This window comes from Streptomyces sp. DH12, from assembly GCF_020873895.1.
In the GTDB taxonomy this organism is placed as follows: domain Bacteria; phylum Actinomycetota; class Actinomycetes; order Streptomycetales; family Streptomycetaceae; genus Streptomyces.
Genome location: NZ_JAHWGT010000024.1, coordinates 1 through 57,671, shown reverse-complemented (window position 1 = coordinate 57,671; position 57,671 = coordinate 1). Strand labels below are relative to the sequence as shown.

General features: G+C 73.8%; 47 protein-coding genes and 3 pseudogenes (1 of these 50 running past the window's edge). 32 read left to right on the top strand and 18 right to left on the bottom strand.

Going from position 1 to position 57,671, the window contains the following annotated elements:
• From LPA54_RS22030 to LPA54_RS22015, 4 genes and pseudogenes are all read left to right on the top strand, one after another.
• Positions 1-978: pseudogene (locus LPA54_RS22030) on the top strand (RNA polymerase sigma factor RpoD/SigA); its annotated part reaches 234 nt to the left of the window's first position; the annotation flags it as partial.
• A gap of 309 nt (positions 979-1,287) precedes the next feature.
• Positions 1,288-3,189 (top strand): annotated as a pseudogene (locus LPA54_RS22025) (transcriptional regulator); the annotation flags it as partial.
• Positions 3,186-4,178 carry a hypothetical protein gene (locus tag LPA54_RS22020; RefSeq protein WP_228980455.1) on the top strand — a complete coding sequence of 331 codons (993 nt, stop codon included), beginning with the start codon at positions 3,186-3,188 and terminating at the stop codon, positions 4,176-4,178. The pseudogene LPA54_RS22025 and the gene LPA54_RS22020, both read left to right, overlap by 4 nt.
• Positions 4,175-5,062: a DUF6339 family protein gene (locus LPA54_RS22015; protein WP_228980453.1), complete on the top strand. Its 888-nt coding sequence runs from the start codon at positions 4,175-4,177 to the stop codon at positions 5,060-5,062. Before LPA54_RS22020 ends, LPA54_RS22015 begins: the two co-directional genes overlap by 4 nt.
• Here the strand turns inward: LPA54_RS22015 and LPA54_RS22010 are convergent.
• On the bottom strand, positions 5,031-6,341 hold the full coding sequence (locus LPA54_RS22010; RefSeq protein WP_228980450.1) for a DNA cytosine methyltransferase: 1,311 nt from the start codon (positions 6,339-6,341) through the stop codon (positions 5,031-5,033). The two genes, LPA54_RS22015 and LPA54_RS22010, sit on opposite strands and share 32 nt — an antisense overlap.
• Before the next feature lie 436 nt (positions 6,342-6,777).
• Between LPA54_RS22010 and LPA54_RS22005 the strand changes: the two are divergent.
• A pseudogene (locus LPA54_RS22005) lies at positions 6,778-8,766 on the top strand (thioredoxin domain-containing protein); the annotation flags it as partial.
• A gap of 42 nt (positions 8,767-8,808) precedes the next feature.
• On the opposite strand, the gene LPA54_RS22000 reads toward LPA54_RS22005, so the two are convergent.
• Complete coding sequence (locus tag LPA54_RS22000) at positions 8,809-9,501, bottom strand: hemolysin III family protein (RefSeq protein ID WP_228980447.1); 693 nt, start codon at positions 9,499-9,501, stop codon at positions 8,809-8,811.
• A 220-nt stretch (positions 9,502-9,721) separates the two neighbouring features.
• Here LPA54_RS22000 and LPA54_RS21995 point away from each other — a divergent pair, with 220 nt between their 5' ends.
• A complete protein-coding gene (locus tag LPA54_RS21995; RefSeq protein WP_228980445.1) occupies positions 9,722-11,548 on the top strand; it encodes a phosphoenolpyruvate carboxykinase (GTP) in 1,827 nt (608 codons plus the stop codon).
• A 325-nt stretch (positions 11,549-11,873) separates the two neighbouring features.
• On the opposite strand, the gene LPA54_RS21990 is transcribed toward LPA54_RS21995, so the two are convergent.
• Entirely contained in the window at positions 11,874-12,263 is a 390-nt protein-coding gene (locus tag LPA54_RS21990) for a hypothetical protein (RefSeq protein ID WP_228980444.1), read from the bottom strand.
• A 92-nt stretch (positions 12,264-12,355) separates the two neighbouring features.
• A complete protein-coding gene (locus tag LPA54_RS21985; protein ID WP_228980442.1) occupies positions 12,356-13,567 on the bottom strand; it encodes a pyridoxal phosphate-dependent aminotransferase in 1,212 nt (403 codons plus the stop codon).
• A gap of 257 nt (positions 13,568-13,824) precedes the next feature.
• Here LPA54_RS21985 and LPA54_RS21980 point away from each other — a divergent pair, with 257 nt between their 5' ends.
• Together LPA54_RS21980 and mptB are read left to right on the top strand one after the other, a co-directional pair.
• Positions 13,825-14,691 (top strand): serine protease, encoded by an 867-nt coding sequence (locus tag LPA54_RS21980; RefSeq protein WP_228980441.1) that lies wholly within the window; start codon positions 13,825-13,827, stop codon positions 14,689-14,691.
• 69 nt (positions 14,692-14,760) lie between these two features.
• On the top strand, positions 14,761-16,233 hold the full coding sequence (mptB, locus tag LPA54_RS21975) for a polyprenol phosphomannose-dependent alpha 1,6 mannosyltransferase MptB (RefSeq protein ID WP_228980440.1): 1,473 nt from the start codon (positions 14,761-14,763) through the stop codon (positions 16,231-16,233).
• A 129-nt stretch (positions 16,234-16,362) separates the two neighbouring features.
• Here mptB and LPA54_RS21970 read toward each other — a convergent pair whose 3' ends face one another.
• A complete protein-coding gene (locus tag LPA54_RS21970; RefSeq protein WP_228980439.1) occupies positions 16,363-17,943 on the bottom strand; it encodes an amidohydrolase family protein in 1,581 nt (526 codons plus the stop codon).
• Positions 17,944-18,109: 166 nt separating this feature from the next.
• Positions 18,110-19,402, bottom strand: coding sequence for an alanine racemase (locus LPA54_RS21965; RefSeq protein WP_228980438.1), 1,293 nt, complete (start codon positions 19,400-19,402; stop codon positions 18,110-18,112).
• Between the two features lie 117 nt (positions 19,403-19,519).
• Between LPA54_RS21965 and LPA54_RS21960 the strand changes: the two genes are divergently transcribed.
• The 3 genes from LPA54_RS21960 to LPA54_RS21950 are packed head-to-tail and all read left to right on the top strand — an operon-like array spanning position 19,520 to position 21,755.
• Positions 19,520-20,599: a sugar kinase gene (locus tag LPA54_RS21960; protein WP_308112882.1), complete on the top strand. Its 1,080-nt coding sequence runs from the start codon at positions 19,520-19,522 to the stop codon at positions 20,597-20,599.
• The gene (locus tag LPA54_RS21955; protein WP_228980436.1) at positions 20,596-21,357 is read left to right on the top strand and encodes an IclR family transcriptional regulator; all 762 of its coding nucleotides are present in this window, start codon (positions 20,596-20,598) and stop codon (positions 21,355-21,357) included. The genes LPA54_RS21960 and LPA54_RS21955 overlap by 4 nt, the downstream gene beginning before the upstream one ends.
• A complete protein-coding gene (locus LPA54_RS21950) occupies positions 21,354-21,755 on the top strand; it encodes a RidA family protein (protein ID WP_228980434.1) in 402 nt (133 codons plus the stop codon). The genes LPA54_RS21955 and LPA54_RS21950 overlap by 4 nt, the downstream gene beginning before the upstream one ends.
• A 10-nt stretch (positions 21,756-21,765) precedes the next feature.
• On the opposite strand, the gene LPA54_RS21945 is transcribed toward LPA54_RS21950, so the two are convergent.
• Complete coding sequence (locus LPA54_RS21945) at positions 21,766-23,745, bottom strand: serine/threonine-protein kinase (protein WP_228980433.1); 1,980 nt, start codon at positions 23,743-23,745, stop codon at positions 21,766-21,768.
• Between the two features lie 163 nt (positions 23,746-23,908).
• Positions 23,909-25,255 (bottom strand): M14 family metallopeptidase, encoded by a 1,347-nt coding sequence (locus LPA54_RS21940; RefSeq protein ID WP_228980431.1) that lies wholly within the window; start codon positions 25,253-25,255, stop codon positions 23,909-23,911.
• 199 nt (positions 25,256-25,454) lie between these two features.
• On the opposite strand from LPA54_RS21940, the gene LPA54_RS21935 reads away from it, so the two are divergent.
• A complete protein-coding gene (locus LPA54_RS21935; RefSeq protein WP_228980428.1) occupies positions 25,455-26,828 on the top strand; it encodes an Nramp family divalent metal transporter in 1,374 nt (457 codons plus the stop codon).
• 67 nt (positions 26,829-26,895) lie between these two features.
• Here LPA54_RS21935 and LPA54_RS21930 read toward each other — a convergent pair whose 3' ends face one another.
• Complete coding sequence (locus LPA54_RS21930) at positions 26,896-28,584, bottom strand: chitinase (protein ID WP_228980425.1); 1,689 nt, start codon at positions 28,582-28,584, stop codon at positions 26,896-26,898.
• Positions 28,585-29,133: 549 nt separating this feature from the next.
• On the opposite strand from LPA54_RS21930, the gene LPA54_RS21925 reads away from it, so the two are divergent.
• The 12 genes from LPA54_RS21925 to LPA54_RS21870 all read left to right on the top strand — a co-directional run bounded on the left by LPA54_RS21925 (position 29,134) and on the right by LPA54_RS21870 (position 39,091).
• Positions 29,134-30,036, top strand: a complete 903-nt coding sequence (locus LPA54_RS21925; RefSeq protein ID WP_228980424.1) for a hypothetical protein — start codon at positions 29,134-29,136, stop codon at positions 30,034-30,036.
• A gap of 73 nt (positions 30,037-30,109) precedes the next feature.
• Positions 30,110-30,832: a Flp pilus assembly protein CpaB gene (cpaB, locus tag LPA54_RS21920; RefSeq protein WP_228980423.1), complete on the top strand. Its 723-nt coding sequence runs from the start codon at positions 30,110-30,112 to the stop codon at positions 30,830-30,832.
• A gap of 52 nt (positions 30,833-30,884) precedes the next feature.
• Positions 30,885-32,141 carry an AAA family ATPase gene (locus LPA54_RS21915; RefSeq protein ID WP_228980422.1) on the top strand — a complete coding sequence of 419 codons (1,257 nt, stop codon included), beginning with the start codon at positions 30,885-30,887 and terminating at the stop codon, positions 32,139-32,141.
• A 207-nt stretch (positions 32,142-32,348) separates the two neighbouring features.
• Positions 32,349-32,666, top strand: a complete 318-nt coding sequence (locus LPA54_RS42905; protein ID WP_228980417.1) for a TadE/TadG family type IV pilus assembly protein — start codon at positions 32,349-32,351, stop codon at positions 32,664-32,666.
• Between the two features lie 92 nt (positions 32,667-32,758).
• Complete coding sequence (locus LPA54_RS21905) at positions 32,759-33,172, top strand: TadE family protein (protein WP_228980414.1); 414 nt, start codon at positions 32,759-32,761, stop codon at positions 33,170-33,172.
• Complete coding sequence (locus LPA54_RS21900) at positions 33,169-34,512, top strand: CpaF family protein (protein ID WP_228980413.1); 1,344 nt, start codon at positions 33,169-33,171, stop codon at positions 34,510-34,512. The genes LPA54_RS21905 and LPA54_RS21900 overlap by 4 nt, the downstream gene beginning before the upstream one ends.
• A gap of 63 nt (positions 34,513-34,575) precedes the next feature.
• Positions 34,576-35,514: a type II secretion system F family protein gene (locus LPA54_RS21895; RefSeq protein WP_228980411.1), complete on the top strand. Its 939-nt coding sequence runs from the start codon at positions 34,576-34,578 to the stop codon at positions 35,512-35,514.
• 27 nt (positions 35,515-35,541) lie between these two features.
• Entirely contained in the window at positions 35,542-36,432 is an 891-nt protein-coding gene (locus tag LPA54_RS21890) for a DUF5936 domain-containing protein (RefSeq protein WP_228980410.1), read from the top strand.
• A 452-nt stretch (positions 36,433-36,884) separates the two neighbouring features.
• Positions 36,885-37,124: a hypothetical protein gene (locus LPA54_RS21885; protein WP_228980409.1), complete on the top strand. Its 240-nt coding sequence runs from the start codon at positions 36,885-36,887 to the stop codon at positions 37,122-37,124.
• Entirely contained in the window at positions 37,121-37,807 is a 687-nt protein-coding gene (locus LPA54_RS21880) for a pilus assembly protein TadG-related protein (protein WP_267487466.1), read from the top strand. The genes LPA54_RS21885 and LPA54_RS21880 overlap by 4 nt, the downstream gene beginning before the upstream one ends.
• A gap of 28 nt (positions 37,808-37,835) precedes the next feature.
• The gene (locus LPA54_RS21875; protein ID WP_228980406.1) at positions 37,836-38,450 is read left to right on the top strand and encodes a hypothetical protein; all 615 of its coding nucleotides are present in this window, start codon (positions 37,836-37,838) and stop codon (positions 38,448-38,450) included.
• Complete coding sequence (locus LPA54_RS21870; protein ID WP_228980404.1) at positions 38,450-39,091, top strand: OmpA family protein; 642 nt, start codon at positions 38,450-38,452, stop codon at positions 39,089-39,091. The genes LPA54_RS21875 and LPA54_RS21870 overlap by 1 nt, the downstream gene beginning before the upstream one ends.
• Before the next feature lie 81 nt (positions 39,092-39,172).
• Here the strand turns inward: LPA54_RS21870 and LPA54_RS21865 are convergent, their stop codons facing one another.
• Positions 39,173-39,526: a hypothetical protein gene (locus tag LPA54_RS21865; protein WP_228980402.1), complete on the bottom strand. Its 354-nt coding sequence runs from the start codon at positions 39,524-39,526 to the stop codon at positions 39,173-39,175.
• A gap of 358 nt (positions 39,527-39,884) precedes the next feature.
• On the opposite strand from LPA54_RS21865, the gene LPA54_RS21860 reads away from it, so the two are divergent.
• On the top strand, positions 39,885-41,021 hold the full coding sequence (locus LPA54_RS21860; protein ID WP_228980401.1) for a mannosyltransferase family protein: 1,137 nt from the start codon (positions 39,885-39,887) through the stop codon (positions 41,019-41,021).
• Here LPA54_RS21860 and LPA54_RS21855 read toward each other — a convergent pair.
• The gene (locus tag LPA54_RS21855; RefSeq protein WP_228980399.1) at positions 40,982-41,461 is read right to left on the bottom strand and encodes a DUF192 domain-containing protein; all 480 of its coding nucleotides are present in this window, start codon (positions 41,459-41,461) and stop codon (positions 40,982-40,984) included. The genes LPA54_RS21860 and LPA54_RS21855 overlap by 40 nt on opposite strands.
• Before the next feature lie 284 nt (positions 41,462-41,745).
• Here LPA54_RS21855 and LPA54_RS21850 point away from each other — a divergent pair, with 284 nt between their 5' ends.
• Positions 41,746-42,708: an A24 family peptidase gene (locus LPA54_RS21850; RefSeq protein ID WP_228980395.1), complete on the top strand. Its 963-nt coding sequence runs from the start codon at positions 41,746-41,748 to the stop codon at positions 42,706-42,708.
• Positions 42,709-43,059: 351 nt separating this feature from the next.
• On the opposite strand, the gene mgrA is transcribed toward LPA54_RS21850, so the two are convergent.
• Positions 43,060-44,097, bottom strand: a complete 1,038-nt coding sequence (gene mgrA, locus LPA54_RS21845; RefSeq protein WP_228980393.1) for an L-glyceraldehyde 3-phosphate reductase — start codon at positions 44,095-44,097, stop codon at positions 43,060-43,062.
• Positions 44,098-44,211: 114 nt separating this feature from the next.
• Between mgrA and LPA54_RS21840 the strand changes: the two genes are divergently transcribed.
• The 5 genes from LPA54_RS21840 to LPA54_RS21820 all read left to right on the top strand — a co-directional run bounded on the left by LPA54_RS21840 (position 44,212) and on the right by LPA54_RS21820 (position 50,381).
• On the top strand, positions 44,212-44,973 hold the full coding sequence (locus LPA54_RS21840) for an isoprenyl transferase (RefSeq protein WP_228980391.1): 762 nt from the start codon (positions 44,212-44,214) through the stop codon (positions 44,971-44,973).
• Between the two features lie 502 nt (positions 44,974-45,475).
• Positions 45,476-46,798, top strand: a complete 1,323-nt coding sequence (locus tag LPA54_RS21835) for a PhoH family protein (protein WP_228980389.1) — start codon at positions 45,476-45,478, stop codon at positions 46,796-46,798.
• Positions 46,799-47,199: 401 nt separating this feature from the next.
• Positions 47,200-47,913: a transglycosylase SLT domain-containing protein gene (locus tag LPA54_RS21830; protein ID WP_228980387.1), complete on the top strand. Its 714-nt coding sequence runs from the start codon at positions 47,200-47,202 to the stop codon at positions 47,911-47,913.
• 111 nt (positions 47,914-48,024) lie between these two features.
• The gene (locus LPA54_RS21825; protein ID WP_228980385.1) at positions 48,025-49,488 is read left to right on the top strand and encodes an AI-2E family transporter; all 1,464 of its coding nucleotides are present in this window, start codon (positions 48,025-48,027) and stop codon (positions 49,486-49,488) included.
• Positions 49,485-50,381, top strand: coding sequence for a hypothetical protein (locus LPA54_RS21820; RefSeq protein ID WP_228980383.1), 897 nt, complete (start codon positions 49,485-49,487; stop codon positions 50,379-50,381). The genes LPA54_RS21825 and LPA54_RS21820 overlap by 4 nt, the downstream gene beginning before the upstream one ends.
• A 75-nt stretch (positions 50,382-50,456) precedes the next feature.
• Here the strand turns inward: LPA54_RS21820 and LPA54_RS21815 are convergent, their stop codons facing one another.
• Complete coding sequence (locus LPA54_RS21815) at positions 50,457-50,990, bottom strand: alkyl hydroperoxide reductase (protein ID WP_058944946.1); 534 nt, start codon at positions 50,988-50,990, stop codon at positions 50,457-50,459.
• Positions 50,991-51,013: 23 nt separating this feature from the next.
• A complete protein-coding gene (locus LPA54_RS21810) occupies positions 51,014-51,568 on the bottom strand; it encodes a peroxiredoxin (protein ID WP_228980381.1) in 555 nt (184 codons plus the stop codon).
• A 142-nt stretch (positions 51,569-51,710) separates the two neighbouring features.
• Here LPA54_RS21810 and LPA54_RS21805 point away from each other — a divergent pair, with 142 nt between their 5' ends.
• The gene (locus LPA54_RS21805) at positions 51,711-52,667 is read left to right on the top strand and encodes a hydrogen peroxide-inducible genes activator (protein WP_228980379.1); all 957 of its coding nucleotides are present in this window, start codon (positions 51,711-51,713) and stop codon (positions 52,665-52,667) included.
• Between the two features lie 75 nt (positions 52,668-52,742).
• Here LPA54_RS21805 and LPA54_RS21800 read toward each other — a convergent pair whose 3' ends face one another.
• From LPA54_RS21800 to LPA54_RS21785, 4 genes are all read right to left on the bottom strand, one after another.
• On the bottom strand, positions 52,743-55,076 hold the full coding sequence (locus LPA54_RS21800; RefSeq protein ID WP_228980377.1) for an FtsX-like permease family protein: 2,334 nt from the start codon (positions 55,074-55,076) through the stop codon (positions 52,743-52,745).
• Positions 55,073-55,804: an ABC transporter ATP-binding protein gene (locus tag LPA54_RS21795; protein WP_228980375.1), complete on the bottom strand. Its 732-nt coding sequence runs from the start codon at positions 55,802-55,804 to the stop codon at positions 55,073-55,075. Before LPA54_RS21795 ends, LPA54_RS21800 begins: the two co-directional genes overlap by 4 nt.
• Complete coding sequence (locus LPA54_RS21790) at positions 55,801-56,334, bottom strand: PadR family transcriptional regulator (RefSeq protein ID WP_228980374.1); 534 nt, start codon at positions 56,332-56,334, stop codon at positions 55,801-55,803. Before LPA54_RS21790 ends, LPA54_RS21795 begins: the two co-directional genes overlap by 4 nt.
• A 189-nt stretch (positions 56,335-56,523) precedes the next feature.
• Positions 56,524-57,489 carry an endonuclease/exonuclease/phosphatase family protein gene (locus LPA54_RS21785; RefSeq protein WP_228980533.1) on the bottom strand — a complete coding sequence of 322 codons (966 nt, stop codon included), beginning with the start codon at positions 57,487-57,489 and terminating at the stop codon, positions 56,524-56,526.
• Positions 57,490-57,671 lie beyond the last annotated feature (182 nt).

Here is a 57,671-nt window from a genome sequence, read left to right as displayed (position 1 = left end):
GAACGGTCCGAAGCGGTGTTCGTCGAGGTCGTGGAGGGCGCCGCCCCATCGGGCGTCGAGGAGGAGACTCCGGACCTCGACCAGTTCCGGGGTACGGTGCGTGTCCACGACCTGGGAGCGGCCCGCCGTCGGGCCCGGGCTGTGCTCCGCGCCGATCGAAGACGCCTGAATCCGGACGTGCATCTGTTGAACGCGGAGGAGGAGGTGGGTCTCTCCCTGCTATTCCGCGACGGCATCGCGGCGGAGGAGGACCTGCCGGAGGGCTACGTCGCTACTCTCGCACGCGACGGCGAGCCGTATCAGGCATTTTCCGCGCTGATCGCCCACAACCGCCGGTTGGTTGTGAAGACTGTACTGACGCTGGGCTACCGGGCGGATCACCCCGACCACGAGGATCTCGTGCAGCACGGCGTGATCGGCCTGATCCGGGCCGTGGAAAAGTTCGACATCTCCGTCGGGTGCAAGTTCTCGACCTACGCCACCTGGTGGATCCGTCAGCGCATCACTCGCGCAGTGGCCGACGAAGGGTCGGTTATTCGGCTTCCGGTTCACGTATGCACCGAGATCGACAAGCTCCGGCGGAGGGAGCGGGAATTCCTCGAGCGGGGACTCCAGCCCACCGCTCTCGATCTCTCGCTCGCATGTGACCTGCCGCTGGAAAAGGTAAACGAGTATATGCGGCTCGGTGGGCGGTCGGTCTTCTCGATGGACCAGCCCGCCGGTGAGGGTGTGACGCTCGGGGAGTTGCTGGTCGTCGATACGGCATCGGTCCCAGGGCCGGAGCACGCGCTTCGGCCGTTGTTCCAACGCCAGGAACTCCTGCAATGGTTCGAGGAGTGCGGACTGGCGAAACGGGACCGGGAGGTGCTGTTTCTGCGGTTCGGATTCATCGACGGTCGGCAATGGACCCTGGACGATATCGGCAAGCGGTTCAATGTTTCACGGGAGCGCATTCGGCAGATCGAGAGCAGGGTGCTGAAGGACCTCAGGATCCTGCTTGGCCTCTGCCCCGACAATGCCGCTTCCGAACGGCGGCGGTCGAAGGCGGCCGCGAAGCGGGCGGCCCTCGAACAGGCCGCCCAGGGCGGGACTCGAGGGCGTCGCGGCGCGGTAGGCGAAGTGGATGCGAAGCGCAGTTCCAAGGGGAAAGAGGAAAGGGTGACCTCGAAGGAGACCAAGGCCGGTCCGCAGACGGCCGGGCCGACAGGCGAGCACGGTGTCGATGTCGCGGACTTCAGGGTGCCTGTGTCACCGACTACACCGGACGATTCCTCGGGTAGCGTCGATGTGCCGCCTGTCTGGTACCACCGTCCCGGTCACAAGGACGGTGGGCGGGAGTTCGGCAATGCGGCCGCGTTCGCTTTCGAGGCGGATCTGGAGGTACTGGCACGCGAAGCCACACAGAACAGTTTGGACGAGCGTGATCGGCGAAACGACCGTCCGGTCAGGGTTCGGTACACACTTCACGAGTTGACCGGGGACCATCTGGCCCGATTCCGCGACGCGATCCGTTGGGACGACCTCAGGCCGCACTACGAGGCTGCCTCCGCACAGGACCAAAAGGTCGGACGCGTCATCAGTACAGGGCTGCGCGAGATGTCCGAGCGTGAGCGGCTGGTCCTGCTCCGCATCGACGACTACAACGCGAGCGGCCTGACCGGCGACGACTACGAGGACGGCCGGTTCGCCGCCGTGGTCCGACGTCAGCTCGACAGCCGGAAGGCGGACGCCTCGGCCGGCGGCTCGTACGGCCTCGGGAAGGCGACCCTGTGGGCCACCAGTCGGCTCGGCCTCGTGCTCATGAACTCGACGCTCTCCGAACCACACGAGGGACGCACCAGGCGCCGGTTGATCGGACGGCTCGACCTGCCGTGGCGGGAGGTGGCCGGTGAGAGATTCGCGGGTCCCGCCTGGCTCGGGCAGCCCGACCCCGCGGCGGAGAACACCGGCGTCGTCCGATCCTGGTGGGCGGACGAGGAGACGGCCGAACGCCTGCACCTCACGAGGGAGCACGACGACTCCGGGACATCCTTCCTGATCGTGGGGGCGCACGACGTGGCCAGCCTCGTTGGTGCCGGACCGGAAGGTGCCGGAGACCCGAGTGACGACGAAGACAGCCTGGAACGCATGCACCAGCGTCTGGTCGGTGCGCTGGGACGTAACTTCTGGGCCGCGATGACGGACGGAGGGGACCGTTCCCCGCTTCTGGAGGCGTCGGTCCGAACGCTGCGCAACGGTGTGGCGCACATCGCGGAGGAGCGGGTCGATCCCCAGCTGCACCAGCCCGCTCGTACCCGCGCACTCCAGGCATTCCTCGCCGGTACCACGGTGGACCGGCTCACCGGTGCGGGGCAGGTGGCTCTCACCACGGTGCGCTTGAACCTCCCCGAGCGGGAGGGCATCGCCGACACGGCGGGCGAGCACCGAGCGGTGCTGCTGGTCACCGATGCCACGGACGCAGATGGCAAGATCAATCAGGTGACCGCCATGCGCGGAAACCGCATGACGGTCAGGACCAGCCGGGTGCCGGGGCTCCCGCTTGGGACCAACCCGTTCCAGGCCGTGCTGCTCGCGGGCCGGGCGGCGGGAGAGGACGCACCGTTCGCCGTCGAGGCGGAGGAGTTCCTACGTGCCTCGGAGCCGCCGGAGCACAACAAGTGGGGTCAGACTGACGAACTGAGAACGCGCTACTCGCCCTCGGCGCACCGTCGGATCGCGGCGATGACATGGGAGATCAACAAGGCGGTGCAACAGCTTGTGGCGGTCGCCAAGAAGGACAAGCGCGATGGCACAAGCAGGGTGAGCAGACGACTGAGGATCTCGGGGAAGCCAGCCGTCAAGGCCCGGGGTACGGCGACGCCGCCCAGGCTCGATGATCTGGAAGCAGTTATCGACTCGTCCGGTGCCTGGCGGATTACGGCTGTGGTCAAAGTGTCGCCGGGGGAGGAGGAGTGGGCCATGAGCCCCGTGGCGAAGGTGGAAGTGCGTTCGGGTCCGAAGCCGCTGGTTCGATGGTCCGAGCTCGCCGCCGTCAGCAATTGTGAACTGGTCGACGGCGTGCTGCGCTTCGCGCCGGGGGTGCGCCGCGCGGTGTTCCGCGGCGTCACCGACGCGTCGACGCATCCGGTACGAGCGGGGCTGGCCGGACTCGTCGTCGAACTTCAGGAGAGCAAGGAGGCCGAGGCGTGAAAGCCTACGCCTATCCACGGTTGACCGGTCCGGTGACGACCAGGGTCACCGCGGTCCGACTGCGCGGTCCGGGCGACAGCCGCGAGCACTTGGAGTCCCGTGCATGGTCGGTGGTCGAGCAGGTCGTCGCGCTCGGCATGGCAGAGCGGGACGACTGGCACACGGCCAGGCTGTCACTTGCGGTGTCGGTGCCTGCGCGGGAGATCGAGACGAGGAAGCACTGGTCGGACATCGCCGTCGTCGCCGTACTGACGGAGGGCAGCACCAACGCCCGAACGGTCGCTCGCCTGACGCCCGGAGCCGAGGGCGGTCAGGAGTGGACCGGGGAAGTCGAACTCGACCGGGACAGCCACGTCGACCGGGCGTCCCTCACCGTGTATGTGATTGCCACGGTGGGTGGTGTGGTGGGCAGGATCATCGGGTCCACCGAGAAGGAGTGGCTCGTCGACGTGATCTCCGACGCGCCGCTGAGGGACCGCGAACTGGACGTCACCGCTGTCAGTTTTGCTCGCGGCAAGGAGTGGTTGAGGCCCTTCAGGGAAGTCCCCTGGATAGTGGACATCTCCGGACGAATTCCGGCTGTGCGTCTGAACTCCGACTTTGAGGGGTTCGCGGCACTCGTCCAGAGCCCGGGTTCGAAGATGGAGACCATGGTGGGCGAAATGCTGCTGGCGCAGATGTGTGCGGAGGTGTGGACGGCGGTGTTCCATACGGCCATGGGAGACTTGGAGGTCGAGGAGGACGGGACGCCGCTCTTCCCGCCGGACTGGCGAGGCGCGGTGCTCCGCGAGATGCTGCCGGACATCGTGCCCGGGCGATCGGCCGAGGCGGCCCTGCGCGAAGTTCACAACAGGCGTGTCGGCGAAGGGGGATGGGCCGATATGCAACCACGGATCCAGTACGCCGCGGCTCGTCGAGCCGATGTCCCCAAGGCCTTGACTTCTGTTGTCCGTGATATCGAACGGTTCGAGCAGGAGGCCCACGCGTGACTTCCCGACCGGAGCACCTGCCGGAGCTGCTTGCTCTGATCTCCGATGCGCAGGCTGCCGAGTACCTGACGGCTGGGGTTCTCGCGGGGCAAGACGACGTACGTTCCATCGCCCTGAACAAGGCGGCGGAGCCGCTGCCCGGTGATGACGTGCGAGCGGAGTTGTACCGTGTCCGGGACCTGATCGACGACGCAATGGACATGTTCCGCTCCGAACGCCCGACGGCTGCGGATGCCTGGTTGGCGCCGAGGCTCCACGAAACCCTTCGGCTGACGCGGAGGGAAGCCGCGGAGAAGGGTTTCTGGACCTACCTGGCTCTCGGAGTGGCGCCCGACTACGTCGTGTGGCGTCACCTGCCCGACCCGAGGGCTGACGGGTCACCCCGTGCCGTGGCCCGGGACAGGTTCGTCGGTCCGCACTACAAGCAGGCATTCGCCAGGCTCTGGTGGACAGCCGAGCTGTTCCGTGACGGCCCGGACTACCGGCCCGTCGTCGTCGCCTGCGGAAATCAGGACATGCTCAATTCCGCGGTGCGGCTCGATGTCATCGACCACCGCCCGACCGCTCAGGCCCTGGTTCGGCTCCTGGAGCGGGGCACGGTGCGGACCGGGCGAGAGGTTAATGCGTTGATGCCGGCGATCAACGCCGCAGCGGTCACCCTGATGTACGACGTCATCGCCCCCGACGTCGATCGCGACGGAGAAGCAGTGCGTGAGTGGATCGAGGGAGCGGCTTCCGCTCTGCCTGCTCCGCGGAACACCTTGCCGGACGGACCGGAGGAGGAAGGGGTGCCGGACGACGCGGTGCGGTACCTGGTCGCCCACTTCGAGGAACTGTTCGCCGACGTGTCGGTCAGAGGGCGGGCTTCCGGCGAGCCCGGCTGACCTTATGGCTGCCCTCGGGGCATCGGGTTCGGTCACCGCACCCGATGTCACGGAGTCGAGCGGTCAGTTCGGGGCTCACCTCCCGCCAGGTAGTCGAGTCCGCCAGCTGAGCCTTCGACGGAGCAGTACCGCTCAGGGCACTGCTGAGGACGTGCATGCCGAGCCGGGGTGGCACGGCGTTTCCGACCTGCTGCGCCTGGTCGTTGCCCGACCAGGGAAAGTTGTGCGGGAAGGTCTGAAGGACCCCGGACTCAGCGATCGTGAAACGGTCGAATCTGTTTTCGTCGAAATCTGCCTGAGTCCTGAAGATCTTGTTGCGGGACACCTTGCCGGTGACGGTGAAAGCGGGTTCGGAGGAAAGCCGCCGACCGCGCTTTTTGGGGTCGCCGTTCGATCCGTAGTTGGATACGACGAAGAACTTTGTGTCACCCTCGGTACGGAACCTGGACATGTCGACTGACGATTCTGGCAGGGCGTCAGCGGCATCGAGCGCCTTTGCCATGGAGACCCAGGTGTCCTTGGCGGAGGATTTGGTCTGGAATGCTTCCGTCTGGCCCGTATTACTCCCTCTGCGACGTACGTCGAAGGGGCGGTTTGTCGGGTCGGGTGGTGAGACGGCGCCGGAGCCTACGAGGCGCGCGACGAGCACCGCTCGAGTGCGTGTCTGTGGGACTCCGAATTGTTCGGTCTTCAATTCCCAGCAGTCCGCGTCATACTTGACGCCTCGGAGTCGTCCTTCGCCACTGCGCAGAAGCTGGGCGTAGACATCCCACAAGGGCAGGACCGCCGGCACCTGTTCCAGGACGATGACTCTGTACGGGTCACGGCCGTCCGTCTCTATTGCCTTGAGGAGCCAGCGGAGGGGTTCCAACACCAGTGCGGTGCGTGGATCCACGTTGAGGGAGTGCAGGTCCTCATCGATCCGGGATTCTTCCTCGCTGGAGACGAGTCGGCGGATGAACTCTTTCACGGTTTCGAGCGCTGCCCTTCCGGCACCACGCCCCGCCACGGAGAAAGACTGGCACGGGGGCCCGCCGGCCAACACGTCCACTGACTGGGGGATCTCGTCGAAACGTGTTTGACGCATGACGCTGACATCGGCGTGGATCGTCGGCAGGCCGGCCGCGTAACGGGTTTCGCAAGCGTTCCGATCCCATTCGATGCCGATACTCTTGTACCCCAGGAAGTGTGCGGCCACATCAAGGCCACCGGGACCGGCGAAAAGGTCCAGGATGCGGACGCCATCGAGAGGGTCAATCTGTGTTCCTGGGGTGCTCATGGGGCTGAAGTCTATCTGCCCGCCACGACCGCTCGGCTGTTGCGTCGGTCGGCTGGTCGTGAGCAATGGCGTGCGCTGAGCGGCAGGTGCCCTCGCGCTGTCCAGCCCGCAATACCGGAGCTGTGCTCCGTGTGGTGTCCCGTCAGCGAGCCTGTCCGTGCGAGCTGCCTTGTGCTCCTCCATGGCGGGCCTGCTCGGCAGCGTCCTGGGGTATCAGGCGACCTGGTACCTCGGGATCCCCTCCAGTCCCTGGTGGCGAAGGTATTCGTGCCCCGCTGCTCTCTCGCTCGTGCGCACGGTCGCGGGCGTGCGCTGCACGCGTCAGGCGTGGTGATGCGAATCGTTGCGAGGCAGCGTTGGTCCGCTGAGATGAGGGGTCCGGCCGGAGTCGCAGATGCCGTAGGTCGGAAGGGCTTGATCGTGCGACGATGGCGGTATGAACCGACTCGCGACCGCGACGTCGCCTTACCTGCTCCAGCACGCCTCCAATCCCGTCGACTGGTGGCCCTGGACGCCGGAGGCGTTCGAGGAGGCGCGACGGCGGGACGTGCCCGTTCTGCTGTCGGTCGGGTACTCGGCGTGCCACTGGTGCCACGTCATGGCGCACGAGTCCTTCGAGGACGAGAAGACCGCGGCCTACCTCAACGAGCACTTCGTCCCCGTCAAGGTCGACCGCGAGGAGCGGCCCGACGTGGACGCCGTGTACATGGAGGCCGTGCAGGCCGCCACCGGGCACGGCGGCTGGCCGATGACCGTCTTCATGACCCCGGACGCCGAGCCCTTCTACTTCGGTACGTACTTCCCGCCCGAGCCGCGCCACGGGTCCCCGTCCTTCGGGCAGGTCCTGGAGGGCGTCGCGGTGGCCTGGCGGGACCGGCGCGACGAGGTGGGGGAGGTCGCGGGGAACATCGTGCGCGAGCTGTCCGGCCGGTCGCTCGCGGTCGCCGGCGAGGGCGTGCCCGGTGAGCAGGAGCTCGCCCAGGCGCTCCTGGGCCTCACCCGGGAGTACGACGAGCAGCACGGCGGCTTCGGCGGGGCGCCGAAGTTCCCGCCGTCGATGACCGTGGAGTTCCTGCTGCGCCACCACGCCCGCACCGGCGCCGAGGGCGCCCTGGAGATGGCCGCCGACACGTGCGAGGCGATGGCGCGCGGCGGCATCTACGACCAGCTGGGCGGCGGCTTCGCCCGGTACTCCGTGGACCGCGAGTGGGTGGTGCCCCACTTCGAGAAGATGCTGTACGACAACGCCCTGCTGTGCCGTGCCTACGCGCACCTGTGGCGGACCACGGGGAGCGACCTCGCCCGGCGGGTCGCCCTGGAGACGGCCGACTTCATGGTGCGCGAGCTGCGCACCGCGGAGGGCGGCTTCGCGTCCGCGCTGGACGCGGACTCCGACGACGGCACGGGCCGGCACGTCGAGGGCGCGTACTACGTGTGGACGCCCGCGCAGCTGCGCGAGGTGCTGGGCGAGGACGACGCCGCGTACGCCGCCCACCACTACGGCGTCACCGAGGAGGGCACCTTCGAGGAGGGCGCCTCCGTGCTGCGGCTGCCGCGGGACGCCGGGCCGGTGGACGCCGAGCGGCTCGGCCGGATCCGCGAGCGGCTGCTCGCGGCGCGCGCGGAGCGGGCCCGGCCCGGACGCGACGACAAGGTCGTCGCCGCGTGGAACGGCCTGGCCGTCGCCGCGCTCGCCGAGACCGGCGCGTACTTCGACCGGCCCGACCTCGTCGAGCGGGCCACCGAGGCCGCCGACCTGCTGGTGCGGCTCCACCTCGACGAGGCGGGGCGGCTCGCGCGGACGTCGAGGGACGGGCGGCGCGGCGCGAACGCCGGGGTGCTGGAGGACTACGGGGACGTCGCGGAGGGCTTCCTCGCGCTGGCGGCGGTCACCGGCGAGGGCGTCTGGCTGGACTTCGCGGGCTTCCTCCTCGACCACGTGCTGGACCGCTTCACCGGCGAGGGCGGGCAGCTGTACGACACCGCCCACGACGCCGAGACGCTGATCCGCCGCCCGCAGGACCCCACCGACAACGCCGCGCCGTCCGGGTGGACCGCCGCGGCCGGGGCGCTGCTGTCGTACGCGGCGCAGACCGGCTCGGAGGCCCACCGGACCGCCGCGGAGAAGGCACTCGGCGTGGTGCGGGCGCTGGGTCCCCGCGCGCCCCGGTTCGTCGGCTGGGGGCTGGCGGTGGCGGAGGCGCTGCTGGACGGCCCGCGGGAGATCGCGGTCGCCGGTCCGCGCGGCGAGGACGCCACCCGCGCGCTGCACCGGGCCGCGCTGCTCGGCACGGCGCCGGGCGCGGTGGTCGCCGTGGGGGAGCCGGACGGCGAGGAGTTCCCGCTGCTGCGCGACCGGCCCCTGGTCGACGGGCGGCCCGCGGCGTACGTGTGCCGCCACTTCACCTGCGACGCCCCGACGACATACGGGGGCGGGACCGCCTTGCCGGGGACTGTCGGGCAGGGCCTACGTATGGCGGTAGGCCACCAGGGAGATGCCCACGTAGTGCGTGATGAACGCGGCCAGCGTGAGCAGGTGGAACACCTCGTGGAAGCCGAACCAGCGGGGTGAGGGGTTCGGCCTCTTGATGCCGTAGACCACGCCGCCGGCGCTGTAGAGGAGCCCGCCGACGACGACCAGGACGAGGACCGCGACGCCGCCCGTCCGCAGGAAGTCCGGCAGGAAGAAGACGGCCACCCACCCCATCGCGATGTAGCACGGCGTGTACAGCCAGCGGGGGGCGCCGACCCAGAAGACGCGGAACGCTATGCCCGCCACCGCCGCCGCCCAGACGGCCCACAGCAGCACCCGGCCGGTGGACCCCGGGAGGAGCAGCAGCGTCAGCGGGGTATACGTGCCCGCGATGATCAGGAAGATGTTGGCGTGGTCCAGCCGGCGCAGCACCGCCGTGGCGCGCGGCCCCCAGTCGCCCCGGTGGTACAGGGCGCTGATGCCGAAGAGGAGGCAGGCGGTGAGCGTGTAGACGGCGCAGGCGAGCCGGCCGCGCGTGGAGTCGGCGAGCGCCGTGAGGGCGAGTCCGGCGACCAGGACGACGGGGAACATCGCGGCGTGCAACCACCCCCGTAGCAGCGGCTTGAGCAGCTCGGCGGTCGTCGTCGTGTCGGCGTCGGTCTCGTTGGTCACGGCGGCGGCGGTCATGACGGAATGCTACCTACGCCCCCGTAGGTGGCCCCACCTCGCACCGGACACAAGTGGCGATGCTCACGTGAGAGGCCCTCTGGACATATGGGCGTCCACGTCGGATGATCAAATGAGTGCGGTCGGCACCGGATGAGCGCCAGGGGTAGCAGTGCAGCGCAGCGTCCGGGTCGCAGCCCCCACGGGGCAACAACCACAAACCCCTCAACAAGGAGCAACCGTGGCGCGCGACAACGCGGCTCCCAGCACCCCGGCCCCCACCCAGCACCAGGCGCTCGTCGCCTGGGTCGACGAGATCGCAGCGATCACCCAGCCCGACGCAGTCGTGTGGTGCGACGGGTCGGAGGCCGAGTACGAGCGCCTGTGCGAGGAGCTCGTCGCCAAGGGCACCTTCCGGAAGCTGGACCCGACGCTGCGCCCGAACTCGTACTACGCCGCGTCCGACCCGACCGACGTCGCGCGCGTCGAGGACCGCACCTTCATCTGCTCCGAGAAGGAGGAGGACGCCGGCCCGACCAACCACTGGAAGGCCCCGGCGGAGATGAAGGAGCTCTTCGCCGGCGAGCGGGGCATCTTCCGCGGCGCGATGCGCGGCCGCACGATGTACGTGGTGCCGTTCTGCATGGGCCCCGTCGGCTCGCCGCTCTCCGCGATCGGCGTCGAGATCACCGACTCCGCGTACGTGGCCGTCTCCATGCGCACCATGACCCGCATGGGCCAGGACGTCCTGGACGAGCTGGGCGAGGACGGGTTCTTCGTCAAGGCCGTGCACACCCTCGGCGCCCCGCTGGAGCCCGGCCAGGCCGACGTGCCGTGGCCGTGCAACAGCACGAAGTACATCTCCCACTTCCCCGAGACCCGGGAGATCTGGTCCTACGGCTCCGGCTACGGCGGCAACGCCCTGCTCGGCAAGAAGTGCTACGCCCTGCGCATCGCGTCCGTCATGGCCCGCGACGAGGGCTGGCTGGCCGAGCACATGCTGATCCTGAAGCTGACCCCGCCGCAGGGCGAGTCCAAGTACGTCGCCGCCGCCTTCCCCTCCGCGTGCGGCAAGACGAACCTCGCGATGCTGGAGCCCACGATCTCCGGCTGGACCGTCGAGACGATCGGCGACGACATCGCCTGGATGCGCTTCGGCGAGGACGGCCGCCTCTACGCGATCAACCCCGAGGCCGGCTTCTTCGGCGTCGCGCCCGGCACCGGCGAGCACACCAACGCCAACGCCATGAAGACCCTCTGGGGCAACGCCGTCTTCACCAACGTCGCGCTCACCGACGACGGCGACGTGTGGTGGGAGGGCATGACCGAGAAGGCGCCCGAGCACCTCACGGACTGGAAGGGCAACGACTGGACACCCGAGTCCGGCACCCCGGCCGCCCACCCCAACGCCCGCTTCACCGTGCCCGCCGCACAGTGCCCGATCATCGCGCCCGAGTGGGAGGACCCCAAGGGCGTGCCGATCTCGGCGATCCTCTTCGGCGGCCGCCGCGCCTCCGCGGTCCCGCTGGTCACCGAGTCGTTCGACTGGCAGCACGGCGTCTTCCTCGGCGCGAACGTCGCCTCCGAGAAGACCGCCGCAGCCGAGGGCAAGGTCGGCGAGCTGCGCCGCGACCCGTTCGCGATGCTGCCGTTCTGCGGGTACAACATGGGCGACTACATGGCCCACTGGATCAAGGTCGGCAAGGACGCGGACGCGTCGAAGCTGCCGAGGATCTACTACGTGAACTGGTTCCGCAAGGACGACGCGGGCCGGTTCGTGTGGCCCGGCTTCGGCGAGAACAGCCGCGTCCTGAAGTGGATCGTCGAGCGCCTCGACGGCCGCGCCGAGGGCGTCGAGACGCCGATCGGCGTCCTGCCGACCCGGGAGGCCCTGGACACCGACGGCCTCGGCCTGCCCGAGGAGGACCTCGACTTCCTGCTGAAGGTGGACCCCGAGGTCTGGCGCGAGGAGGCCGCCCTGATCCCGGCCCACCTGGAGACCTTCGGCGACCACACCCCGAAGGAACTGTGGGACGAGTACCGCGCGCTCGTCGAGCGCCTGGGCTGAGCGGCCCGCCCCCGGACCCGCGGCCGGGCCGTACGACAACGCCCTGACCTGTGGAGTCATCCCGGCCGGCCGCGGCTGACGGCCCCCGGAACGACATCGGCGTCGTTCCGGGGGTCTTTTCCGTGCGCGTGCGCGGGGTCGCGGGGGTGGCGCCGGCCGGCGCACGGGGCGCGGGCCTGTGTGCGGGGCACGGGCCTGTGCGCGGCGGCGCGTGGGCGCAGAGGCGTCGGGAGGGAAGGGTGGCAACCCGGTCCGCGAACCTGTGGCGGTCGCGGACCGGGGCCGTCAAGGGGCGCCGACCGGCGTCAGGGCGTGCCGGTCGGCGTCAGGGCGCGCCGACCAGGCTGTCCTCGCCCAGCGCCGCGGCGTGCGCGTCCATGCGCTCGGCGGCGAGGATCGCGGCGGCGGTGTCGGCGCGGGACGCCGCGACGACCAGGGCCCGCCCGGCCAGCGCGTGGGCGCGGCGGTGCAGCGAGGACGGGCCGGCGCCGGTCAGGCCGGCGTGCCGGGCCGGCGGGGCGCCGCGCAGCCGGGCCACCTGCCGGGCGATGCGCTCGGCGGCCGGGTCACCGAGCTCGTCGGTGACGGCCAGCAGCGCCGAGAGGTGCCCGGCGAGCTGGATGTCCAGCTCCTCCTCGCGCGAGCGGTGCGGGAACGTGTCGTGATCGTCGTCGGCCATCCGGTGGACCGACTTGGTGCGGATCGGTTCGTACATGGGGACGGCCTCCTGCTGACTGACAGGAGACCATCCTACATTGGATTCAGTCTAAAGTTGAGTCGGTCCCAAGTCGGCGGCGCCGGCACCCGTCAGTGCTGGCCGTAGCCGTCCAGGAAGGTGCCGATGCGGGTCACCGCGTCCGTGAGGTCCTTGGCGTTGGGGAGCGTCACGATGCGGAAGTGGTCGGGCTCGCGCCAGTTGAAGCCGGTGCCGTGCACCACCATGATCTTCTCGGACCGCAGCAGGTCCAGGACCATCTGGCGGTCGTCCTTGATCTTGTAGACGGCCGGGTCGAGGCGCGGGAAGAGGTACAGCGCGCCCTTCGGCTTCACGCAGCTCACGCCCGGGATGTCGATGAGCCGCTCGTACGCCGCGTCGCGCTGCTCCAGCAGGCGGCCGCCCGGCGCCACCAGCGCCTCGATCGACTGGCGGCCCTGGAGGGCGGCGGCGATGGCGTGCTGCGCCGGCATGTTGGCGCACAGCCGCATGTTGGCGAGGATCGTCAGCCCCTCGATGTACGAGGAGGCGTGCGCCTTCGGTCCGCAGACCGCCAGCCAGCCGCTGCGGTAGCCGGCCACCCGGTAGTTCTTCGACATGCCGTTGAAGGTGAGGCACAGCAGGTCGGGGGCGATGGCGGCGGTCGGCGTGTGCGTCGTGCCGTCGTAGAGGATCTTGTCGTAGATCTCGTCCGAGCAGACCACGAGGTTGTGGCGGCGGGCGATCTCGGTGAGGCTGCGCAGCATCTCGTCGTCGTAGACCGCGCCCGTCGGGTTGTTCGGGTTGATGATGACGAGCGCCTTGGTGCGATCGGTGATCTTGCGCTCGATGTCGGCGAGGTCCGGCATCCAGTCGGCCTGCTCGTCGCAGCGGTAGTGCACCGGCGTGCCGCCCGACAGGGCCACGGAGGCCGTCCACAGCGGGTAGTCCGGCGCCGGGACGAGGACCTCGTCGCCGTCGTCGAGCAGCGCCTGCATCGCCATCTGGATGAGCTCGGAGACGCCGTTGCCGATGTAGACGTCCTCGACGGACAGGGGGATGCCGCGCGTCTCGTAGTGGCTCATGACCGCGCGGCGCGCCGCGAGCAGGCCCTTCGCGTCGCCGTAGCCGTGGGCGTCGCCGAGGTTGCGCAGCATGTCCTCGAGGATGGCGGGCGGGCACTCGAAGCCGAAGGCGGCGGGGTTGCCGGTGTTCAGCTTCAGGACGCGGTGGCCCGCCGCCTCCAGCCGCATCGCCTCGTCCAGCACCGGGCCGCGGATTTCGTAGCAGACGTTGGCGAGCTTCGTGGACTGGATGACCTGCATGCCCGCGAGCTTACGGTCGCCGGGGGCGGCGCGCCTCGTGTTTTGTGCCACGTCCCGCCCCGGCCGCGGGCTCGCTCCCCGCTCGCTCCGGGGGCGCGGGGCGGCCGGGGGCGCGGCTCCTCCGCTCGCCCGAACGGGCGGCGGGGCGGGCGGCGAAGCGGGCGCCGGGACGGGCGCGGCCGAAAACCCTCTCTTGTCGCGGACATGCCCATTTCTGAGAATGCGCGTGACCATCCGTCACAGGAGGGACCCCCCACATGAAGAAGCCCCTCGCCGGTGCGCTGCTCGCCCTGGCGCTCCTCGGCCTCGGCTCCGCCCCGGCGGCGGCGCAGGACGACCGGCCCGCCGCCGCCCCCGCCACCGTCTCCACCGCCCCCGCACCCGCCCCCGCCGCCGTCGGCTTCGCCGGCACCGTGGCGCTCAGCAACTGCTCCGGCTCCGTCGTACGGCTGCCCCAGTCGCGCCCCGACGACCCCGCGCTGGTCCTGTCCAACGGCCACTGCCTGGAGACGGGCATGCCCGGCCCCGGCGTCGTCGTCGTGAACCGGCCCTCGACCCGCAGCTTCGGTCTCCTCGACGCCGCCGGCACCCGCGTCGCCACCCTCCGGGCCGGCAAGATCGCGTACGCGACGATGACCGACACCGACCTCGCCCTGTACCAGCTGACCAGCACCTACCGCCAGATAGAGGACCGCCACCGGATCCGGGCCCTCGAACTCGACACCGTCCGCCCCGCCCAGGGCGCCGGCATCGCGGTCGTCTCCGGCTACTGGAAGCGCGTCTACACCTGCGCCGTCGACGGCTTCGCCCACCGCCTCAAGGAGGGCGACTGGACCTGGAAGGACTCCGTCCGCTACACCCCGGCCTGCGACACCGTCGGCGGCACCTCCGGCTCCCCGGTGATCGACACCGCGACGGGCAAGGTCGTCGCCGTCAACAACACCGGCAACGAGTCCGGCGGCCGCTGCACCGTCAACAACCCCTGCGAGGTCGACGCGAACGGCACGGTCACCGTCCGCCGCGGCATCAACTACGCCCAGCAGACCCACACCGTCGCCGCCTGCGTCGGCACCGGCAACGCCGTCGACCTCGGCCGTCCCGGCTGCGCCCTGCCCAAGCCGTAACGGGCGTCACGCGACCGGATCCGGACACGGCGGGAGCGACCGGCGGCCGCCCGGGTAGGTTGACACGTCATGTGGTCCTTGAGGAGCGTCGCCGGTTGCAGGCACCTGGGCGCGGCCGGCTCGCTGGCCGTCGCCCTCGGCGGGTGGGCGGCCGGCACGATGCCGGCCCGCGACCCCTTCGGCCTGTGGTTCCCGCGCGCCGCCGACACGGCCCGCCCCGGCGTCCTGCTGGCCCTGGCCGGACTGACGCTCCTCGTCGTCGCCTGGTGGCGGTACGGCCGGCTGGTCGCCGACGGCGTCCACGTCCGGGTCCGGTCCACCGCCGTCACGCTCGTGTGGTGGACCGCGCCGCTCCTCCTCGCCCCGCCGCTCTACAGCGCCGACGTGTACAGCTACGTCGCCCAGGGCGCCATGGTCCTGGAGGGCCACGACGTGTACCGCCACGGGCCGTCCGTCCTCGACCCCGGCGGCATCGGCGGGGCCGCGGCGGCGAGCGTCGGCGGCCACTGGACCGAGACGCCCGCCCCGTACGGGCCGGTCTTCCTCCTCCTCGCCAAGGCGGTCGCCGCGGCCACCGCCGGGCACCTGCTGCCCGCCGTCCTGGCCCTGCGGCTGCTCTCGGTCGCCGCGCTCGCCTTGCTCTTCTGGGCCGTGCTGCGGCTCGCGCCGCGCGCCTCCACCGCGGGGGCCCTGTGGCTCGGCGTCCTCAACCCCCTGCTCCTCCTCCACGTCGTCGGCGGCCTGCACAACGACGGGCTGATGGTCGGCCTGCTCCTCGCCGGCACCGCCCTCGCCGTGCGCCGCGGGCGCTGGGTCGCGGGCAGCGCCCTGGTCGCCCTCGCCATGCTGGTCAAGTCGCCGGCCGCGCTGGCGCTGCTCTTCATCGGCGTCGTCGTCGGCCGCGAGACGACCGGACCCCTCATACGGAGGGTCGCCAAGGGCGTCGCCGGGCCGGGCGCCGTGGCCGCCGCCGTCGCCGTCGGCGCCACGCTGTGCGCCGGCACCGGCTTCGGCTGGCTGCGCACCCAGAGCGTGGCCGGCACCATCCACACCGCGCTCTCCCTCACCAGCGACGTCGGTGTCGCCCTCGGCGAGACGATGTACTTCCTGTCCGGCGCCGACCCCGACCCCGTCAAGCGCGCCGTCCAGGCCATGGGCCTCACGCTCGCCCTCGCCCTCATCGCCTACCTCGCCTCGTGCACGGCCCGCCGCCTGCTCGACCCGCTGCACGCGCTCGGCCTCGCCCTCCTCGCGCTGGTCGCGCTCTCCCCGATGGTGCAGCCCTGGTACGTCCTGTGGGCGGTGCCGCTGCTCGCCGCGACCGCCTGGAACGGCCGCACGGGCCGTGCGCTCACCATCCTGTCGGCGGGCCTCGTCTACGTGACGGCACCCGACGGCCGCACGCCCGCCTACGGGTTCGCCCTGGCGGTCGTGGCGTGCGCGATCGGCGCGCAGCTGCTGCTGCGCCGCTCGGACTTCGCCGCCGGCGTGTGGCTGCCCTCCCCGCGCCGCCCGGAGGACCGCGAGCCGTCCCGCGCCTGACTGCCCGCCCGCGGCCCCGACACCCGCGGACCGGTCCAGGCGACCGATCCCCGCGACCGGCCACCGCGACCGATCCCGGCGCCCGGCGCCCGGCCGCTCGGTGCCCGGGGCGCGCCTCGCGGTGTGCGGTCAGGGCGCGCGGCGTACCGAGCGCCCCGCCAGCACGTCCGTGCGCCGCCCGTCGCGCACCGCGAACCGCCCGCCGACCAGGACGTGCGGGATCCCCACCGGCAGGGTGCGCGGCGCGGCGAACGTGGCGCCCGCCGCGACCGCCTCCGGGTCGAACAGCACCAGGTCGGCCCGGTACCCCACCCGCACCAGGCCCCGGTCCGGCAGCCGCAGCCGCGCCGCCGGGCGGGACGTCAGACGGGCGACCGCGTCCTCCAGCGACAGCACGCCGAGCTCCCGCACGTACCGCCCCAGGTAGTGCGGGAACGTCCCGTAGGCGCGCGGGTGGGGCTTCGCGCCGTGCAGGATGCCGTCCGAGCCGCCGGTGTGCACCCGGTGGCGCATGATGGCCCGTACGTTCCCCTCGTGGCCGACGTGCTGGAGGACCGACGTGCCGAGCCGGTCGGCGAGCAGCAGCCGCCGGGCCGCCGCCCAGCCGGGCAGCCGCGTGCCGACGTGCCCCGCCAGCGCGGGGTCGGACACCCCCGACACCTCGACGGTCGACCAGTCGACCGGCACGCCGTGGCAGCCGTCCGACCCGGTCACCTCCAGCGCGTACCGGATCCGCTCGGCCGTCGGGTCGTCCCGCAGCCGGGCCAGCAGCGCCTGTGGCCCGCCCTCGTGGGCCCAGCCGGGCAGGAGCGCGGCGAGGGTCGTGCAGCCCGGCGTGTACGGGTAGGTGTCCAGCGAGACGTCGACGCCGTCCGCGAGCGCCGCGTCCAGCAGCGCCAGCAGCTCGGGCGCCCGGCCCTCGTTGACGCCGAAGTTCAGGGTCGCGTGCGCCAGGTGCAGCGGGCAGCCCGTCGCCCGCGCCAGGTCCAGCATCTCGGCGTACGCCGCCAGGGCGCCCGCCCCGTACGAGCGGTGGTGCGGGCAGTAGTAGCCGCCGTGCCCCGCCACGACCCGGCACAGCGCGGCCAGTTCGGCGCCGTCCGCGTACATGCCGGGCGGGTACGTCAGCCCCGACGACATCCCGACCGCGCCCTCGGCCAGGCCCTCGGCCACCAGCCGCCGCATCCGGTCCAGCTCGGCGCCGGTCGCGGGGCGGTCCGTCCAGCCGACGGCGTACGCGCGCACCGTGCCCTGCGGCACCAGGTAGGCGGCGTTCACGGCGACGCCCTCGCCGCCGAAACCCCGGTCCAGCCGGTCCAGGTAGCCGCCGACGGTCCGCCAGTCCAGGTCCACGTCGGCGCCGTCGCCGTTCCAGCCGCTGATCGCCGCCCGGACCTCGCCGAGCGTGCGGTCGTCGGCCGGCGCGTACGACAGCCCGTCCTGGCCCAGCACCTCCAGCGTCACGCCCTGGGCGACCTTCGCCTCGTGCGCCGGGTCGCGGAGCAGGGCGAGGTCGCTGTGGGCGTGCATGTCGACGAAGCCGGGGGAGAGGGCGAGCCCGGCCGCGTCCAGGACGCGCGCGCCGCCCAGCGCCGGCTCGCCCTCGCGGCGCACCGCGGCGATCCGGCCGCCGTCGACGCCGACGTCCGCGCGGTACGCCGGGCCGCCGGTGCCGTCGACGACGCGCACGTCCCTGATGACCAGCTCCACCGCCGACCGCCCCCTCCGCCGCCCGCGCGCCCCTCGAACCCGTACGCCCCGCACTGCCCGTGCCCGTGCCTGTGCCCGTACGCCCCGGGCCTGTGCCCGTACGCCCCGGGACCGGTGCTCGTGCCGCTACGCCCCGGCCCCGGGCGTCCCGCGTGCGCCGGGCCGGTCAGAAGAAGGTGCGGACGTAGTCGACGACCGTCCCGTCGTCCTCCACCACGGGGATGAGCGGCCACTTCTCGAACACCGTGCACGGGTGGGCCAGCCCGAGGCCCACCCAGTCGCCGACCCGCGGCAGCACGCCCCCCGGCTCGGCGCGCACCCACGCGTGCTGGTCCGACAGCGCGGTCACCGTCAGCCCGTCCGCCGGGCGCTCCGCCCCGTCCGGGCCCGACCGCACCCGCCGCGGCACGGGCAGCGCCAGGTCGTACGACACGTCCCGCTTGCCGGCGTTGAGGAACGCCTCGTCCGGCGTGGGCCGGGACACCACCTGCGCCCACAGCAGGAACGCCGGCCGCAGCGCCCCCTCCCGCGGGACCCGGTTGAACGGCGTCAGCCGCTCGTAGTGGCCGTGGTCGTGCGCGACGTACGCGCCCGAGCGCAGCAGCTTCAGCACCGGCGCCGACAGCGGCGGCAGTTCGGCGAGGACGTCGGCGACGGCGTCGAACCACTCGCTGCCGCCCGCGCTCAACACGATCTCGTCCGCCTCCGCGAACAGCCCCGCGCCGTCCAGCCGCGCCGCGAGCCCGGTCAGCCGCCGCAGCCACGCCGCCACGGCCGGCGGGGACGCCCCCGGCACCTGCGCCTCGTACCCGGCGACGCCGACCAGCCGCAGCGCCGACGAACCGGCCGCCGCGCGCGCGACCTCGACGGCCTCCGCCTCCGTGCGCACCCCGGTCCGCGCGCCCTCGCCCGCCGCCAGCTCCACCACGACGTCCACCGGCCGCGGCGACCCGGCCAGGGCGCGGTCCATCAGCCCGACACCGCGCACCGAGTCGACGTAGCAGACGAAGCGGAACTCCGGGTCCGCCGCCAGCTCCCCGGCGATCCAGCGCAGGGCGGCCGCGTCGACCAGCTCGTTGGCGAGGAACACCCGCCGCACGCCGAACGCCCGGCACACCCGCACCTGGTGCGGGACGGCCACCGTGATGCCCCAGGCGCCGTGCGCCAGCTGACGGGCGAACAACCCCGGCGCCATCGTCGTCTTGCCGTGCGGCGCGAAGGCCAGGCCGTGCCGGGCGGAGTACGCCCCGAGCAGGCCCAGGTTGTGCTCCAGCGCCCCGGCGGAGAGGGTCAGGACCGGGGTGGTGAAGCCGCCGGCGAAGACGGTGCGCCGCTGGGCGGCCAGTTCGCCGACCGTGAGGCCGTCGGCGTCCGGCGGGAGCCCCTTGAAGCGGTGGTCGACCCGCTCGTCGGCGAGGCGTGCGGCGAGCACGTCCGGGCCCGGCTGTGCGGTGGCCATCCCGGCCTCCCTCCCCGTTGCGTGGTGTGCAACGGTCGTTGCGTCGGTCGCTCACCGGTGTCTAACATCCCGGCCAGCGCGGGGTCAACGGCCCCCGCCCGCCCCCAGGAGGCGACCGTGACGGCAGCACCCGACGTCGACGTGGTGTGCCTGGGCGAGTCCATGGTGGTCCTCCTGCCCTCCCGGCCCGGCCGCCTCGCCGACGCCCCCTCCTTCACCCGGGCCGTCGGCGGCGCCGAGTCGAACGTCGCCTGCGCCCTGGCCGCCGCCGGGCACCGGGTCCGCTGGGTCAGCCGCGTGGGCGCCGACGGCTTCGGCGACCACCTCCTCGCGGCGGTCGCCGCGCACGGCGTGGACGTCTCGGCCGTCCGCCGGGACCGGCACCGCCCGACCGGCGTCTACTTCCGCACCGCCGCGGACCGGGCCGACCCCGCGTACGAGGTCGTCTACCACCGGGCCGGCTCGGCCGCCTCGGCGATGTCCCCCCGCACGGTCCCGTACGCGCAGGCCGCCGCGGGCCGCGTCCTGCACCTGTCCGGCATCACCGCGGCGCTCTCCCCGGGGTGCCGCGCCCTGGTGGCCTCCCTCACCGCCCGCCGCCCCGGCCGGCCGCGGCCCCTGGTCTCCTTCGACCTCAACCACCGCCCGGCCCTGTGGCCCGACCCCGCGACGGCCCGCCGCGTCCTGCGGGCGGCGGCGCGCGGCGCCGACCTGGTCTTCGCCGGGGCGGACGAGGCCGCCGAGGTCCTCGGCGCGCGCGGCCCGGACGCGCTGCGGGCGGCGCTCCCCGAACCGGACGTGCTGGTCGTCAAGGAGGGCGCCCGCGGCGCGACCCTCTTCGCCCGCCCTCGGGCCACCGGCGCCCGGCCCGCCCGCCCCCGACCCGCCTGCGCCGACGTGCGGATCTCCGTCCCCGCGCCCCGCGTCGACGTCGTGTCGTACGCCGGCGCCGGCGACGCGTTCGCCGCCGGGTTCCTGGGGGCGACCCTGCGGGGGCTGCCGCCCGCCGCCCGGCTGCGCCACGGCCACCTGGCCGCCGCCGCCGCGCTCACCGCCCCCGGCGACCTCGCCCCCCTCCCCGGCGGCGGCCTCGTCGACCGGCTGGCCGGGCTGGACGGGGCCGCGTGGGGAAGACTGCGTCTCGGTCCCGGCTGGACGGGAGCGGGACCGGACGACGAGGAGGTACGCACGCGATGAGCCAGAGCGTCGACCGGGCGTTGAGCATCCTGCCGCTGCTCGCCCGGGGCCCCGCCGACCTCGGGCAGGTCGCCGAACGGCTCGGCGTCCACAAGTCGACCGCGCTGCGGCTGCTGCGGACGCTGAACGAGCACGGGCTCGTCCACCGCAGGGAGGACCAGCGCTACCGGCTCGCCGCCCGGCTCTTCGCGCTCGCCCAGGAGGCCGCGGAGAACCTCGACGTCCGGGAGAGCGCCCGCCCCCACCTCGTCCGCCTCAACGAGCGGACGGGCCACACCGTGCACCTCGCGGTGCGCGAGGGCGACGAGGTCGTCTACGTCGACAAGATCGACAGCAGGTACCCGGTGCGCATGTACTCGCGGATCGGCCGCCCCGTCGCCGTCACCGTCGCCGCCGTCGCGAAGGTCCTCCTGGCCGACCTGCCCGAGCCCGAGCGCCACGCGCTCACCGACCGGCTCGACTACCCGCGCTACACATCCCGTTCGACGCCGCACGCCGCCGCGTTCCGGGCGGAGCTGGCCGCCGTACGCGAACAGGGCTGGGCCACCGACCTCGGCGGCCACGAGGAGTCCATCAACTGCGTCGCCGCACCGGTCAGGGGGCCCGACGGGCGTGTCGCCGCCGCCCTGTCCCTCTCCGCGCCCAACGTGGTCGTCACGGCCGACGGACTCCTCGCGCTGCTGCCCCTGGTGCGCCGCACCGCCGAGGCCGCCGGCCACGACCACTCCGGCACCACCCCACCGAAGGACAGCGCATGAGCGAGAAGCAGGCCGTCACCCCGCCCACCCACACCACCCCGCCGGCCCGCTTCTCCCACGGGGTGCGCAAGGGCGGCCTGCTCCAGGTGGCCGGCCAGGTCGGGTTCCTCCCGGCCGCTCCCGGGGAACCGCCCGCCGTCGCCGGGCCGACCCTGCGCGAACAGACCCTCCAGACCCTCGCCAACGTCGAGGCCGTCCTCCGGGAGGGCGGCGCCACCTGGGACGACGTGGTGATGATGCGCGTGTACCTCACCCACACCGACCACTTCGCCGAGCTGAACGCCCTCTACGACGAGTACCTCGCGGGCGTCGCCGTCCCGCCCGCCCGCACCACCGTCTACGTCGGCCTGCCCGCCGGGCTGCTCGTCGAGATCGACGCGCTCGCGGTCCTCGGCTGACGCCGGGGCCTCACCGGGCCCGTGCGCAGACCACCGCGCGGCCGTCGTCCACCGCCCAGTACCAGGACCGGGCGCCGCCGTTCCCGCAGTCCACGCGGGAGTCCGGCGGCAGGCGGTAGTAGCCGGTGATCCGCAGGATGTGCGTCTGCCCGCGGGGCACCATGTCGGAGGCGCAGTCCCACACCTCCATCAGGTTGGCCGACGCCTTCGACCCGGCGTCCACCTCGGCGGTGAAGCACTGGCCGGCGCGGAAGCGGCGGGACAGGCACAGCACGGTGGTCACTCCGTCGTCGGCGTGGTGCGTCCACCGGCCGCGGCCCCTTCCCGTGGCGCACCTCGCGGCGGGGCCGGTGGCGGTGACGCGGACGTACGCGCCGGCCGTGTCGCACCGCACCCGCAGCGGGACGCGCCTGCTCCACGAGCCGTGGCCGTCGGCGTGGACGTCGAGGCAGTCCCCGGCCCGGACGGCACGGAACGCCAGGTCGGTCGCGTCGGGCGTCGGCCGGCGCGGGGCGTACGTCTCCGGGCCCGCGTCCGTAGCCCCAGCCCCCTCCGGGCCGGTGTCCGTGGTGGCGGTCCCGGTGCGGGGGCCGGTGGTGCCGGTGTACGCGGTCGGCGGGCGGCTGGCGAAGCCGCCGGTCCCGCCGGTGGTGGCCGAGGTGCTCCCCGACGGGTCGATCCCGTCGCGGAAGAGGAAGAGGAGGAATGCGGCCAGGGCGAGGAGGGCGAGGAACCAGCCACCGGCCGATCCGCGCGCGGGAGGCGGCTGCGGATTCGTCGTCGGCGCCGGCCCGCCCCCTGCCCGGCCACCCGCCGCACCGGCGGAGACCCGCGCCCGCTCCGCCTCCCGCTGCCGCTCCCGTTCGCGCTCCGCCTCCCGCTGCCGGGCCTCCGCACGCTGCCGTTCCCGTTCGCGCTCCGCCTCCCGCTGCCGGGCCTCGGCCTGCTGCCGCTGTCGTTCGCGCGCGCGTTCCCCCTCCCGCTGCCCGGTGTCCGCGCGCGTCGGGCCGGGTGGCGGGACCGGGGCCGTGCGGTCGTCCGCCGCCGGCGCCCCGGGACCGGCGGGCAGAGTGCGCCGCCACTCCTCGCCGCGCCGCTCGTACGCGGCGATCAGCTCCGTCCAGCGCGGCGGCAGCCACCGGCTCCCGCTGTGGGAGGTCGGAAGCCGGCGGGCCTCGGCCAGGAACCGTTCCAGGACGTCCGCCGGGCGCGGCCGGGCCGACGGATCGACGGCGAGGCAGGGGCGCACCAGCGGCACGAGCTCCTTCGGCAGCCCGGTCAGGTCCAGGTCCCCGCGGGAGACGCGGGCGAGCAACCGCAGGGTGTCCTCGCCCTGCGGGTAGGGCGGCCGGCCCACGGCGAGGTGGAAGAGGGTCGCGCCCAGCGAGTACACGTCGGAGCGGGCCGTGGACGGCTCGCCGCGCGCCTGCTCCGGGGAGGTGAAGGCGATGGTGCCGAGGGTGAGGGTGGTGCGGGTGATGTCCTGGGCGTGCGAGATGCCGAAGTCGATCAGCCGGGGCCCGTCCAACGGCAGCAGGATGTTCTGCGGCTTGACGTCCCGGTGGACGATGCCCTGCCCGTGCAGGGCGACCAGGGCCTGCGCGGTGCCGGCCGCGATCCAGCGGATGGCGGACGCGGGGAGGCGCCCGGCGGTGCCGACCAGCTCGGCCAGGGACGGGGCGGCGATGTACTCGATGGCCATCCAGGGCGTCGGCGCCTCGGGGTCGGCGTCCACGACGCGTGCCGTGCAGCGGTCGTCGACGCGCTGGGCGAGCGTCACCTCGCGGGCGAACCTGCGCCGGTCGTCGCCGCTGACCGGGCCGTCGGCGAGGAGCGTCTTGACCGCGACGAGCGGCCCGCCCGGCCGGGCCCGCGCCAGGTAGATGCGGCCCATCCCGCCCGAACCGAGCCGCCCCAGCAGCCGGTACGGGCCGAGCGCGCCCGGGTCGTCGCCGCCGAGCGGCGAGAGCCGTGTCCCTGCCCCCGTCATACCGCCGTCCCCTCCCGCGGTCCCCCGCCAGCAGGGTAGCCCGCAACTCGACGCCGCACACCGGTCCATGACCGCCCCTGCGGTGACACGGTTCCCCGTGCCACCGCAGGAACGATTCAGCAGGAAACGGCCGGTGCGGGAGATGCGGGAGGTGCGCCGGTGCTCAGGAGGCGGCGCAGTACTGCTGTTCCTTGCCGATCGACCGGTACATGCAGTCGGCGTTCTCCACGAGTTGGAGGACCGCGTCGCGGTTGCGGCTCGTCTCGCGCTCGATGACCTCGTCGGGCGGGTAGAAGCCGCCGCCGGAGGCCGAGCGCGGGTACATCTCGAAGGTGTAGCCGAAGATCCGGTGCGTGCCCCACAGGAAGTCGTCGATGGACCCGTCCGTCACGTACAGGTCGCTCGACTGCTGGGGGGTGTAGCCGTTGCTCGCGGCCATCTTGCGGCCGACCGTCGCGAAGGCGTCCCGGTCGTCCTGGGTCATGCCGGGGGCCGTGTCGTTGTACGTGTAGCCGAACGGCCACAGGACCAGCTCGCTGTACGTGTGGAAGTCGATGGCGGCCCTGATCTGCTGCTTGCCGCCGACGACCCGCGAGCGGACGAAGTCGGAGACGACCTTCACCTCGGGCGCGGACTCGGGCGCGCGGCCGCGGTAGGTGTCCGAGCCAGGCGAGCCGGAGGAGCCGCCGCAGCAGCCCCACTTGTAGTCCCAGTTGCGGTTCATGTCGGTGCCGACGTACGACGAGCCCGTGTTGGGCTGCCGGTTCTTGCGCCAGCTGCGGTAGGAGCCGGTGGCGATGTCGTACTCGCCGCCGTCGGGGTTGAGGTCGGGGATGATCCACAGCTCGCGGCTGTTGACGGCGTTGGTGACGCGGGCGTCGGAACCGTAGCCGGCGCCGAGTTCGCGCAGCAGGTACAGCGCCATCTCGACGGTGAGGTGCTCGCGGGCGTGCTGGTGGTGCGTGAAGAGGACCTCGGGCTCGTTCTCGTCCGTCGCCACGTTGTCGCTGATCTTGATGGCGACGATGTCGCGGCCCTGGTACGTCTTGCCGATGACGCGGCGGCTCATGATGTTCGGGTACTGCTGGAGCCGCTGGGCGATCTCCGCGTTCATCTCCGCGTAGGTGTGGTAGCGGGAGTCGGCCGGGGGGAAGTCCATGGGCGAGACGGCCGCGCCGCCCGAGCGGTTCGGGGGTCCGGGCAGCGGCTCCAGGGTGTGGCCGAGCGCGCGCAGGCGTTTGGCCTGGGCGGTGTTGGCGCTCACCACGACGGCGTGGTCGTCGACCTCGTCGACGGAGACGCCGGTGGCCGCGAGGGCGGACCGCTCGGCGGGGGTGGAGGGGCCGTGGATCTCGTACTGGCGGGTGACCTCCTCCGCCGCGGCGGCCGGGGCGGCGGGCGGGGTGGGGGCCGCGCCGGAGGTGGTGGCGGCGGTGAGCGGTGCCACGACGGCGAGGGCGAGGGCGGCCGCGAGGGTGACGGACCGTCCGCCTCTGATGCGTAGTCGCATGCTGTCTCCTGGGTGGGGGTCGGGGAGGCATCCCCGTGGCTCGCAGGATGGTGGCATGGCATGACCGCGTCAAGATGCTCCTTCGGTCACGGTCGGCCCGTCCTCCGCTCACGGCCAGAAGGACTACCCCTCTTGCGCGATCACCGCGCACCCGCTTTGGTGACGTGGCACGAGTGGACGAGGGGAAGGCGGACAGCGCATGGCGGACACCGCGGACACCACGCCCGGCCGGCGGCCGGACCGCGACGGCGAGGGAGCGCACGACGACCGGCGGCCCGGCCGCGACGGCGGGGGAGCGCACGGCGGCGGCCGGCGCCCGGTCCCGACGCGCAAGGCGAGCTGGCGGTACATCGGGCCCGGCATCGTCGTGGCGGCCACCGGCGTCGGTGCCGGCGACCTCGTCGCCACGCTCGTCGCGGGCGGCAGGTTCGGCTACACCCTCCTGTGGGCCGCCGTCGTCGGCTGCCTCGTCAAGATCTCGCTCGCCGAGGCCGCCGGGCGCTGGCACCTGGCGACCGGCCGCACCCTCTTCGACGGCTGGCGCAGCCTCGGCGCCTGGACGACCGGCTACTTCGCCGTGTACGTCGCCGTCTGGGGCTTCGTGTTCGGCGCCGCCGCCATGTCCTCCAGCGCCCTGCCCCTGCAGGCGCTCTTCCCGGACGTCATGGACCTGAAGTGGTGGGCCGTCCTGTGCGGCCTGGCCGGTCTGGCGTTCGTCTGGTTCAACCGGTACGCCGTGTTCGAGAAGGTCATGACGATCCTCGTCGGCGTCATGTTCGTCATCACGCTGTACCTCGCCGTACGCGTCACCCCGAACCTCGGGCGGGCCTTCGCGGGCCTCGCGCCCGTCCTCCCCGACGGCTCGCTGATCTACACCCTCGGCCTCATCGGCGGCGTCGGCGGCACGATCACGCTCGCCGCGTACGGCTACTGGGTCAACGCCAAGGGGTGGACGGACACCTCCTGGATGAAGGTGATGCGGCTGGACAACCGCGTCGCCTACCTCACCACCGGCGTCTTCGTCATCGCCATGCTCGTCGTCGGCGCGGAGCTGCTGCACTCCTCCGGCATCGCCCTCGCCAAGGGCGACAAGGGGCTGCTCGACCTCGGCGGGATCCTGGAGGACCGGTACGGCGCGGTCACGGCCAAGCTGTTCCTGATCGGCTTCTTCGCCACGTCCATCACCTCGCTCATCGGCGTCTGGCACGGCGTGAGCCTGATGTTCGCCGACTTCGTCACCCACGTCCGCTCCCGCGGCGCGACCGCCACGGGCGAGGCGGTGGCGGCCGGGGTCCGCGAGCGGTCGCTGCCCTTCCGGGCGTACCTGCTGTGGCTGACGTTCCCGCCCATGGCGCTGCTCTTCCTGGACCAGCCGTTCGGCCTGGTCATCGTGTACGGCGTGATCGGCGCGTTCTTCATGCCGTTCCTCGCCCTCACCCTGGTCTGGCTGCTGAACTCGTCCCGGACGCCCGCCGAGTGGCGCAACGGGTGGCTGAGCAACGGCGTCCTCGGCGCGGCCGGCCTGCTGTTCCTGGTGCTGTGCGTCCAGCAGGTGCGCGAGCTGCCCTGGTAGGGGCGGAGCCGGGCGAGGTACGGCCCGCCCGCCGGCGACGCGGTGCGCCGGCGGGCGGGCCGCTGTGTCACGGCAGGTTGTGGACGTGCGGGCCGACCGCGTTGGACCAGGCGTTCCCGGCAGTCGCGTCCCAGTTCGTCGACCAGGTCATCGCGCCCCGCAGCGACGGCCAGGTCTTCGACGGCTTGAACGAGCCGCAGCCGGTGCCGCGGGTCAGGCAGTCCAGCGCGTTCTTCACGATCGACGGGTCGACGTAGCCGCTCCCCGCACCGCGCGGCGACGCGGGCACGCCGAGGCCGACCTGCGACGGGTCGAGGCCGCCCTCCAGCTGGATGCAGGCGAGCGCGGTGAGGAAGTCCACCGAACCCTGCGCGTACACCTTCCCGTCGCAGCCGAGCATCGAGCCGCTGTTGTAGTACTGCATGTTGACGACCGTGAGGATGTCCTTCACGGCGAGCGCCGTCTTGAAGTACTCGGTCCCGGTGTTCTGCATGTCGATGGTCTGCGGGGCCATCGTCAGCACCATCCCCGGCCCGGCCTTCGCCGACAGCTGGCGCAGGCCCTTGGTCAGGTAGGTCGAGTTGATGCCGTGCTCCAGGTCGATGTCGACGCCGCTGAAGCCGTACTCCCGCATGAGCGCGTAGGCGCTGTCGGCGAACGCCGCGGCCGAGGCGTCGCTGTTGATGATGACGTTGCCCTTCTCGCCGCCCACGGAGATGACCACCGACTTGCCTGCGGCCTTCTTCGCCGCGACGTCCGCCTTGAAGTCGGCGACCGAGGCGTAGCCGACGGCCGGGTCGAGGTTGAAGACGATCTGGCCGGGGGTGTTGGTCGAGTCGGCGAACGACACGGCGATGATGTCGTACTGCGCCTGGACGTCGCGCAGCTTCTGGACCTTGGCGCCGTTGTCGAAGTTCTGCCAGTAGCCGGTCAGCGCGTGCTTGGGCACGGTCGGGTGGGGGTTGGTGCCGCCGGGGGCGGTACGGGCGGAGACGGCGGCCGACCGGGCGGACTCGCCGGCCGCGTTGGTCGCGGAGACCTGGAAGCCGTACGAGGTGTCGGCGGCGAGCCCGGTCACGGTCGCCGAGGTGCCGGACACCGACTGGACCCTGGCGCCGTCCCGGTAGACGTGGTAGCCGGTGGCACCGCTCACCGGGCTCCAGCTCAGGGACACGGACGACTGCGTCACCGACCCGGCCGCGAGCCCGGCCGGGGGCGCGGGCACGACCGGGTCGGGGTCACCGCCGCCTCCGCCGTCCGGGCCGAAGACCGAGACGTCGTCGACGTGGTAGGCGGCCTGCCCGTACCAGCCGTGCGTGTAGACGGTGACCGAGGTGGTGGCGGGGCCCGTGGTGAAGGAGGTGGTCAGCTGCTGCCAGCCGCCGCTGCCGGGCGTCCAGGTCGACACGTCGGTCGTGCCGGTGCCGGACGCGCCGAGGTAGGCGTACCCGCCCTGGACCCACGCGCTGAGCCGGTACGTGGAGCCCGGCTTGACGGTGACGGTCTGGGAGCAGCGGGCGTTGTCCAGCCCGCCGGGCGTCGCCTTCAGCGCGCCGGTGCCCGCGCGCACGGGCGAGGTGACGACGGCGCCGCTGCCGGCGGAGCACGTCCAGCCGGTGAGGCCGGACTCGAAGCCGGCGTTCCTGGCGACGTTGCGGTCCTCCGCTGCGGCGGGGGCGGTGCCGCCGGTCAGGACGAGGCCGGACGCCACGGCGAGCGCGAGGGCGCCGCCGGTGAGCGTTCTGGTGCGGTCCACTGTGCTGCCTCCGGTGGGGGAGTGGGGGAGTGGGGATGCGGAAAGGCATCGGTGGTGCGGGAGGGAGTGGGTTGCGGGGAAGTGGCGTGCGGCGGTGGGGAGTCGGCAGGGGGCGTACGGGTCGGCGGCCGCCGCGGTGCGTGCCCGTACAAGTTGGTCCAGACCAATTCGCTTGTCAAGGCTCCGGACGGGGCGGACGTCCGACCGGCCCGCGGCCGCCCCCCGAGCCGGCGCCCCGACCGGACCCGCCGCGACCGCGCCCCCCGCCGCCCGCAGCCCTCCCTGCCGGCTCCGCCGCGACCGCCCCCCGGCGCCCGCCCGCCACCCTCCCGCCGACTCCGCCGCCGGCGATCGGTCAACTTCCGCCCTCTTCGCCCCATTTGCGGGCACACGGGGTGCGCAGGAACCGCCACGAGGAGTCCGAAAGCGGTTCTCCCGCCCCGCCCCCGCCGATAAAGTGCGGGGTCGGAGCACACACGGAGCAGCAGGTGTCGCGGGCCACCGCGACGCGCCGGGAACACCGGTGGCCGGACCGAACGGGGAACCAGCGTGCCGACCGCGATTGCCGTCACCAGTCCCGACCTGGTGCTGCCGCCGACCGACCACCACACCCCCGCCGCGGCCGTCCTCCCGGCCCCCGCGGAGCAGCCGCTGGGCGCCGCGCTCGCCGACGTCCGCACCCTCCTCGACCAGCACGGCCACCTCATCGCGCTCTACCCCTCCTCCACGCCCGCCGGCCACGTGCGCCGTCTGCACACCGTCCGCGCGCTCCTGGAGAGCGACCGCATGGCCCTGCTCCCGCTCGACCTGCCCCCGCTCGGCGTCGCCGTCCTCGCCCGTCAGCTGCGGCAGCTCTCCCTGTGCGACTTCGGTCCCGGCGTGCTGGCGACCGCGGCCCGGCTCCTCGCCCACTACGTCCACGCGGGCGCCGTCCTCGGCTCCGTCGCCCGCCTCGACCGCGTCCCCGTGACGCTCAAGGCACACGCCAAGTCCTGGATGCCCGGCTCCCAGTTCGCCGTCCTCGCCACTCCCGAGCCGCACCTCACCCGGCTCGGCTCACCCGGCGAACGGCCCCTGCCCGGACCCGACTTCGCCACCCGCATGGTCGTCGCGCCCGGCCGGCTCACCACCGACTGGGTCACCGGCACCCTCGCCCCCGCCTGGCGCGTCCAAGCCGTCGACGAGGTCCCGCCACCGGCCGGATCACCGGCCTGGTGGGGCACGCCCCGGCTGGTGGAGTTCGCCGCGTACCTGCCCGACCTGCCCGTCCTCCACCAGCTCGTCTCCTCGGTCCGCCGCGAGACCTGCCCCTGGTGCCGCAGCGAACTCCTCGGTGACCGCTGCGGCTTCTGCTCCACGCCGCTCCCGCCGCCCCAGGCCGCGGCGACCGGCGCGCCCGACGGCCCGGCCGCCGCCCTCCCCCCGGGGCCGGCGACGCGGCAGGCGTCGTGACCGGGACCGGGGCGCCGGCCCCGCACCCCCGCCCCTCCTCCGCCGCCCGCACCCCCACGAGGTCGTCCCGCCGATGAACGCACGCCAGCGCCGTGGTGTCATCCTGCTCGTCCTGTCCGTCCTGTGCGCCCTCGGGGCGTTCGCCGGCGTCGTCGCGGTGATCAGCGACGTCCAGGCGAAGGTGGGGCCGGAGGTCACGGCGTACCGCGTCAAGGCCGACGTACCGGCCTACGAACCGCTGCGGCCCGGCCAGTTCGAGCGGATCACGATGCCCGAGCGGTGGCTCTCCGCCGGCGCCGTCCGCGACCTCTCCGCCGTACGCGGCAAGATCGCCGTCGCGGAGCTGCGGAAGGGCTCGCTCCTCCAGAAGGACATGGTCGCCGACCGCCCCGCCCTGGAGAGCGGCCAGCAGGAGATCGCCATCATGATCGACGCCTCCACCGGCGTCGCCGGGAAGATCACCGCCGGGGCGCGGGTGAACATCTTCGCCACCTTCGACGACGAGGGCCGAGGCAAGAACGCCGTCGCCGAGTCCCGCCTCATCGTCGCCGGCGCCCGCGTCCTCGACGTCGGCCAGCTCACCCCGATCGACCAGCGCGGCAACGACCGCACCGGCACCGCCGGCCGGGAGGCCGTGCCGATCACCTTCGCCCTCACCACCGCCGACGCCCAGCGCGTCGCCTACGCCGAGTCGTTCGCCGAGCACGTACGCCTCGCCCTGCTCCCCTCCGACGGACCCGCCGCGCTGAAACCCGGCGAGTCGACCTACACGCTCGACGAAGACAAGAACAAGTGAGAAGACGAGGACCAGTGAGGGGACAAGAACACGTGAGGGGACAGGCAGCAGGATGACCACGCGCGTCCTCCCCGCCGTCGGCGACCCCGACGCAGCCCGGGCCGTCACCACGCTGCTCGGCCAGCTCCCCGACACGGAACCGGCGCTGCCGGCGCCCGTCGGCGACTCCACCACGCTCATCGACACCCTCGCCCGGTCCGCCGCCGTCTCCGTCGACGAACTGCCCGAGGTCGTCCTCGTCCACGAGCGGATCGGCCCCGTCCCGGCGCTCGACCTGATCCGCGAGGTCGCCCTCCGCTTCCCCGCCGTCGCCGTCGTCCTCCTCACCGCCGACACCGGGCCCGGCCTGTACTCGGCCGCCATGGACTCCGGCGCCCGCGGCCTCGTCGGCCTCCCCCTGTCATACGAGGAACTCGCCCAGCGCGTTCACTCCGCCGCCGCCTGGGCCGCCGGGGTGCGCCGCCACCTCGGGCAGGGCGGCGACGGGCCGACCGGGCCGGGCGGCACCATCGTCACCGTCAGCGGCGCCAAGGGCGGCGTCGGCACCACCGTCACCGCCGTGCAACTCGCCCTCGCCGCACGCGCGTCGGGCCGCAGCGTCGCCCTCGCCGACCTCGACCTCCAGTCCGGGGACGTCGCCTCCTACCTCGACGTCCGGTTCCGGCGCTCCGCCGTGGACCTCGCCACCATCCAGGACATCACCCCCCGCGTCCTCCAGGACGCCCTCCACACCCACCCCACCGGCCTCGCCCTGCTGCTCGCCCCGGCCGACGGCGAGCGCGGCGAGGAGGTCACGGACCGCTCCGCCCGCCAGATCGTCAGCGCGCTGCGCCACCGCTACGAGGTTGTCGTCGTGGACTGCGGCACGCAGATGAGCTCGGCCAACGCCGCGGCCGTGGAGATGGCCGACACGGCCCTGCTGGTCGTCACCCCCGACGTCGTCGCCGTCCGGGCCGCCAAGCGGCTCGTGGGGCTCTGGGACCGGCTACGGATCCGCAAGGCGGAGGACACCGTGACCGTCGTCAACCGCCACACCCGCAACACCGAGATCCAGCCGCCGCTCGTCGAGAAGATCACCGGCACCCGGACCGCCCGCACCGCCGTCCCCGCCGCCTTCCGCGAACTCCAGCCGTACGTCGACTCCGGCCGCATGCACGAGCTGGAGGCCAAGTCGGCGGTGAAGCAGGCGCTGTGGGCACTCGCCGGGGAACTGGACCTCGTGAAGGCGCCGGAGTCGACCGCCGACCGGCCGGGCAGGCTCCGGGGGGACCGCGGCGCGGCCGGCCCGCGCCGCGCCCGCCGGAAGTAGCGGAGACAGGGGAGAGGGGAGGGGCGGCTCATGGGACCCGTACCCGCACGGACACCCGGCGGACACCGCCACGACGGAGGCGGCCCCAGCGCGTGTGGCGCCGGCACGGGCGGCCCCCGTGCGGGCGGGCCGCGTGCGGGCGGCGAGCCGGATCGGCGGCGGTGGTCGCGCGGGCGGTGGCGGGCCGGTGACCGGGGGCAGGTCGCCGTGGAGTTCACGGGCCTCGTCCCCGTCGTGCTCGGCACGCTCCTGCTGCTGTGGCAGGCGACGCTGATCGGCTACACGTACGCCCTCGCCGGCAACGCCGCCGACGAGGCCGCCCGCGCCGGAGCCGTCGGCGGGGACTGCGCCGCCGCCGCGCAGTCCAAGCTGTCCGGCGCCTGGTCGGCCAGCACCTCCTGCGGGGGCGGCGGCGGCCTGGTCACCGCCGACGTTTCCCTCCGGGTCCCCGCCCTCTTCCCCGGTGCGAACCTCCCCTTCACCGTGCGGGGGCACGCCGCCGCGGCCGACGAAAGGGAGGAGTGAACCGCATGACGCGCCCGCCCACGCCCGCCGGCGCACCCACGGCCGCGCCCACAGCCACGAGCCCGTCCCCACCCGGCGCCCCCGGGAGCCCTGTGGGCCTCAGCCCCCGCCGCCGCCCCCGCCCTCACCTCCGCCCCCGCTCCCGCCGGCGCCGTGACGGAGGCCAGGCCGCCGTCGAGTTCGCCGGCTGGGTCGGCATCCTCATCCTGGCCGCGCTCGCCGCCGTCCAGCTGGGCATCGTCGCGTACGCCGTCCAGCAGGCCGGCACGGCCTCCCGGGCCGCCGCGCGCGTCGCCTCCCAGGGCGGTGACGGCTCGTCGGCGGGGCGGGCCGCCATGAGCGGCTGGCTCGCCGACGGCGCGTCCGTCAGCGCGCCCGCCGGCGCCGAGGAGGTGACGGCCTCCGTCACCGTCCCCATCCCGGCCGTCCTGCCCCTCCTCAGCTTCGACCCGGTCACCCGGACCACCACCATGCCCGTGACCAGCAGCGAGGGAGGGACCCCGTGAGCCTGCGCGCCCGCATCACCACCCCGGAGCCGGCCGGCGGCAGGGACGGCGAGGAGAACCACCTCGTCGGCGTCTACCGCGCCAAGCTCCTGGAGGAGATCGACCTCGCCGAGATGTCGGCGCTCCCCGCCGCCGACCGCCGCGCCCGCCTCGAACGCGTCCTCGGCCACATCATCAGCCGCGAGGGCCCGGTCCTGTCGTCCACCGAGCGGTCCCAGCTCATCCGCCGCGTCGTCGACGAGGCGCTCGGGCTCGGCATCCTCGAACCGCTCCTGGAGGACGCCTCCATCAGCGAGATCATGGTCAACGGTCCCGAGCAGGTGTACGTGGAGCGGCACGGCCGGCTCGAACGCCTCCCGATGCGCTTCTCCTCCACCGAGCAGCTCATGCAGACGATCGAGCGCATCGTCTCCACCGTCAACCGCCGCGTCGACGAGTCGAACCCCATGGTCGACGCCCGCCTGCCCTCCGGGGAGCGCGTCAACGTCGTCATTCCGCCGCTCTCCCTCACCGGCCCCGTCCTCACCATCCGGCGCTTCCCGCGCGCGTTCACCCTCCACGAGATGGTGGCGCTCGGGTCGCTGGACGAGCACATGGTGATGCTCCTCGCCGGGCTGGTGCGCGCCAAGTTCAACGTCATCGTCTCCGGGGCCACCGGAACCGGGAAGACCACCCTCCTCAACGCCCTCTCCGGCCTCGTCCCGGACGGCGAGCGCATCGTCACCATCGAGGACTCCGCGGAACTCCGACTCCAGCAGTCCCACGTCATCACCCTGGAGTCCCGGCCCCCCAACGTCGAGGGCAAGGGCCGCATCACCATCCGCGACCTCGTCCGCAACTCCCTCCGCATGCGCCCCGACCGCATCATCGTCGGCGAGGTGCGCGGCGGTGAGACGCTCGACATGCTCCAGGCCATGTCCACCGGCCACGACGGGTCCCTCGCCACCGTCCACGCCAACAGCGCGGAGGACGCGCTGATGCGGCTGCAGACCCTGGCGTCCATGTCGGAGGTCGAGGTGCCGTTCGCCGCCATCAAGGACCAGATCAACAGCGCCGTCGACGTCCTGGTGCAGCTCACCCGGCACGCCGACGGCTCCCGCCGGATCACGGAGGTCGCGATCGTCGACTCGCACGGCCGCGAGGAGTACCGCATCGTCACGGTCTGCCGGTTCGACGCCCAGCCGATGGCCCCGGACGGCCGCGTGTACGGCAGGTTCACCCACCACCCGCTGCCCCGGCGGGTCGCCGAGCGGCTGTACATGTACAACGAGCCCACCCCGGCGGCCTTCGGCGTCGCCCTCGACGACGCCCAACTGGCGGCCCGCGGCACGGCCGCCTGACCCCCGCCCGCCCCTGACCCCCTGCCCGCCCGCCCCCCGCCCGACGGACGAGACGACGACACGATGGACAACCTCCCGCTCCTCACCCTCGGCGTGACGCTGCTCGCCGGCCTCCTGGCCGTCGTGGGCGTCCACAGCTACGCCGCGGGCCGGGCGCAGCAGAAGGCGCTCGTGGCCCGGATGACCCACACGGGCCCGCTGCCGAGCACCGGACGCGGACGCCGCTTCGCCGGCCTGGACCGCCGGCTGCGCGCGACGAGGGCGGGCCGCCGCCTCGAACGGAAGCTCGCCGTCACCGGCCTCGACGTCACGCCCGGCGAGTACGTCGTCTACGCCGTCGCGGTCCTCCTCGCCGTGTACCTCACCGTCTCCGCCGTCTTCGCCCCGTTCTTCGGCGTCCTCGCCGTCCTCGCCGGCCTGTGGGGCGCCGACGCCTTCCTCGGCTGGCAGCGCCAGCGCCGCACCGAGGCGTTCATCAACCAGCTGCCCGAGCTGACCCGCGTCCTGGCCAACGCCACGCAGGCCGGGCTCGCCCTGCGCACCGCCATCGCCATGGCCGCCGACGAGCTCGACGACCCGGCGGGTGAGGAGCTCCGCAGGGTCGCCGACCAACTCGCCGTCGGCCACAGCCTCGACGACGCGCTCGGCGACCTCGCGGACCGGCTGCCCTCCCGCGAACTGGTCGTCCTCGTCACCACCCTCGTCCTGTCGAACCGCGCCGGCGGCCAGGTCGTCGGCTCCCTGCGCAACCTCACCGGCACGCTCGACGAGCGCAAGGAGACCCGGCGCGAGGTGACCACCCTGCTCTCCCAGGTGAAGGTCACCGCCTTCGCCCTGCCCCTGCTGGGCCTGGGCTTCCTCCTCATGATCAACGGGATGAACCCGGGCGCACTGGACAAGATGACGGGCTCCTTCGCCGGGCAGGTCGGCTCGGTCGTCGCCTTCGCGCTGTACACCGCCGGCTTCGTGATGATCCGTCGCCTCTCCCGGGTGCGGGTCTGAGGCACCGGGGAAGGAACGGAACCCGACATGGTCCTCCTGCTGGCCGCCCTCGCGGCCCTCGCGGTGTACGGCGCCTTCCACGGCGTACGCCTCTACCGGGCCGAGGCCCGCCTCCCCGGCGACCTCGCCGTCGCCCTGGAGGTGGGCGCCACCCGCACCACCGCCGTCGCCTCGGGCGTCGACCGGCTCGGCATGCGGTACGCCCCCGCCGTCCTGCGCCTGATGGGCCCCCGGCGGGTCGACGCCCTGCGCCGCCGCCTCGACATGGCCGGCAACCCCGGCGGCCTCACCGTCGACCGGTACGCGGCCCGCCGCGCCGTCTACGGCACCCTCGGCGTCGCCGCCGCCCTGGCGATGCTGCTGCGTGGCCAGGCGGTCGTCGCCGCGGTCGTCCTCGCGTACGGGCTCACCTGGACCGACGTCCTGCTGCGCATCGCCGTCCGGCGCCGCAGGGACGACATCGAACGCACCCTGCCCGACTTCCTCGACGTCCTCGCCGTCGTCGTCTCCGCCGGCCTCGGCTTCCGCCAGGCCCTGGAGCGCGTCGCCGACAAGTACTCCGGTCCCTGGGCCGACGAACTGCGCATCACCCTGCGCCAGATGGACATGGGCGTCAGCCGCCGCGAGGCGTTCGACCAACTGCGCCGGCGCAACGCCTCCGAGCAGGTGTCGATGTTCGTCACCGCCCTCCAGCAGGGCGAGGAACTGGGCGCGCCGATCGTGGACACGCTGATACAGATCGCCAACGACATGCGCAGGACCGACGCGCAGAACGCCCGCCGCGCCGCGGCCAAGGCCGTACCGAAGACCACCCTCGTGGTGACGCTGGTCATGCTGCCGGCCACGATGATCCTGATCGCGCTGAGCTTCTACTACGGCTCGGGCGTCGACCTCTCCGACCTCCTGGGCGGCGGCTGACATGGCGCACCCCGACAGTCGTCAATCATCTGCGACCGCACACACGCCTTGCCGTGACCCGCGCCCCGAACCGTCAACAGCCCGTCCGCGCACTGGCGTCCAGCCGAAAAATCACCGCGCCGAATCTCCCGAACACCCTTCGCTTACGCAAGCGGATGTGGGACATTCGTTGCCGAGTCAACGGCAGGCGGACGTGGGTACCCCGACCCCGCCGGGCGATCCGGCACAGTCGGGACGAAGGGGGGCAGGACGGACCGTGGCCGACCGGCGAATCACATCCCCGTTCCCGATTCGGGCCCACGCCGGGGCGTTGGGGCCCATGATGAAGGGGGCTCACCCTGAGTACGGCCACGCCACCACCCGCGTGACCACCGGACCGGCCCCCGCACCACGCACACCCGTCACACCCGTCACGGAAGACCCGCACGATCCCGATCCCGGAGGGGACCGCCATGTCGAACATCGCACTGAAGGCCCTGACTCAGGCCAAGGTGTACGTGGGCACCTGGGCGAAGACCACGACGACCCACCTGAAACACCGGGGGGACCGGGGACAGGGGGCCGTGGAGTACGTGGGCATCATCATCCTGGTCGGGGTGATCATCGCGGCCGTCGTGGGGTCAGGTGCGGGCGCCGCGATCGCGAACGGCCTGGTCACCCAGGTGACGAAGATCGTCGGCGGCGGTGGCTGACGGGCCCCGGGCAAGGCCACAGTGACCGTGGGCAGGCGTCACCGCTGTACATCTTCATGGTGGTGAGCCTGCTCTTCCTCGCGCTCGCGTTCTTCGCGGTCGGCCAGGCCGGTGCCACGCGCAACGGCGCCCAGTCGGCGGCGGACGCCGCCGCGCTGGCAGCGGCGAAGGATTCCCGGGACGGCTTCCTGCTGGACGGCCTCGGCGTCGACGGCTGGGAGGACCTGTTCGAGGGCGAGTTGACGGGTGAGGACGGGTGCGCCGCGGGCGGGCGGTACGCCGCGATGAACGGAGCCTCGATCGCCGGCGAGGGATGCGTCATGCTCGGCGACGGCCGCTGGGGCTTCCGCGTGACCGTCCGGTCGGTGAAGCCCGTTGGGGACACCATCCTGCCGGGCACGGAAGGACAGCACGCGATCGCGACCGCCACCGCTGTGGTCGAGCCGCGTTGCGCCTTCGACCCCCCGGACCCCGCCGAAGCCCCCGATCCGACGGAGACCACCGGCCCCGGTGACCCTGGCGAGTCACCCGCTCCCGGCGACCCGTCGGACGGCGCCGGTGACACCGATCAGGACGCTCCGGCCCTCGGTTCGATCACCTGTGACGGCACCCGACTGGACCTGGACCCCGAGGACCTCCCGGACATGTCCGACCTCTTCGAAGTACGGCTGACCGAGGACTGACGTGAAGGAACACAGAGGAATGACACGCATGGGTAGGCAGTACGGAGTGACCGCCCGCGCGGTTCGGGTGGCCGCGACGGCCGCCGCGCTGACGGCCCTGCTGACGGGCTGCGGCGGGGACGGCGGCGGGGAGGGCGGCGCGAAGGCGAAGGAGCCGCCGCAGAACGCGGGCAGCGTGTCCTCCGCGCCTCGCGAGCCGGACGAGCCCGCCGGCGGGGAGGCCGACCCCACGGGGCCGGACAGGAGCAAGGTGCTGGCGACCATCGACAGCGGCAGCGGTTTCCATTTCATCGTCCACAGCGCCGTCCGTGACGAGGGCGGCTTCCTCACCGTCTCCGCGACGCTCAAGAACACGACGTCGCAACTGCTGGTGGCGAAGTCGCAGTGGAGCGGCGACGAGATCAACGTGAAGCGGACCGGCCCCTCCTTCGCCGGCATCACGCTCGTCGACAAGACGGAGAAGAAGCGGTACTACGTGCTGAGGGACACGGAAGGGTATCCGCTCACCACGACCGGCATCACGAGCCTGGAGGCGGGCAAGTCGGTCGCCGTCTTCGCCCAGTTCCCGGCACCGCCCGCGAACGTCACCCGGGTCGACATCCAAGTCCCCCTCATGCCCACCGCCACGATCGAGCTCTCGTGATGCGTACGCCGAGCCCAGCCCCCGCCCGTCGCCCCGCCGCGACGTTCCTCGTGGCGGTCGTCCTCGCCGCCGCCGTCCAGTTCACCGTCCCGGCGGCCGCGCGTGCCGACGAGACGCCGAGCGTGCCGCCCGGTACGGAGTCCACTGTGGCGCCGCCCGAGGTGGACGCGACCGCGCCCGGACTCAAGATGCGCGACGGCGCCACCCTGGCCGCCGCGAAGGTGCTGCCCATCGTCTCCATCGTGGAGTCCCAGGGCGGCGAGGAGCGGCGTGAGGAGACCAGCACCAACCTCAAGTTCGCGCTCCAGGCGGAGGTCCTCTTCGGCAAGGACAGCGCCAAGCTGACCCCCGAGGCGGACGCCCGTATCGCGGCCATCGCCGAGGAGATCAAGAAGCGCAACGCCTCCAGGATCCGCATCTTCGGCTTCACCGACAACCTCGGCTCCTCCGCCCACGGCGACGTCCTGTCGAAGCAGCGGGCGGACGCCGTGCACGGCGTCCTCTCCCCGCTGCTGGCCGGGACGAACGTCACCTACGAGATCCGCGGCTACGGCGAGCAGTACGCCATCGCCGACAACAGCACCGAGGAGGGCCGCCGGAAGAACCGCCGCGTGGAGGTCTCCTTCCCGACCGCCGGCTGACCCCGGCCTCGACCCCGACCGGCGCCACCGGCCCGACCGGCGCCACCGGTCGGCCGCCCCGACCGGCCGCCCCACCACCCGTCAGGCGCCCGGCGCGCCCACCTGGACGCTCGCGTTCCACTGGACGGTCGGCGGCGCCTCGACCAGCACGGCGCCCTCCTCGGCGGTGGAGACGTCTGTCTGCGTGGCCTCCCGGTGCACCCCGTCGCCCTCGTCCCCGCCCTCGCCGTCGGTGCAGGTGAACGACCAGGACAGGCCGGTGCCGACGGTGACCTGGACCCGGGACGCCGGGGGCGGGCCGGGGTTCGCCAGGCAGTGCACCTCCACCCAGGTCGTGCCCGCCGGCAGCCGGACCGTCCCCAGGCGACCGTCGCCCCGGTGCGGACCGCCCGACGCGACCTGTCGGAACCCCTGCCGTACCTCCGGCCGGGTCACCTCCGGCCGAGGCGACGCGTCCGTCGGCCCGCCCGCCGTCCCCGCCGTCCCCGCCGTCGCCGTAGGACGCGCCCCGGCGGACGCCCCGCCCCCACCCGAGCCCCGTCCCTGTCCGCCGTGCACCCCGTCACCAGCAGCCCCGCCGACACCGCCACCGCGGCCTTCATCCCCGTACGCATCGGGTCCCCCTCCCCGGCGGTCGACCGGTCGTCGTCCCGCCCCCGTGCCCGACCCAACCAGCCGCGCGCACCGGACGACAGCCCTCCGCCCCGTCCGCCGCCCGCGACCTCCGGCGCCGGGACGTAGCTCACACCGCTGCCCCGGCCGTTCCCGGCGCGCCCGGCGGCATAATCGGGCAGTGCTCCTGGACCCTCCCGACCGGCCGGCAAGACCGCACGGCCTCGCCTGCGCCGCCCCCGCCCTGCTGGGCTACGCGGCGGCGCGCCTGGTCGGCGTAGCCGTCCTCCTCGTCGCCGCTGCGGCGGCCGGTGAGGACCCCTGGCACCGGCTCTCGGGCCGCTGGGACGCCGTCTGGTACGCCCGCGTCGCCGAGCACGGATACGGCTACGAGACCGTCCTCCCCGACGGCGCCGTCCACTCCGATCTGGCGTTCTTCCCGCTCCTCCCCGCCCTCGAACGGGCCCTGTCCGAAGTGCTGCCGCTCACCGCCGCCGGGGCCGGGCTCGTCGTCGCGTGGAGCGCCTCCCTCGCCGCCGCCTGGGGCATCCACGCCGTGGGCTCCCACCTCGCGGGGCGGCGCGCCGGCGTCCTGCTCGCGGTGGTGTGGGGCGTGTACCCGACGGCGTTCGTCCAGTCGATGGCGTACACGGAGACGCTCTTCACGGCGTTCGCCGCCTGGGCCCTGTACGCCGTGCTCCGGGGCCGCTGGGTCGCCGCCGGGTCCCTGGCCGCGCTGGCCGGGCTGACCCGGCCGTCCGCCGTCGCGGTCATCGCGGCCGTCGGCGTGACCGCGCTGGCCACCGTGGTCCGCGAACGGCGCGTCACCCCCGGGCTCGTCGCCGGGGTGCTGCTCGCGCCGCTGGGCTGGCTGGCGTACGTCGTGTACGTCGCCGTGCGGGTCGGCAGCCCCACCGCGTACTTCGACGTCCAGGCCGCCTGGGGCAACAGCATCGACGGTGGCGCGGCACTCGCCCGGTTCGTGTGGGGGCACCTGACCGGTCCGCAGCCGCTCGCGGGCGTCGGCCTCCTCGCGGCGTTCGCCGTCCTCGGCTGGGCCGTGTGGCTGTGCGTGCGGCAGCGGCAGCCGCTGCCCGTCCTCGTCTACACCCTGGCCGTCGTCGCGGTGTCGCTCGTCGGCGCCGCGTACTTCGGCTCCCGCCCCCGCCTGATCATGCCGGCGTTCCCGCTGCTGCTCCCCGCCGCGGTCGCGCTGGCCCGGCTCCGCGACCGGTACGCGGCGGCCGTCCTCGCCGTCCTCGCGGCCGGGTCGGCGGCCTACGGGGCGTTCACGCTGCTCGGCCCCGGCCCGCCCTGACCGGCCGGATCCGGGTCCACGGCGAGCCGCACGCCCGGCCGCACCCCCCACCGCTCCCACGCCCCGGCCTCCGCCTCCAGCACGTGCCGGGCCCGCGGCCGGGGCAGCCCCAGCCGGCCGGGCCGCATCCCCCGCACGACCGCGAGGACCGTCAGGTCGCGCCGCAGGTACGCCACGTCGATGGCGAACCGCATCCGGAAGGTGTGCACGCTGCCGCACGGCGTCAGCAGCAGCGCCCCGTCGATCCCGTCCCGGCCGAGCAGCCCCCGCGCCCGCGACCGGTACGTCGCCGCGATCTCGACCGGGACGCCACCGCCACCGCCCGCGCCGCCACCGCCCGCGCCGTCGACGCCCGCGCCGTCGACGCCCCCGCCCGCGCCCCCGGCGCCGCCGCCGTCCACGACCCTGAGGACGCCCGTACCGTTCCGCCACTCCGCCATGCCCGAACGGTACGGCCCCGTGGCCACCCGCCGAACACGTCCGCCGTCTTCCGTGGCCCGCGCGCGCATCGGCCCCCTGGCATGCCCACCGCCCAACCGCCAAACACCGCCCGCCGGTCGCCGCTCCCCCCCCCCGCCGAACACTGCCCGCCGCCCACCGGCCTCGCCGCCCACCGAACACCGTCCGCTGCCCCCGCCACCCGCCCAACACCCCCCCAACCGAACACCGCCCGCCGCCCACCGACCCCGTGACCTGTCCACCACATCCCCCTAAGGTCGGCCCCGTGGACGCCACCCTGATCGCCGTCGCCGCCCTGTGGGGTGCCGCCGCGGGGGCGCTCGCGCAGCGCGCCGCCTACCGGCTCGCCGTCGAACCCGACGACCCCTGGCGTACCGCCTGCCCCGCCGGGCACCCATACGCCCCCGGCCCGCGCGGCTGGCTCGGCCCCGCCCGCTGCCCCGCCTGCGCGCCCGCCGACCGACCGGCCGCCACCCCACCGGGCGAGGCCACCGCCCCGCGGGGCGACGCCACGGCCCCGTCCAGCGACGCCACGGCCCCGCCCGGCGAGGCCGCCACTGCGCCCGCCCGGGCCGCCACCCCGCCCGCCCGGCCGGCCACCCCGCCCGCCCGGCCGGCCACCCCGCCCGCCCGGCCGGCCACCCCGCCCGCCGGGGCGGCCACCCCGCCATCCCCCGCCCGCCGGCCGCGCCCGGCGGTCGTCCCCGCCGTCGTCGGTGCCGCCGCCTCCTCCGCACTCGCCGCCGCCACCGGGTACCGGCCCGAGCTGGCCGTGTGGCTGCTCGCCGCGCCGTTCGCGCTGCTCCTCGCGGTCGTCGACCGGCGGGTGCACCGGCTCCCCGACCTCCTCACCCTGCCGCTCGCCGCGGCCCTGCCCCTGCTCCTCGGGGCCGCCGCGCTGCTGCCCGGCCACGCCGGGTCGTGGCGCACGGCCGTCCTCGGCGGGCTCGCGCTCGGCGGGGCGTACCTCGTGCTGTTCCTGGTGAACCCGGACGGCATGGGCTTCGGCGACGTGAAGCTCGCCCTCCCACTGGGCTGCGCGCTCGGCTGGTACGGCTGGGGGGTGCTGCTGAGCGGCGCGTTCGCCGGGTTCCTCCTCGGTGCCCTGTACGGGCTCGGTCTCGTCGCGCTGCGGCGCGCGAACCGCCGGACCGCGATCCCCTTCGGGCCGTTCATGATCGGCGGGGCACTCCTCGGCGTCCTGTTCGGCGCCCTCGCCCACCGCTAGGGGCGTCCGCGGACCGTTCGCGGCGGCCGGTCCGAGCCCCCGACCGCCCCTCGGGCGTCAACCCGGCGCCCCCGACGCGGGGTCCCTCCTGCGGAGGACACGCCGGGGCCCGGGGGCGGGTTCCGCACCACCCCGGGCCGTGTCCGCAGGGCGGTCGGGTGTTTCCGGAGCGTAGTGGTGGCATGTCGTGGCGCGCGGCACGACTTATGAAGGGTTATGGTGGAAACCCCCCCTCGGGCCGGTCCGTATCCCCCCCACGGACCGGCCCGTTTTTCTGCCCGGCGCCCGGCGCCCGGCGCCCGGCGCCCCCGCCCCCCCCGCCGGTCACCCTCCCCGGCCGGTCGGCGGCGGTCAGCCCCGCGCGGCCCAGATGTTGACGCCCTCGGTGTCGACGGCGTACGAGTCGATCTCCCGCAGCTCCTCCTCCGTGAGGGCCGGGCCACCGAGCGCCGCGACGTTCTGCTCCAGCTGCCCCACGCTCGACGCGCCGATCAGCGCGGACGTCATCCGCTCGTCGCGCAGCACCCACGTCAGCGCCAGCTGCGCCAGGGACTGGCCGCGCCGCCGCGCGATGCCGTCGAGGCCGTGCAGCCGCCGGACGACCTCCTCCGAGAGCAGCCCCGGGTCCAGCGACTTGCCGAGCGAGGCCCGCGAACCCTCCGGGACGCCCTTCAGGTACTTGTCCGTGAGCAGGCCCTGGGCCAGCGGCGCGAACGCGATGCAGCCCATGCCCTCGGCCTCCAGCGTGTCGAGGAGGCCGTCCTCCTCCGTCCACCGGTTGATCATCGAGTAGGACGGCTGGTGGATCAGCGCGGGAACGCCCATCTCGCGCAGGAGCCCGGCCGCCTCGACCGTCTGCTCGGCGGAGTACGAGGAGACTCCCGCGTACAGCGCCTTGCCCTGCCGTACGGCGGTGGCGAGCGCGCCCATCGTCTCCTCGAGCGGCGTGTGCGGGTCGAAGCGGTGCGAGTAGAAGATGTCGACGTACTCCAGGCCCATCCGCCGGAGCGAGGCGTCGAGCGAGGACAGCAGGTACTTGCGGGAGCCCCACTCGCCGTACGGGCCGGGGTGCATGAAGTACCCGGCCTTCGTGGAGACGACCAGCTCTTCCCGGTACGGGCGGAAGTCCTGCGCGAAGATCTTCCCGAAGTTCAGCTCGGCGGAGCCGGGCGGCGGGCCGTAGTTGTTGGCCAGGTCGAAGTGGGTGACACCCAGGTCGAACGCCCGGCGCAGGATGGCGCGCTGGGACTCCAGGGTGCGGTCGTCGCCGAAGTTGTGCCAGAGGCCCAGGGAGACGGCGGGAAGCTTGAGGCCGCTGCGGCCGGTGCGGCGGTACTCCATGGAGTCGTACCGGTCGTCGGCGGCGCGGTGCACGGGGGATGCGGACATGCTTTCTCCCTATCACGGAGTTGTGACACACCTGGGTTGGGCCGTCGTCCGCCGGGCCCAGTAATGTGGCGGGACCCGGGGCGTCCGCTGCCCCGGATGCGAGAGGTGGGATCGGTGAACTTGCGCGACCTGGTGTACGGGCTCTACGCGCGCCGGGTGGAGGGCCGACTCGACCACGCCCAGGTGCCCAAGCACATCGGCGTCATCCTCGACGGCAACCGGCGCTGGGCGAAGGCGTCCGGCGGTACGCCCGAGCAGGGGCACAAGGCCGGCGCCAGCAAGATCATGGAGATGCTCGGCTGGTGCACGGAGACGGACGTCGAGGTCGTCACGCTCTGGATGCTGTCCACCGACAACCTCAACCGGCCCGAGGCGCAGCTCGTGCCGCTCCTCGGCATCATCGAGGACGCGGTCCGCACCATCGCCTCCGACGGCCGCTGGCGCGTCCACCACGTGGGCACGATGGACCTGCTGCCGCAGCGCACCCAGGCGGTCCTGAAGGAGGCCCAGGAGGCGACGCGGCACATCGACGGGATACTCGTCAACGTCGCCGTCGGCTACGGCGGCCGGCAGGAGATCGCCGACGCGGTCCGCTCGCTGCTGCTCGACCACGCCGAGCGGGGCACCTCGTTCGAGGAGCTCGCCGAGGTCGTCGACATCGACATGATCGCCGAGCACCTGTACACGCGCGGCCAGCCCGACCCGGACCTGGTGATCCGCACCAGCGGCGAGCAGCGCCTGTCCGGCTTCATGCTCTGGCAGAGCGCGCACTCCGAGTACTACTTCTGCGAGGTCCACTGGCCGGCCTTCCGCAAGGTCGACTTCCTCCGCGCGCTGCGCGACTACGCCGCCCGCCACCGCCGCTACGGCACCTGACGCCTCGCCACCCGGCCCCCCGGCAGCACCGTCCCCCCGGCACCACCGCCCCCCGGCACCACCGCCCCCCGGCCACGTGCCGCCGGGCGCCCCAGGCGTTCCCCTTCCAGCCCCCCGGCCCCACCGCCGACCACCGGGCCCCGCCCGGCCCCGCCCCAGGCCGCCCGCCCGTCCGGCGCCCCGCCGCACCCGGCCCGACACGCCGGGCCCGCCCGCCCCACCGCGCCCGCCCCACCGCGCACCGAACAGCGCCCGCGCCCGTCCCCACGGGGTGTCATATGCCATCGGCTCTCCTGGCATGGTGGGGCGGCGAGAAGGGCATATCCCTTGCGAGAGTGAGCGGTACGAAGCCCGCTCGCCCGGGAGGCCCTTTGCACCAGGACGACCGAGGGCCGGTGTCGCGGCCCCGCGCATCGTGGCCCGAGCCCGGCCCATCCCCCCGCGACGCCGCCGCAGTCGCAACCGACCTCACGTGCCTCTAACAGAGGGGGTCTGTCCTTCCGTGGTGACCAGCACTAAGCGCCGTATGAACGACCGGCGCACCTACGTACTCGACACCAGCGTCCTGCTGGCCGACCCCAACGCCATGTCCCGCTTCGAGGAGCACGAGGTCGTGCTGCCGATCGTGGTGGTGACGGAGCTGGAGGCCAAGAGGCACCACCCCGAGCTGGGCTACTTCGCCCGCCAGGCGCTGCGGCTGCTGGACGACATGCGCGTCCGGTACGGCCGCCTCGACGCCCCCATCCCCGTCGGCGAACTCGGCGGGACCCTGCGCGTGGAGCTCAACCACTCGGACCCGGGCGTCCTCCCGGCCGGCTACCGGCTCGGGGACAACGACTCGCGGATCCTCGCGGTGGCGCGCAACCTCCAGGCCGAGGGGTACGACGTCACCGTCGTCTCCAAGGACCTCCCCCTGCGCATCAAGGCGTCCTCCGTCGGCCTCCTCGCCGAGGAGTACCGCGCCGAGCTGGCCATCACCGACTCGGGCTGGACCGGCATGTGCGACGTGCCGCTCTCCGCCGAACAGGTCGACCTGCTCTACGCGCAGGAGACGCTGGAGGTGCCCGAGACGGCCGGGCTGCCCGTGCACACCGGGCTGGTGCTCCAGTCGCCGCGCGGCAAGGCGCTGGGCCGGACCACGCCCGACGGGGCGGTGCGGCTGGTGCGCGGCGACCGCGAGGTGTTCGGCATCCGCGGGCGCAGCGCCGAGCAGCGCATCGCGCTGGACCTGCTGCTCGACCCGGACGTCGGCATCGTGTCGCTCGGCGGCAGAGCCGGCACCGGCAAGTCCGCGCTGGCGCTGTGCGCCGGCCTCGAAGCGGTCCTGGAACGCCGGCAGCACCAGAAGATCATGGTGTTCCGGCCACTGTACGCCGTGGGCGGGCAGGAGCTCGGCTACCTGCCGGGCAACGAGGCCGAGAAGATGAGCCCGTGGGCCCAGGCCGTCTTCGACACCCTCTCCGCGGTCACCTCCCGCGAGGTCATCGAGGAGATCACCGCCCGCAACATGCTGGAGGTCCTGCCCCTGACGCACATCCGGGGCCGCTCCCTCCACGACGCCTTCGTCATCGTGGACGAGGCGCAGTCCCTGGAGCGCAACGTCCTGCTGACCGTGCTCTCCAGGATCGGGGCGAACTCCCGCGTCGTGCTCACCCACGACGTCGCCCAGCGGGACAACCTGCGGGTCGGCCGGTACGACGGAGTCGTCGCCGTCGTCGAGAAACTGAAGGGGCATCCGCTCTTCGCGCACGTCACGCTCACCCGGTCCGAGCGCTCGCAGATCGCCGCGTTGGTGACCGAACTGCTGGAAGACGGACATATCTGACCGTATCCAAGCCGACAACCGCATAACGGAGTTGGGCCGCCCGGCGGAGCGCGAGAGCTTAGCCGGGCGGCTCCGCGTCCCGCGCCCCTTTGGTCAAAACTCCTGGGACGGAAGGGGTGTGAGCTTTCACACGCGGCGAGGAATTGCCACCCGCCGAGCGCTTCCGGCAGAGTCTTGCTTCCGTCAGGCCCCGCATACGGCACAGCCACATCCTCACGGACCCGTGGCGGTACAACTCAACAGCCGTCCGCCGTATGCCGCCCGAGCACCACGCGGCGCTCCCGCAGGGGAGTCGCCCACCGGGCCCGTGTCCCTCGTGACCCAGTGAGTGGGGGACCAGCGTCAGGGGCACGATCGCGCCCGCGAGGTCACCTGTGCGGGCGATGCTGGAAGGAAACCGTGTGAGCCGGATCTCGGTCCGGGGATTCGCGGTGGCGTCGGCCACCGCGGTCACCACCGTCGGCGCCGTCGTCGGCGTCGCCGCGGGCAACCCGCAGGCGGCCCCGGAGAAGTTCGAGGCGACCGCCGCCGACGCCACCCTCCTGGCGGACATCCCCGCCGGCGAGCAGGCCCAGGTACAGGTCGCGTCCCTGACGCAGCAGGCGGAGGCGCAGGCCGCCGCCGCCGACACCGCGGCCCAGCAGTCCGCCTGGGAGGCCGCGCGCGTCCAGGCGGCCAAGGACGCCGAGGCGAAGAAGGCCGCCGCCGAGGAGAAGGCCGAGCAGGAGCGGGCCGAGAAGGAGAAGAAGGAGCGCGAGGACCGCGAGCGGGCCAGCCGCGACGCCGCCCGTGACGCCTCCAGCTTCGCCACCCAGTCCTCGTACTCCGTCGCCGAAGTGCAGGCCATGGCACGCCAGATGATTCCGGGCGACCAGTTCCAGTGCTTCAGCAACATCGTGGAGCGCGAGTCCACCTGGAACTACCGCGCCCAGAACCCCTCCTCCGGCGCGTACGGCCTGGTCCAGGCGCTCCCCGGCTCCAAGATGGCCTCCGCGGGCGCCGACTGGCGGACCAACCCGGCCACCCAGATCAAGTGGGGCCTCAACTACATGAACGAGCGCTACGGCAGCCCCTGCGGCGCCTGGTCGTTCTGGCAGGCCAACCACTGGTACTGACACCGGCGCACCGCGTCGCGGAGCCCCTCACCGTCCTTCGGTGAGGGGCTCCGTGCGTGTACCGTCGGGGAACCGGATCGCCGGGGGAGTGGTGGGGGAAAAGGGAAGAACATGTCGAGAGTGCCAGGGTGGCTCGGCCGGCTGGGTGCCGGACTGAGCCGTATGGGGCGGCAGCTGGAAGAGCGTCGCGAACGGGCGGCCGCCGAGGCGGAGGCCGACGGCCCCGGCGGCGTGCCCGCCGCCGGCCCGCCGGGCGGGCGGCGCGGCGTGCCGGGCCCCGGAGCCGGTACCGCCGCGGGCGGACCGGGCGAGGACGCCCCCACCCCCGGGATCGTCCCCGCACCGCCCGCGTACGCCCCGGCCGTCGCGGCCCGCCCCGACCCCGCGGACGCCGTGCCGTGGGGGGTGCGCGTCGCCGCCGAGGCCGGCTGGCGGCTGCTCGTCCTCGCGGGCACCCTGTGGGTGTTGATGAAGGTCATCAGCGCGGTGCAGCTGGTCGTGCTCGCCTTCGTCGCCGCGCTCCTCATCACCGCGCTGCTCCAGCCGACCGTCGCCCGGCTGCGGCGGACCGGCCTGCCGCGCGGCGTGGCCACCGCCGTCACCGCCGTCACCGGCTTCGTCATCATGGGGCTGGTCGGCTGGTTCGTCGTGTGGCAGGTCATGGACAACCTCGGCGACGTCTCCGCGCGGGTGCGGGACGGCATCGAGGAGCTGAAGCGCTGGGCGCTGGACAGCCCGTTCCACGTGACCGAGAGCCAGATCAACGACATCGCCGAGAACCTCAGCGACACCATCGGCACCAACACCGAGCAGATCACCTCCGCGGGCCTCACCGGCGTCACCGTCATGGTCGAGGTGCTCACCGGGATGCTGCTGGCGATGTTCTCGACCCTCTTCCTCCTCTACGACGGGCGGAAGGTGTGGGAGTGGACGCTGCGGCTCGTGCCCGCCCAGGCCCGGCCGGGCGTCGCCGGCGCCGGGCCCCGCGCCTGGCGCACCCTCACCGCGTACGTCCGCGGCACGGTGATCGTCGCCCTCATCGACGCGATCTTCATCGGTCTTGGCATCTACTTCCTCGACGTGCCCCTCGCGGTGCCGCTCGGCGTGTTCATCTTCCTCTTCGCCTTCATCCCGCTGGTCGGAGCCGTCATCTCCGGCGCCCTCGCCGTCGTCGTCGCCCTCGTCACCAACGGCGTGTTCACCGCCCTGATGGTGCTCCTGGTGGTGCTGGCCGTGCAGCAGATCGAGGGGCACGTCCTCCAGCCGTTCATCCTCGGCCGGGCCGTACGGGTGCACCCGCTCGCCGTCGTCCTGACCGTCGCCACGGGCGGTCTCGTCGCCGGCATCGGCGGCGCGGTCGTCGCCGTGCCCCTGGTCGCCGTCACCAACACCGTCGTCGGCTACCTCCGCGCGTACAGCGAGGAACAGGCCCTGCGCCGGCTGGCCGTCACCGCCGGCGAGGCCGTCACCGCGTCCGGGCCGGGCGGGGCGAAGGCTCCGGGGGCGCGGCCCCCGGAGCCGCCCGGCGCCCCCGCCGATCCCTCCGACCCCTCGGACCCGTCGGACCGCCCGTGATATCCGACCTCGAACTGCTCGACGACGACGGGGAACCCGTCCGCGACACCGGACCCGGCCGGGTCCCCGGCGCCAGGACGCCCCTCCCGGGCGGCGCCGGGCCGTTCGCCGCCGCGTCCGCTCCCCCCGCCGGCGCCCCGTACACCGGCGGTCCCGGCGGTCCGCCGCCCGGCGGCGACGGCGACGGCGGACCGCGCGGACCGGCCGACGACGCCCCGACCGCCGCCCGCGGCCTGCGCGGCCGGCCCTGGCCCTGGGCGCTCGGCGGGGCCCTGGCGGCCTCCGTCCTGTGGGGCGGCGGGCTCACCCTCCACCAGGCACTCGACCGGGGGCCCGACCTCGGCGGCTACCGGGCCACCGACGGGCTGTGCGCCGAGGCACCGCTCACCTCCCTCGTCGCCGCCCTCGGCAAGCGCGGCGCGACCACCAGCGACGACTCCACCCGCCACCCGGCGCTCGACCGGGCGTACTGCTCCGTCCAGATCGGCGAGCAGCCCACGACGTACGAGGTGACGATCCGCTACGCGCTGCACCGGCAGGTCGACCCCGGCGCCGAGTTCGACGCGGTGGAGCGCCAGTCGCTGTTCGAGCAGGGGCCCGAGCCGCAGCCGGTGGCGGGGCTGGGGGAGCGGGCGTACTTCGGCGACGGCGAGTCGTACGCCGACCTCGTCGTGCTGGACGGGCACACCGTCCTCGGCCTCTCCGTCAGCGTCGTGCAGGAGTACGACCTGGACGAGGCGGTGCCGGAGCCTCCCAACCAGGACGCGGTCGCCACGCTGACCGGCGTGAAGGAGCCCATGGTGAAGGACATGCGGAAGCTGATGGAGGTGCTGCGCGGCGCGCCCCCCGAGGGCATCCGCCCCTCGCCCGTGCCGACCCCCGGCGCCGACTGAGTCCACGGACGCGGGAGGGCCCCACCGGCATCCGCTGCCGGTGGGGCCCTCCTCCACGTCGCGTCGTGCGGCCGACTACTCGGCGAGCACCGCTTCCGCGTCCAGCGTCGCGCCGACCGCCTGGATCACCGCGGCGATCTTGAACGCCTCCTGGATCGTCTCGCGCGCCACGCCGGCCTTGCGGAGCACCTGCTCGTGCGAGTCGAGGCACTGGCCGCAGCCGTTGATCGCGGAGACGGCGAGCGACCACAGCTCGAAGTCGACCTTCTCCACACCCGGGTTGCCGATGACGTTCATCCGCAGACCGGCGCGCATCGTGCCGTACTCCGGGTCGGAGAGCAGGTGGCGCGTACGGTAGAAGACGTTGTTCATCGCCATGATGGCGGCCGCGGACTTGGCCGCCGTGTACGCCTCGGGCTTGAGGTTCTCCCGGGCCTCCGGCTCCAGCTCCGCCAGCACCTTCGGCGAGCGCGAGGCGATCGCGCAGGCGAGGACGGTGCCCCACAGCTGCTGCTGGGGGAGGTCGCTGTTGCCGATGACCGAGCCGAGGTTCAGCTTCAGGTCCTTCGCGTAGTCCGGTACGGCGGACTTCAGGGCGTCAAGGGACATGGTGGTTCACCCGTTCCGGTTGGTCACTCGCCGGCCAGCAGCGCGACCGGGTCGAGGGTCTCGTCGCCCTTGCTCCAGTTGCAGGGGCACAGCTCGTCGGTCTGCAGGGCGTCCAGGACCCGCAGGACCTCCTTGGGGTTCCGGCCGACGGAGCCGGCGGTCACCATGGCGAACTGGATCTCGTTGTTCGGGTCGACGATGAAGACGGCGCGCTGCGCGAAGCCGTCCTCGCCCTCGACGCCGCACGCGCGCATCAGCTCGTGCTTGGAGTCGGCCAGCATCGGGAAGGGCAGGTCACGCAGGTCGTCGTGGTCCTTGCGCCAGGCGTGGTGCACGAACTCCGAGTCGCCGGAGACGCCGAGGACCTGCGCGTCGCGGTCCGCGAACTCGTCGTTCAGCTTGCCGAACGCGGCGATCTCGGTCGGGCAGACGAAGGTGAAGTCCTTCGGCCAGAAGAACACCACGCGCCACTTGCCCTCGTAGGACTTGTGGTCGATCTGCGCGAACTCCTTGCCGCTCTCGAGCGACACACAGGCGGTCAGGTCGTACGTGGGGAACTGGTCACCGACAGTGAGCACACGCTCTCCTAGTGGCGGGGATTTCCCTTGTGGGGTCATCCGTGGGGGTTGGACGATCGCCAGCATGGCACGGCGTGCATTGATCAGGGAAATAGCTAGACTGGGTCGCGTTGATCGAAGGCGGTTATCAGTGGTCTCCTCCATGACATCCCTACAAAAGGGTAAACAGCCCAGCCTGGCGCAGCTGCGCGCGTTCGTGGCAGTCGCCGAGCACCTCCACTTCAGGGACGCGGCGGCCGCCATCGGCATGAGCCAGCCCGCGCTCTCGGGCGCGGTTTCGGCACTCGAAGAGGCACTCGGTGTCCAGCTCCTGGAGCGTACGACCCGCAGGGTGCTGCTCTCCCCGGCCGGGGAGCGCCTCGCGGTGCGGGCGAAGGCGGTGCTGGAGGCGGTGGGCGAGCTGCTGGAGGAGGCGGAGGCCGTCCAGGCGCCCTTCACGGGCGTGCTGCGGCTCGGCGTCATCCCGACCGTCGCGCCGTACCTGCTGCCGACCGTCCTGCGCCTGGTCCACGAGCGGTACCCCGACCTCGACCTCCAGGTGCACGAGGAGCAGACGTACTCGCTGGTGGAGGGGCTCGCCGCCGGGCGGCTGGACGTGCTGCTGCTGGCCGTGCCGCTCGGCGTGCCGGGCGTCACCGAGCTGCCGCTCTTCGACGAGGACTTCGTCCTGGTCACCCCGGACGACCACCGGCTCGGGGGCCGTACCGACATACCGCGCGACGCGCTGCGCGAGCTGCACCTGCTCCTCCTCGACGAGGGCCACTGCCTGCGCGACCAGGCCCTCGACATCTGCCGGGAGGCCGGCCGCACGGACGGCGCCGCCGTGACGACGACGGCGGCCGGCCTGTCGACGCTGGTGCAGCTCGTGGCCGGCGGGCTGGGCGTGACCCTGCTGCCGCGCACCGCCGTGAAGGTGGAGACCGGCCGCAACCCCAGCCTGGCCACCGGGTACTTCGCCGACCCCGCCCCCTCCCGGCGGATCGCCCTCGCCATGCGGACCGGGGCGGCCCGCCAGGCGGAGTTCGAGGAGCTGGCCGGAGCCCTGCGCGAGGCCCTGGCCCCGCTGCCCGTCCGGATCGTCCCTGCCGACGCCCCCTGAGGACGCCGGACGGCCGGGGGCCCGACCGCCGCGGCCGTCGGCCCGCCCCCGGCCCGACGGCGGTGGGGGCGCGGGTCACTCCGTGCGCAGGCCGTCCGGGCGCATCAGGCGCCACAGCGCCGGCAGGCTCAGCAGCGTGACCACGAGCACCAGTCCCGCGCCCACCCCGACCACCGGCAGGAACACCCACCAGTCGACCACCGTCTTGTCGATCATCCGCAGCAGCGCGGCCCCCAGCGCCAGGCCGCCCGCCACGGAGATCACCAGCCCCAGTCCGACCGGCAGCGCCGTCTGCCACAGCACCGACCAGCCGAGCGTCGAACGGCGCGTCCCGAAGGCGACCAGCGCGGCGAGCGGCCCGCGGCGCTCCCGCAGCTGCTCCACCATCGACACCAGCAGGGACAGTGCGATCAGCCCCATCGTCGCCGAGGCGGCGGCCAGCACGCCCCTGCGGACGCTGGTGTACCGCCCGTCCCGCTCGACGTCCTGGAGGGCCCGCACCCGGGCCAGCGGATCGACCCGCGCCGCCGCGTTCCGCGCGTGCTCGGCCGCGTCCGCCACGGCCGGGTCCAGCCGGACCATCGCCACCGTCTCGGCGTCCGCCGGAAGCGCCGCCGCGTCCAGCACGCCGGGCGTGGCGTAGATCCCGAAGGGCATCTCGCCCATCGGGTCGCGGCGGGCGTCCACCAGCCGGGCCGTCGCCGGGACGCGCCACAGCACCGGCCGCTCGTCCTCGTCGCGCAGGTCCACCAGCGCGCCGGGGCGCGCCGTCTCGGCGAGGTACGCGTCGTCCGGCCCCTCCACACCGTGGGTGCGGGCGATGAAGACGTCGCCGTCCCGGCAGGAGGGCAGCTCGCCCAGCTCGCGCAGGGACGGGCACTCCGCGACGGTCAGCGCGGTCCGCGGGACGAAGCTCTCGCCGGCGCGCAGCGGGCCGGGCCGCCGAGCGCCCGCCTCCACGAGGCCGACGACGCCCTCCACGCCAGGCGCCGCGCCCACCTCGTCGATCAGCTCGCGCGCCGTCCGGACGTCCCCCGAGGCCGACCACACGCGCAACTGGGCGCGGGCCACGTCCATGGTCGTCGGCCGCATGAAGTCGCTCTGCACCGCGCCGAACACCATCAGCAGGGCGATGGCCCCGGCGGCCGCGACGACGATCCCGCCGACCGCGCGGGCTGCCGTACCGCTGCCCAGCTGCAACCGGCGCACGGCGAGCTGCCAGGACGGCGGGCCGCCGCGCAGCGGCCGCACGGCCGCCTCCACCAGCCAGGGCAGCAGCGCGGTGAACCCCGTCAGCGCCAGCAGCGCGCCCACCGCGACGCGGTAGGTGTCGTACGTCGTGTCCTCGCCGTACAGCCGCCCCGCGGGGAGCAGCAGCGCCAGGCCGGACGCGGCGAGCACCAGGCGCCACCACAGCCGCCGGGGCCGCGGCGCGCCGCCGCGTACGACACCCAGCGGCTCGACGACGACCCCGCGCAGCGCGAGCAGGGTCACGACGAGCGCGCACAGCGGCACCGCCGACACCACGGCGGCCGCGAGCGCGGGCTCCGGGACGATGTCGCCCGGGAAGGCGTTGACGTTCCACACCGTGACCCGGCCCGCGAACTCCCGGCCCAGCAGGAAGAACACCCCGCCCACCACCATGCCGAGCACCGCCCCCGCCAGCGCCTCGCCCGCGGCGGCGCGCCGCGTCGTGCCCGCGTCGGCGCCGACCAGCCGCAGCGCGGCCAGCCGCCGGTCGCGCTGCTCCCCGCCGAAGCGGACCGCCACCGCCACGAACACCAGGACCGGCAGCAGCAGCACGACGCAGGCGAGGATCACGACCAGCAGCAGCGGACCCTCCAGGGGCCGCTCCCCGGTGCCCTGCCCGAACCGGTCCGCGCGCCCGGCCCGCGGCGCGTCGGCGACCGCCGGGTCGTGGGCGTACAGGAACAACTCTCCGGGCCCGGCGAGGCCCGCGTCCCCGATGGTGCCGACCTGCCGGTAGGGGAAGCGGTCCTTCAGCAGCGCCCCCTCCGGCGAGGCGAGCAGTTCGGCGAGGGCGGGCGACACGGCCATCTCGCCCGGCCCCGGCAGCGCGGCGAGGCCCGGCGGTACGGGGGCGTCCGGTCCGTCGGGGCGCAGGGCGACGCCGTGGACGGTGTCCGCGCGGTAGAGGGTGGAGAGTTCGACGTACCGGAAGGAGCGGGCCGAGACGGGCGCCTCGTCGAAGGACACCTGCCGCCCGTCGGTGCGGGCCTCCCGGCCGTCCAGCATGTGCGGGATCGACGCGGCGACGAGCAGCAGGGCCACGCCGAGCCCCACCCCGACCGCCGTGAGGGCCGTACGCGCCCAGGAGCGGCGGCCGCCCGTGACGGCGAACCGCGCGCCGAGCAGGAGGTCGCGGACGGCGCCGCGCGGACCGGTCACGCCACACCCGCCAGGTCCCGCACCCGGCCGTCGCGCACGACGACCTCGCGGTCCGCGTACGCGGCGACCCGCGCCTCGTGCGTGACGAGGACGACGGCGGCGCCGGTGTCCCGGGCGGCGTCGGTGAGCAGCTCCAGCACCCGTTCGCCGTTGAGCGAGTCGAGGGCGCCGGTCGGCTCGTCGGCGAAGACCACCCGGGGCGCGGTGACCAGGGCGCGGGCGACCGCGACCCGCTGGCCCTGCCCGCCGGAGACCTCCCCGGGCCGCTTGCCGGCGATGCCGGCGGTCTCCAGGCGCTCCAGCCACTCCACCGCCCGCCGCTCGGCGGACCTTCGGCGCTCGCCGGCCAGCCGCAGCGGCAGGGCGACGTTCTCCGCGCAGGTCAGCTCGGGCACCAGCCGGCCGAACTGGAACACGAACCCGAAATCGCCCCGGCGCAACGCGCTCAGGCGGGCGTCCGACAGGGCGGTCAGCTCCCGCCCGTCGTAGGCGACCGTGCCGGAGTCGGGGCGGACGATCCCGGCCAGGCAGTGCAGCAGCGTCGACTTGCCCGAGCCGGAGGGGCCCATGACGGCGACGACCTCGCCGGCCCGCACGGTCAGCGACGCCCCGGCCAGGGCGGTCGTCGGCCCGTACGCCTTGCCCAGGCCCTCGGCGCGCAGCAGCGGCGCCGGGGCGCCCGCCCCGCCGCCGCCCGCGTCCGGTGCCGCGGGTCCGCGCGCCGTCATCGTGCCGCTCCCCGGATCGTCTCGGCCAGCTGGTCCAGGCGCGCGGCGGTCAGTTCCAGCCACCGCAGGTCGGCCTCGAGGTGGAACAGGGCGTGGTCGCAGATCAGTTGGTCGGCCAGATCGCCGCCCTTCTTGCGGCGGGTCAGCTCGCGCATCAGCCGCAGGTGCTCGGCGCGCTGGGTGTCGAGCAGCTCGGTGGCGCTGCGCCCGGTGAGCAGGGCGAGCACGACCTTGGTGTACAGCGTCGACTGGAGGTACGGCTCCGGCTTCTCAGCGCTGGTGAGCCACCGCTCGACGTCGGTGACGCCGGCCTCGGTGATCGCGTACCGCTTGCGTTCGGGGCCTTCGCCCGGCTCGACGGCGTCGACCTCGACGAGCCCGTTCTTCAGGAGCCGGGACATGGTCGAGTAGACCTGCCCGTAATGGAGCGGCCGGTCGTGGCCGAACTTCTCGTCGAAGGCCCGCTTGAGGTCGTAGCCGTGGCGCGGGCCGGCCTCCAGGAGGCCGAGGAGGGTGTGACCGATGGACATGGGCCTCACTATACGCCCTGCGTATACACGTGCTGTATAGCTGGCCTGATCCGGCCGTGTGGGCGTCCGGGCCTTCGGGTGTCCGGGCGTCCGGACCTTCGGGCGTCCGGCCTTCGGGTGACCCGGTGTCCGGGCGTCGGGGCTCCGCGGTGGCGCCCGGCCGTCGGCGGCTCGTGGCACCCTCGGCGGTCAGTGCCGGAGGCGTGCCGCCACCGGCAGGTGGTCGGAGCCGGTCCGGGGCAGGGTCCACACGTGCGTCACCTCCGAGCGGCGGGCGAGGACCTGGTCGATCCGGGCCAGGGGCGCGGACGCGGGCCAGCTGAAGGCCGGTCGGGAGCGCGCGGTGTCGAGTCGCGCGGTGAGCGGCGCGAGGCCGCGCTCGTCGACGGTGCCGTTGAGGTCGCCGAGCAGGATGACCCGGTCCAGTCGCTCGGCCGCCAGGGCGGCCCCCAGCAGTTCGGCGCTCGCGTCGCGGCGGACGCAGTCGAAGCCGCGCCGCGCGGTGAGCCGTACGGAGGGCAGGTGCGCCACGTACACCGCGAGCTCGCCGTGCGGGGTGGTCGCCGTCGCCCGCAGCGCGCGCCGCCACCCGGCGCCGACGCCCGGGGGCCGGATGTCCGGGGCCCGTACGTCGCTGAGCGGGTACACCGACCACAACCCGACCGTGCCGCGCACCGCGTGGTGCGGGTAGCGCTCCGCGAGGGCCGCGCGGTACGCGGGGAGCGCCGCCGGGGTGACCTCCTCCAGGGCGATCAGCTCCGCCCCGGCGGCCGTGAGCGACCGGGCGGTGCCGGCGGGGTCGGCGTTCTCGTCGCTGACGTTGTGCTGCACCACCGTGAGGTCGTACGGCCCCGCCGAAGCGGGCAGCAGCCGGTCCCCGAAGTGGCCGGCCCACGCCGCGGCCGGCAGCAGGGCGGCGAGCAGCGCGACGGCCGAGCGGCGCCCGAGGGCGGCCACCACGAGGACGGGCACGGTCAGGCCGAGCCACGGCAGGAGCGCCTCCAGCAGGCTCGCCGGACGGCCGGGCAGGTCCGGTACGGTCCCGTGGAACACGATCAGCCAGGCGACGAGCGCGGCGAGAGCGGCCACCAGGCGTCCCCGCGACCAGGCCGACCGCCCGCGCGCGTCCCGCCCCCACCGCGCCCGCCGTCCCACCCACCCGCCGGCGCCCGGCCGCCCGGCCGCACCGGACCCGATGCCCGGCCCGTCGTCCGTGCCGGGCCCGTCACTTGCACCCGGTCCGCGGGCCCGGTCCGGCCTGCCGCCGGCTGCCGGTCCGCGGTCCCGGTCCGGCCTGCCGCCGGCTGCCGGTCCGCGGTCCCCGTCCGGTCCGCCGC

Coding starts and splice junctions, on each gene's coding strand:
- LPA54_RS22010 (WP_228980450.1), bottom strand. CDS start 6,341: ATGAGCACCCCAGGAACACAGATTGACCCTCTCGATGGCGTCCGCATC.
- LPA54_RS22000 (WP_228980447.1), bottom strand. CDS start 9,501: ATGACCGCCGCCGCCGTGACCAACGAGACCGACGCCGACACGACGACG.
- LPA54_RS21990 (WP_228980444.1), bottom strand. CDS start 12,263: ATGTACGAACCGATCCGCACCAAGTCGGTCCACCGGATGGCCGACGAC.
- LPA54_RS21985 (WP_228980442.1), bottom strand. CDS start 13,567: ATGCAGGTCATCCAGTCCACGAAGCTCGCCAACGTCTGCTACGAAATC.
- LPA54_RS21980 (WP_228980441.1), top strand. CDS start 13,825: ATGAAGAAGCCCCTCGCCGGTGCGCTGCTCGCCCTGGCGCTCCTCGGC.
- mptB (WP_228980440.1), top strand. CDS start 14,761: ATGTGGTCCTTGAGGAGCGTCGCCGGTTGCAGGCACCTGGGCGCGGCC.
- LPA54_RS21965 (WP_228980438.1), bottom strand. CDS start 19,402: ATGGCCACCGCACAGCCGGGCCCGGACGTGCTCGCCGCACGCCTCGCC.
- LPA54_RS21955 (WP_228980436.1), top strand. CDS start 20,596: ATGAGCCAGAGCGTCGACCGGGCGTTGAGCATCCTGCCGCTGCTCGCC.
- LPA54_RS21950 (WP_228980434.1), top strand. CDS start 21,354: ATGAGCGAGAAGCAGGCCGTCACCCCGCCCACCCACACCACCCCGCCG.
- LPA54_RS21945 (WP_228980433.1), bottom strand. CDS start 23,745: ATGACGGGGGCAGGGACACGGCTCTCGCCGCTCGGCGGCGACGACCCG.
- LPA54_RS21940 (WP_228980431.1), bottom strand. CDS start 25,255: ATGCGACTACGCATCAGAGGCGGACGGTCCGTCACCCTCGCGGCCGCC.
- LPA54_RS21935 (WP_228980428.1), top strand. CDS start 25,455: ATGGCGGACACCGCGGACACCACGCCCGGCCGGCGGCCGGACCGCGAC.
- cpaB (WP_228980423.1), top strand. CDS start 30,110: ATGAACGCACGCCAGCGCCGTGGTGTCATCCTGCTCGTCCTGTCCGTC.
- LPA54_RS21915 (WP_228980422.1), top strand. CDS start 30,885: ATGACCACGCGCGTCCTCCCCGCCGTCGGCGACCCCGACGCAGCCCGG.
- LPA54_RS21895 (WP_228980411.1), top strand. CDS start 34,576: ATGGACAACCTCCCGCTCCTCACCCTCGGCGTGACGCTGCTCGCCGGC.
- LPA54_RS21890 (WP_228980410.1), top strand. CDS start 35,542: ATGGTCCTCCTGCTGGCCGCCCTCGCGGCCCTCGCGGTGTACGGCGCC.
- LPA54_RS21885 (WP_228980409.1), top strand. CDS start 36,885: ATGTCGAACATCGCACTGAAGGCCCTGACTCAGGCCAAGGTGTACGTG.
- LPA54_RS21875 (WP_228980406.1), top strand. CDS start 37,836: ATGGGTAGGCAGTACGGAGTGACCGCCCGCGCGGTTCGGGTGGCCGCG.
- LPA54_RS21870 (WP_228980404.1), top strand. CDS start 38,450: ATGCGTACGCCGAGCCCAGCCCCCGCCCGTCGCCCCGCCGCGACGTTC.
- LPA54_RS21855 (WP_228980399.1), bottom strand. CDS start 41,461: ATGGCGGAGTGGCGGAACGGTACGGGCGTCCTCAGGGTCGTGGACGGC.
- mgrA (WP_228980393.1), bottom strand. CDS start 44,097: ATGTCCGCATCCCCCGTGCACCGCGCCGCCGACGACCGGTACGACTCC.
- LPA54_RS21825 (WP_228980385.1), top strand. CDS start 48,025: ATGTCGAGAGTGCCAGGGTGGCTCGGCCGGCTGGGTGCCGGACTGAGC.
- LPA54_RS21815 (WP_058944946.1), bottom strand. CDS start 50,990: ATGTCCCTTGACGCCCTGAAGTCCGCCGTACCGGACTACGCGAAGGAC.
- LPA54_RS21805 (WP_228980379.1), top strand. CDS start 51,711: ATGACATCCCTACAAAAGGGTAAACAGCCCAGCCTGGCGCAGCTGCGC.
- LPA54_RS21795 (WP_228980375.1), bottom strand. CDS start 55,804: ATGACGGCGCGCGGACCCGCGGCACCGGACGCGGGCGGCGGCGGGGCG.
- LPA54_RS21790 (WP_228980374.1), bottom strand. CDS start 56,334: ATGTCCATCGGTCACACCCTCCTCGGCCTCCTGGAGGCCGGCCCGCGC.